We start from the raw sequence: 53,417 nt of genomic DNA on the forward strand, positions 1-53,417 counted from the left end.
TCCATGTTGACGAGGACCCACTTGGCGCGGGCGAAGTCGACGGCGGCCGCCGCGAAGTTGCATGCGGCGGCCACCACGACCACCACGACATAGGCGGTGAACACCGGATGTTCCCCCTTCGCTGGATGTGTGTTCCACCCTTGCCGAGCCGCGCCGAAGGCGTCCAATAGCTGTATCGATAACCTGATGGAATGGATGTGGACACACGGCTCGTCCGCTCCTTCCTCGCCGTCGCCGAGGAGGGCAACCTGACCAGGGCCGCCGAGCGGCTCTACGTGTCCCAGCCCGCGCTGACCAAGCAGATCAAGAGCCTGGAGACGCAGCTCGGCGTGCGGCTGTTCACCCGCTCGCGGGCCGGGATGGCGCTCACCGAGGCGGGGCGGGCGTTGCGCGAGCGGGCGCCCGGCATGCTGGCCGCCTGCGACCAGGCGCTGCGCGAGACGAAGAGCGCCGCGAGCATGGCCGCCCGCGTGCTGAGGGTCGGGTTCCTGGCCAGCGCGGCCAACGAGGCCACGCCGGACATCGTCGCCGCGTTCGGCCGGCTGCGTCCCGGCTGGCGGGTGGAGATGCGACAGGCCGCCTGGTCCGACCCGAGTGCCGGGCTGGCGGACGGCGAGGTGGACGCGGCCCTGCTCCGCCTGCCGTTCCCCGGACAGGAAGCGCTGCGGCACGAGGTGCTGCTTGAGGAGCCGCGCTGGGTCGCGCTGCCCTCCTCCCACCCGCTCGCCGTACGCGCCGAGATCGCCTTCGCCGACCTGTGGGACGAGGCCTTCGTCGCCGCGCCGCAGGAGACCGGCCCGTGGCGCGACTACTGGCTGGCCGCCGACGAGCGCGACGGCCGCCCGCCGCGCGTCGGCGCCACCACCGAACAGCCCGACGCCTGGCTCCAGGCCATCGCCAACGGGTACGGCGTCGCCCTCGCCCCCGCCTCATCGGCCCGCTACTACGCCCGGCCCGGGGTCACCTATCGCCCGGTGACCGGCGTCAGCCCGACCCGGGTCGGCATCGCCTGGCCACCCGCCGCCGACACCGACCCCGTCGTCCAGGACTTCGTACGCTGCTGCCGGGACGCCTGCGGGTAGGGCTCATGCGGCGGGCTTCATGCAGTGGGCAGGCCCATACAGCGCGTAGGGCTCTTTCAGCGGGTGGGGCTCTTTCAGTCGTCGGTGAACTGCTCGGCGGCGGTGCGGCCGGCGCCGGTGGTGCGCTGGAGAAACCCGGCGATGAGCGCGAGCTCGCTGTCGGTGTAGTCCTCGCAGAGCGCGTCCATCTGCGCGTTCATGCCGGAGAAGAGCCGGTAGACCTCCCGGTTGCGTTCGCGGCGGGCCCGCACGGTGATGGCGCGGCGGTCGGGGCCGTCGGGGTCGCGTTCGCGCACGATCCAGCCGCCGCGCTGGAGCCGGTCGAGGATGCCGGTCAGCGTGGCGGGGTGCAGACCGGCCTGGCGCGCCAGCGCGCCGGGGGTGAGCGGGCCGTGCCGGTTGAGCAGGTCGAGGCAGCTCCAGTCGACGTCCTTGAGGTTGACCTGCGCACCGATCTGGCGGTTGAGCAGTGCCAGCTGGATGTTCAGGTCGCGCAGGGACTCCTTGACCGCCCTGACGACCCGCCTCCGCTCACGCGGATCACCTTCTACGAAACTCATATCGTATGACTCTCAAACTATATGTTACGGTTTTCATATGATACGACTTCCGAACGCCACCGTCCTGGTAACCGGAGCCACCGGCATCGTCGGCCGCCCGCTGATCGACCTCCTGCTCGCCCAGGGAGCCAAGGTGCGCGCGGTGACCCGCGACGCGCGCGCCGCCGCCCTGCCCGACGGGGTCGACGTCGTGGAGGGCGACCCGGCCGGCGCCCTGGACGGCGTCTCCAGCCTGTTCCTCAACCCGCGCGCCCTCGGCCTGCACCCCGACCCGCGCGCCGTCACGGCCGCCGCCGACCGACTGCTGAGCCTGGCCCGCGAGCACGGGGTCGGGCGGGTGGTCACCATGTCCGCCCTGAACGTCGACCACGACCTCGACGAGCAGCCCTCCCGGCTGCGCGGCGAGTACAACAAGGAGACCGAGGCGGCCGTCACGGCCTCCGGCATGGAGTGGACGGCCCTGCGCTCCGGCTACTACGCCGTCAACACGATCGGCTCGTGGGCCACCCAGATCCGCGCCGGTGACACCGTGCGCGGCGCGTACGCCGCGGCGGCATGGGCGCCCCTGCACGAGCGCGACCTCGCCGCCGTGGCCGCGCACGCCCTGCTCACCGGCGACCTGGCCGGCGAACGCCCGGTCCTGACCGGCCCCCGGGCCCTCACCCAACAGGAGATGATCGAGACCATCGGCGCGGCGATCGGCCGGCCGCTGCGCTTCGAGGAGGTGGCGCCGGAAGCCGCGCGGCAGGGGTTCCTGCGCGCCGGGATACCCGAGGCGCTGGCCGACGGCTTCCTGACCCTGCAGGCCCGCTCCTACCTCCAGCACGACCTGGTCACCGGCGAGGTCGAGAGAATCCTCGGCCGCCCCGGACTCACCTTCACCGAATGGGCCACCGAACACGCCACCGACTTCCACCCATAGCCGCCACAAGACCCAAAAGCCCATAGCCGCCGCCTCAAGAGGCTGTGGCGGCCCCAGAGGGCCATGGACGCCTTGGAGCGGCCTAAAGGCAGGAGGCCCGGGGTACGCCGCGGAGCCGGGAGAGACTGGGGAGACCGGGGAGGCTGGGGAGAGCGGCCAAGGCTGGGAGACCGGGAGGCCGCGGGACCGGGAGACCGGGGAGGGTGTGGAGGCTTTAGAGGGTGGCGGGGGTGGGTTCGGCTAGGTGGGTGGCCTGGCGTCCTGTCTGGGTCCAGTACCAGCCGAGCGAGCCCGTGAGCCGCGTGGCCAGGCGGGTGTCGCCCAGCAGTTCGGCCGCCTCCCGTGCGCCGCGCAGGTTGGCGCTCTCCACGTCCAGCCGGCTCACCCAGCGGTGCCGGGCGGGACCCGACCTGTACGCCTCGGCGCACTCGGCGAGCTGCGTGTAGTACGTGGCATACCACCGCAGGACGAGGTCATGCTCGCCCGACTCGCGCAGCCGTTCCATGCCATAGGCGGACACGGACTCCAGCAGCCGGTACCGCCCCCCGGAGCGCACGACCAACGACCGGTCCACCAGCCGGGCCAGCAGGTCGGCGACGCCGGCCGGGTCGAGGTGGTCGGGCCCGAGCCCGGCCGCCTGCGCCTCTGCGGCCAGTTCGACGTCACCGGGCGGGCCGCCGGGCAGCGGCATGGGCACCGCGCACACCCGTTCCGCCGCCTCCAGCGTGCACCCGCCCACCTGTACGGCCAGCCGCCGCAACACCACGCGCTCCGGCTCGCTGAGCAGGTCCCAGCTCCAGTCGATGGCCGCCTTGAGCGTGCGCTGATGGGCGGGCCCGGCCCGGCGTCCGGCCGACAGCAGCCGGAACCGGTCATCCAGCCGGTCGGCCAGGGCACGGATGCCCATCGAACGCACCCGGGCCGCCGCCAGCTCCAGGGCCAGCGGGATGCCGTCCAGCCGGCGGCAGATCACCTCGACGGCTTCGGCGTCCCGGGGCGGTAGCGGCGTACCGGGGAGGGCTCGGGTGGTGAACAGGCGCGCGGCGGCGGCGGGATCCAGCGGCGCGACCTCCCGCACGACCTCGCCCGCGACGCCCAGCGGCTCCCTGCTGGTGGCCAGGACGCGCAGGTCCGGTGCGGCGCGCAGCAGCAGGTCGGCGAGCTTGGCCACGGGCTCGACGACGTGCTCGCAGTTGTCGAGGATCAGCAGCGCCCGCCGTGTACCCAGGGCGGCGGCGAGGTCGCCGTCGTCACGCAGCCCGAGCGCCGCGGCCACCATCCCGGGCACCTCCGGCTCCGAGGAGGCGGACAGCTCCACCAGATGGGCGCCGTCGGGGAAGCCGTCGGACAGGCGGCGGGCGGCTTCCAGAGCCAGGCGGCTCTTGCCCACCCCGCCGCTGCCGGTCAGCGTGACCAGGCGGGCCGAGGCGGGCAGGCCGAGCAGGTCGGCCAGCGCCTTTTCCCTGCCGACGAGTTCGGTCAGCGGCTCGGGCAGGCGGGCGGGCGCGGGCGCCGGGGCGGGCGCGGGGCGGCGGAGGGCGGGGCGCTGTTCGAGGATCGCCTGGTGCAGGGCGGCGAGTTCGGGGGCGGTGTCGAGGCCCAGCTCCTCGCGCTTGCGCTCACGCAGGGCGCGGTAGACCTCCAGGGCGTCGGCCTGCCGTCCCGACCGGTAGAGGGCGCGCATGAGCAGCGCGTGGAAACGTTCCCGCAGCGGGTGCTGGGCGGTGAGCTCGCTCAGCTCGCCGACCAGCGCGGCGTCCTGGCCGAGCGCGAGCCGTACGTCGGCATAGTCCTCGACGGCGGCCAGGCGCTGCTCCTCCAGCCGGAGGGCGGTCCTGTGCACGAGCGGCGAGTCGGCGAAGTCGGCGAACGCGGGCCCGCGCCACCACGCCAGCGCCTCGGCGAGCACGGCGGCCCGCTCGCCGGGCCCGCCGGACGCGAGGCCGGGGCCGCCCGTGGACGGGAGGCGGTCCAGGGTCGCCTGGAAGCGGTGCGCGTCGGTGTCGGCCTCGATCAGGTAGCCGGGCGCGCGGGTGACGACGAGCAGCCTGGCCCCGGGCTCGGCCTCGTCCAGCGCCCGGCGCAGCTGCGACACCTTGGCGCGCAGCGCGGCCAGCGGGTTGCCCGGCGGTTCTGGCCCCCAGAGGCTCTCGATCAGCCGTACCGCCGGAACGACCCGCCCGTTGTGGGCGAGCAGCCCGGCCAGCAGGGCCCGCACCTTGCGCTCGGGCACCCCCACGGCACGGCCGTCGGCGATCACCTCAAGCGGCCCCAACACGGCGAAGCGCATGAAGCTCACCCTAAACACCTCCGAACATTTCCCGAACGTCCGCCCTTGAGGCTGATCACATGACTACTACTGTTCCCCGTACCGGGGCCGGGGCGTGGCTGGGGCTGTCCGTGCTCGCCCTGGCCACGTTGTTGCTCGCTGTGGACAACACCGTTCTGCTGCTGGCTCTGCCCCATCTGGCCGCCGATCTGAATCCCAGCGCCACCGAGCTGCTGTGGATCACCGACGTGTACGGCTTCATGATCGCCGGATTCATCATCACCATGGGCTCGCTCGGCGACCGGATCGGACGGCGCAGGCTGCTGCTGATCGGCTCGATCATGTTCGGCGCCGCCTCCGCGCTGGCCGCCTACTCCACCTCGACGACCATGCTGATCGTCGCGCGGGTGCTCCTGGGCGTCGCCGGGGCGGCGATCGGGCCGTCGGCGCTGGCGCTGGTGGCCGGGTTGTTCCCGGGGGCCAGGCAGCGGGCCATCGCGATCGGCGTGTTCACCGCGTGCTTCATGGGCGGGGCGGCGGCCGGGCCGGTGATCGGCGGGCTGCTGCTGGAGCACTTCTGGTGGGGGTCGGTGTTCCTGATGGGCGTGCCGATCATGGCGTTGGTCGTGCTCGGCGGGCTCGCCTATCTGCCGGAGACCGGGGGCGGCGGCTCGGCCCGGCTCGACCTGGCCAGCGTTGCCCTGTCGATGGCCGCGCTCCTGCCGCTCGTCTACGGGCTGAAGGAACTGGCCGACGATCCCGGCCAGGTGGTGGCGTACGTGGCCGTTCTGGTCGGGCTGGTGTGCGGCGCGGCGTTCGTACGGCGGCAGCGCACGCTGGCCGAGCCGCTGCTGGACATGAGCCTGTTCGCCAACCGGTCGTTCAGGACGGCGCTGCTGATCCTGGCGCTGGCGATGGTGACGCAGGGCGGCGTGTACCTGTTCGTGAGCCAGCACCTCCAGCTCGTCGAGGGCCTGTCGCCGCTGAGCGCCGGGCTGTGGATGGCGCTGCCCGCGCTCGGCCTGGTCGGCGGCTCGCTCGCGGCACCGGTGATCGCCGGAAGGTTCCGGCCCGGACTCGTGGTCGGGGTGGGGCTCGTGGTGTCGGCGGCCGGCTTCGTCGTGATGGTGGCCGGCGACGGGCTCGTCATGCTCTTCACCGGCGTCACGATCGCCTTCCTCGGTATGGCTCCCGTGGGCGCCCTGGGTCTCGGCCTCATCGTGGGTTCGGCGCCGGAGGAACGGGCCGGGTCCGCCTCGGCCATCGGGGAGTGCGGCGGCGAGCTGGGCATCGCGCTCGGCGTCGCGCTGCTCGGCAGCGTCGGCACCGCCGTCTATGGCGGCCTCGCCACCTCACCGCAGGCGGGCGACTCGCTCAGCGAGGCACTCGACGCCGCCTCCGGCCTCGCTCCCGCGCAGGCCGCCGCCCTGATCGCGGAGGCGCAGGGCGCGTTCACCCAGGGGCTGGTCGTCGTCTCGGTCATCAGCGCGGTGATCGTGCTCGCCCTGGCCGTCTCCTCCCTGACCCTGCTCAGGCACCTACGCCCGATCGGGCAGTCGGGCGACGGCGCGACGATCCTGCGCGAACGCTGACCCGCTGGCGTTCCCTGTCACATCTCCCGATCGACGTGGAAGCGGAACCACCGAGAAGGAGAAACCCATGAGAAAGATCGTCGCCGGCCTGTTCGTCTCGCTCGACGGAGTGGTGGAGGCGCCGGACAAGTGGCACTTCCCCTACGTCAACGACGAGCTGACCGGAGCCGTCATGGCCCAGCAGCAGGGCGCCGACACCCTGCTGCTCGGCCGGGCCACCTACGAGGTGTTCGCCGCGTCCTGGCCGCACCGCAGCGACCCGATGGCCGACCACCTCAACAACGTCCGCAAGCTGGTCGTCTCCACCACGCTGCCCAGCGCCGACTGGAACAACTCCACCCTGATCAGCGGCGACGCGATCGAGGAGCTGCGCCGGATCAAGGAGGGGCCCGGCGGGAACATCGGCATGACCGGCAGCGTCACGCTGACCCGCGCCCTGCTCGGCGCGGGTCTCGTCAACGACCTGCACCTGTACGTCCACCCGATCGTGCTGGGCCCGGGGACCCGCCTGTTCGACGAGACGGCGGAACGGCTGCCGCTCAGGCTGGCCGGCTCCGCCACCTTCACCACCGGCGTCGTCCACCTTCACTACCAGCCCGCGTGATCAGCCCGCGTTGCTGATCACGCGCTGCGGAGTCAGCCGGATCACCACGCGGACCGCCTCCTCTGGCAACTCCAGGTACGCCCGCCCGGCGCCCTCGCCCTCGTACTTCTCCGCCAGCTCCACCGCCAGCCGCCGGCCCTCGTCCTCGGTGACCGTCGTCAGGCCGCGGACCTCGACGTACCGGTCGGGGTCCGTGAGCTCGAACACGCTCAGGCTGGCCCGCGGGTCGCGCTCCAGGTTGGTGACCTTGCGCCGGCCCGACTGGGAGGAGATCACGACGTCGTCACCGTCCGTGCCCACCCACACGACGGAGGTCTGCGGACTGCCGTCGGGGTTGAGGGTGGCCAGAATGCCGATGTTGGGAGCGTCGAGGATCTTTCTGGCGGTGTCACTCAGAGACAAGTTCATGACCGGATCACATCACACAGGCACCCGGCGCGGGGATCCCGCACCGGGTGCCTGCCACAAGACGTCAACCGGGAGAACGGCTACCGGCGGCCGGACGTACGGTCATCGTCGTCGTCCTCAGCGCCGTAGTCATCGGCGTAATCGGCATAGCGATCCGCCAGCTCATCGTTGAGGTCGTCGGCGTCGTCGTCGGTCTGGCCGGAGTCTCCGACCCCGAGTTCATCGCGAAGACGTTCAAGATCTGTGCCACCGCTGTTGTACTTCAGCTGGCGAGCAACCTTGACCTGCTTGGCCTTTGCTCGGCCGCGCCCCATTGGCTCGACCCCCTCGTGTGGGGTCGTCCCCGACCCCTCGTCGCTAACGCACCACTCGCTGACGCCGCTGTCTTCGGACGTCAGCCTCTCGTTCGCCTATTACCGTACCTGTTTTGTGCCCAGCTCGGTACGTCGTATGGGCGCGGGGCGTCAGGCGCCCAGCCAAATGCCCCTGATTCGCCCGACTTCCGACATTCTGCGCTCCGCCAGCCTATCGGCTGCCACCGCAGGAGGTACGCCCTCCTCAGCGGCGATTCCGAAGATCTTCAAGGTCGTGTCGTAGATCTTGGCGGCCCTGGACCGCGCGCGGTCCATGTTGAAGCCCTCGATCTCGTCGGCGACCTGGATGACCCCGCCGGAGTTCACCACGTAGTCGGGAGCGTAGAGGATGCCCCGGTCGGCGAGCTGCTTCTCCACGCCGGGGTGGGCGAGCTGGTTGTTGGCGGCGCCGCACACGATCTTGGCACGGAGCGTCTCCACCACCGCGTCGGTCAGCGCGCCGCCCAGGGCGCACGGGGCGAAGACGTCGATGTCGGAGACGGCCATGGCGGCGGCGTCTGCCACCACCTCGACCTCCGGATGGCGCTGGCGCACCCGCTCGATCGCCTCCTGGCTGACGTCGCAGACGACCACCTCGGCGCCGTCCTCGCGCAACAGGTCGACGAGCCGGTGACCGACCTTGCCCACGCCCTCGACGCCGACCCGCCTGCCGTGCAGGGACGGCGTGCCGTAGACCCGCTCGGCCGAGGCGCGCATGCCCTGGAAGACGCCGAACGAGGTGAGGATCGAAGAGTCTCCGGCGCCGCCGTGCTCCACGGTGCGGCCGGTGACGAAACGCGACTCCCTGGCGACGATGTCCATGTCGGGGCTGTAGGTGCCCACGTCGCAGGCGGTGATGTAACGTCCGCCGAGCGACTGGATGAAGCGGCCGTAGGCCCGTAGCAGAGGCTCGGACTTCTGTGTCGCGGGGTCGCCGATGATGACGGCCTTGCCGCCGCCGTGGTCGAGGCCGGCGAGGGCGTTCTTGTACGCCATGCCCTTGGCCAGGTTGAGCACGTCGGCCAGCGCGGCCGCCTCACTCTCGTAGGGGTAGAAACGTGTACCCCCGAGTGCGGGCCCGAGCTGGGTGTTGTGGATCGCGATGATCGCGCGGAGGCCGCTCTGCTCGTCGGCGCAGAAGACGACCTGTTCGTGTACGTCCTTGTGGGACGTGCCGAAGACGTCGGTCACGGTAGTGACTCCCTGTCCGGTTCCGCCGCATCTTCGCGGCGGAGATCACCTCTCAGGGTAGTGGCAGCAACGGTGCAAGCAGGCTGTCTTCATGACACGATGCCTTCCGTGCTGCCCTACGCCGCGTACCTCCGCGTCTATGAGCCGCTGACCGCCTTCAGCGAGTCTGAGCGGAAGGTCTGGGCCGAATACGCCGAGTCGCGTGACCGCCCCCGCCGGGCGAACGCGCTGCAGGCCGAGCACGGCGAGTCCGTCCGGCGCCTGCTCGGCATGCCGCCGAACCCCGCACCGGCCCAGGAGAGCCCCAACGCCTATTTGCGCCGCGTTGAGGATCGTCTCTATGTCTGCCCCTGGCAGACGCGGCTGCGCTCGTGGCTGGCGTTCTCACGGCTGCGCGGGACGGTTCCCGTGAAGATGATGGACCGATTGGTCCCGAAGACGATCGCCGAGCAGACGGCCGACGACTTCGACCGGTTCAAGCGCACGGGCGGCTCCTCGGTGCTGCGCACCCACATCAGGACCACGACCTGGCACGTGCCACCGGCGTGGTTCATCCCCTTCGACGGCAACGAGCGGTGGCTGGTGCTGGGCTCGACGCCGCCCAAGGGCCAGGACCTCACCACCACGACCGGCCGCAATCTCATCTACGTGACCTCCATGGCGCAGGCCAGGCGGCGCTCGGCCAAGGCGCTCCAGGTGCTGCGCAAGCATCTGGGGGACGTGGCGGCGGGTCTGGACGTGGAGGACGTGGCCCGCTGGCTGGAGGAGTTCCATCCGCACTCGCTGGTGGAGCTCGACTACGGCGGCCTCGTCCATCTGATGGACGACGACGCGCTCCAGGCGGACCAGTCTGTAGCGGAGCTTTCTGCGGCTTTGACCGGATTGGACACGGGTCAAGAAGAACTTGCGTTCGCGATGTATCAGCGGGTGATCTTGCGCTGGAAGTCAATGCAACTTCTGGAATCTGCCAACTGAACCCCATACAGGGGTCCTGACCAGCAAGAGCACGGCATGAGTGGGTCACGTGTCACGCCTGCTGGCTTCTGCGAACTGAGTAGTTTGCCGTTTTCACTGCGATACCACGAAACGTGTCGCTAGAATCACCGAGCGTGACATCGCCATGTGGGCGGGCAGTTGGGTCAAAGAAGGGCTCGCCAATCGCTCTGCGTGGCGGTATGGTCACTTCGGGTGATGCCGCATATGGCTCAGAAAAGCCGCACGCTCTGGGCTATAGGGGGACATCCGTGACACGCGCAAAGGCAGTCGCAGGGATCGCAGATGCCGGTCCACACGGAGGAGAGGCCGCACAAATGTCAGCTCGTACACCCGAGGCCGAGCCACTGCTCACGCCCGCCGAGGTCGCGACCATGTTCAGGGTCGACCCCAAGACCGTTACCCGGTGGGCCAAGGCGGGCAAGTTGACGTCGATTCGCACCCTCGGCGGTCACCGGCGATACCGGGAGACCGAGGTCCGCGCGCTGCTGGCGGGGATTCCGCAGCAGCGCTCGGAGTAACTCCGAGGTCGTCACGGACCTATAGGGGGGTTTCACGGTGGGCCAGGGTCTCCGGCCCGGTCCACCCGCGTGACGACGTCATGTCGCCCCGCGCGTCGGGGGACGCATACGGGAGTTGGCGCCGCCCGCCCGGCGCCATCCTTCCCACTCCTGGGCGGCCCGCTCTCCTGGCGCGAGAGCCGGGCGAGAGAGCCGGCGCGAGAGCATGGCGCGACCGCCCGTTCAGGCGGGGAACTGCTGGTGGGCCAGGCCTTCGAAGAGGGTGCGCACCTCGCGGTCGTAGTTCGCCGCGACGCCGAGCAAGGCGATCATGTGGTCCACGAGCATCTTCTCCAGCACGGGACGCTCGATGTCGCGGTGCTCCAGCCAGTCGAGCCCGGCCGTCTCCACCGAGGCGATCCACGACACGATCGTGGTGCGCAGCACCGGCGAGGGCTGCTCGACGCGCATCTGCTTCTGGATGAGGCGGAACAACCGCTGCCGGACCCCGTCGACGATCTCGCCGACCTCGCCGGCCCGGTTGGCCGGCCCGCCACGCAGCAGCGCGGCGAACCCGGCCGCGTGCTCTTCCACGAAGTCGAAGTAGCGCCTGAGCCCGGCGGCCAACTCGTCGAGCGGCCTGCCGCCCTCCTGCGGCCGAAGCCGGGACTCCAACTGTTGTGCCGCGCTTTTCAGCGCGGCGACATAGAGCTCCTGCTTGCCGCCGAAATAGTGGTACACGAGCGCCCGTGAGGCGCCCGCGGCGCTGGCCACGTCGTCGATGGAGACGTCTTCCGCATCGCGCTTACTGAACAGCTCAAGCGCCGCCGCCATGAGCTCTTCGCGACGCCGGTCGACGCTGAGCCTGCGCCGTGCAGGGCGCGCTGCTTCGGCGGAGGACTTCCCGGGTGTCACACCTGCACAGTATCCGACTCCATGCCCAATAACGGCCGCCTGCCGTCCGGGTCAACATCAGGCTTACCTCATGAAAGCCGTACCCTGCGGCGAACTCGATCGTTCTGTGAGGCAGGTGCCCGTATCCGCATCGCGGGGGAGACACATGTCAGGACCGCCCGTCAACACGACCGTCGCCGAGGTAGACACCCTGCCCCGGCCCAGGCCAACCATCCGCAACGTCGCCGAGCGAGCAGGCGTCTCGAAATCGCTCGTCTCACTCGTGCTGCGTGGGTCGCCCCACGTGAGCGAGCATCGGCGACAGGCGGTGCTAGCCGCCGCACGCGAGCTCGGCTACCGCCCCAATGCCGTGGCGCGCAGCCTCGTCGAAGGCCGTACCCATCTCGTCGGCGCGCTCGTCGCCGACCTACACAACCCGTTCTACGCCGAGTTCCTGGACGGTCTCCAGGAAAGTCTGCACGGCGACGGGCTACGCATGCTGATCGGCAACAGCCAGTGGGACCCCGCGTTCGAGGACGAAGCGGTGGAAGCCTTCCTGGAGCTCCGGGTCGACGGCCTGGTGCTCTTAGGCATAGCCCCGACCAGCGAAACCCTCATCGAGGCGACCTCCTACACGCCCACGGTCGTCGTAGGGGAACGTGACATCGAGCTCGACGGCGTCGACATCGTGGTCGACGACGATCAGCTCGGCGCCCGGCTGGCCATCGACCACCTGGTCGAACACGGCCACAAGCGCATCGCCCACATCGAGGGCAACCGCTCCTCGCGCTGCGAGGGGTATCTGGTCGCGATGCGGCGGCACGCGCTGGCGCCGTACATCATGGTCGAGCACGCCGAGTGCTCGGAGGAAAGCGGCAGGGAGGCGGCGACGGCGCTGCTGACCCGTGAGCCGCGGCCCACCGCGATCTTCGCGGCCAATGACATGGTCGCGCTGGGTGTCATGTCGGCGGCGGTGGATCTGGGGCTGCGCATCCCCGAGGATCTGTCGGTGATCGGCTACGACAACACGCATCTCGCGGCCTCACGCCACATCTCACTCACCTCGGTCGACCAGCCCAGACGTACGATGGGCCGCTCGGCCGCCGCCCTGCTCAGCGACCGCATCGGCGACCCCGCGAAGGCCTCCCGGCTGCGCGAGGTCACCCCAGAGCTGATCGTACGGCGGAGCACGGGACCGGCCTAAAGAGCTACCCAAGGGCTGGTCAATCCCGGATGCCATGGCGAGTCTCCCCGCTTTACTCGTCAGCGTCATGGCGTCATTTCCGGGGGGAACAGTCATGCGTGATCCAGAACTGGTGTCCTGTGCCCAGCGCGCGGCGGCCGAGCTCGAACGCGCCTGGGCACACTGGCGCGCCGGCAGGGGCAGGGGGAGCGACGTCGGCGCCGAGTCCGTGGCCAGTTACGTCGCCCACTCCCTCGACCATCCGTGGGGCCGCCCGCGCGTGGTTCTCGGCCTCGACGCGGAGGACGCGAGGGACCTCGCGGCCCTCCTCCAGCGGCAGGAAGTGGGGGAACACGTCTGGTGAGACCGGATCGTGACGTACCTTGGAGCTCATGCGTGCTCTACCTGCCACCGTTCTCGCCCTGCTCGGCCTGACCGCCGCCGCTTGTGGCGGCGTCGCCAACAGTGACGCCGCGGGCGGTCAGGACCTGGCCGTGTCGGCACAACCACAGCAACCCGCGCGGGCCGCGACCACCGAGGCCAGGAAGCCGCTCGACGGCAAGGTCATCGTCATCGACCCCGGCCACAACGGCGGCAACTTCCGCGACCCCAAGGCCGTCAACCGCAAGGTGAACGTGCTGACCAAGTGGAAGGCCTGCGACACCACCGGTACGGAGACCGCCGACCGTTACACCGAGGCGGCCTTCACCTGGGACGTGTCCAACCGCCTGGTCAAGATCCTCAAGCAGCGCGGCGCGAGTGTGAAGCTGACCAGGGCCGACAACGACAGCGTGGGCCCGTGCATCACCGAGCGCGCGGCGATCGGGAACAAGGCCAAGGCCGACGCCGCGCTCTCGGTGCACGCCGACGGCTCCTCGCCGGGCAACAAGGGCTTCCACGTGATCATGCCTGAGAAGATCAACGGGCCGGTGGACCCGGTGGTGGGCGACTCCAAGAAGCTCGGCCTCGCGGTACGGCAGGCGTTCAAGACCGGCACGGGCCTGCCGTACTCGACCTACATCGGCAAGGACGCCCTCGACTTCCGCAACGACCTCGGCGGGCTCAACCTCTCGACGGTGCCGAAGATCTTCGTCGAGTGCGGGAACATGAAGAACGCCGGCGAGGCGGCGAAGTTCCGCGACCCCGAGTTCCGGCAGCGCATCGCGTTGGCGTTGGCCAACGGGTTGCAGCAGTATCTCAAGGCATGATCCCTCGCCCCAATCTGCTCAGCCAGCTGTCCGGCTCCTACGAGCTGACCACGGGCGCCGTGGTGTCCGGCCCCGCCGACCTCGTCGAGGCGGTACGCCTGGCGCTGCCCGTCCTCGACCTGCGGCCGGGTGACTCCGGCGCCGTCGACATCCGGCTCGACCCGGCCCTGGGGCCCGAGTCGTACCGGCTGACGGCCGGCTCGCGGGGCGTCGAGATCTCGGCCGGCGACCGGGCGGGGGCGTTCTACGCCGGGCAGTCGCTGCACCAGTTGCTGCCCGACGCCTCCTACCGGCGTACGCCGGGGGCGGAGTGGAGGGTGCCCGGCGTGCGGATCGAGGACGCGCCGCGCTACTCCTGGCGCGGCCTGCACGTGGACGTGGCACGGCACTTCTTCCCCAAGCGGGAGATCCTGCGCGTCGTCGACCTGATGGCCGTGCACAAGCTGAACCGGCTCCACCTCCACCTGGTCGACGACCAGGGCTGGCGGGTGGAGAGCCGGGCCTTCCCGCGCCTGCACGAGGTGGCCTCGCACCGCCCGCGCACCGCGACGCATCACTACCGGGAGCCCGAGTCGTTCGACGACCTCCCGCACGGCGGCTACTACACGCTGGACGACCTCGCGGAGATCGCCGGGTACGCGCGGGCGCGGGCGGTCACGATCGTGCCCGAGATCGACGTGCCGGGGCACGCGTCGGCGATCCTGGCCGCCTACCCCGAGTTCGGGGCCACGGGCGAGCCGGTCGAGGTGCTGGAGCGGTGGGGCATCTCCCCCGCGATCCTGTCGCCGCTGCCGGCGACGGTCGGCTTCCTGACCACGATCTTCGACGAACTGCTGGGCGCGCTGGGCGAGACGCCGTACGTGCACGTCGGCGGGGACGAGGTCGTCCTCGACCAGTGGGACGCCTCCCCCGAGATCACCGCCTACGCGCGAGAGCTGGGGCTGGAGTCGGTGGCGGCGCTGCACGCGTGGTTCCTGCGGAGGCTGGCGGACGTGCTGGCCGAGCGGGGCACGCGGGCCGTGGTGTGGGACGAGGCGTTCGTCGCCGGTGACCTGCGGCCGGACACGCTCGTCATGCCGTGGCGCGGCATGCCGGTCGGCCGGCGGGCCGCAGCGGCCGGCCACGACGTGGTGGCCACGCCGGTCTTCCCGCTGTACTTCGACTACGCCGAGGCCGCCTCGTCCGACGAGCCGATGGCGATCGGCGACGCGGTCACCGTCGCGGACGTGGCCGCCTTCGACCCCGCGCCGGCCACCTGGTCGCTCGCCGAGCGCAGGCACGTGCTCGGGCTCCAGGCACAGCTGTGGAGCGAGCGCATCCCGGACGCCCGCACGCTGGACTACAAGGCGTGGCCCCGGGCGTGCGCGCTGGCCGAGGTGGGCTGGTCGGGTGCCGCGGGTCCCGATTTCCCCGAACGGCTCCGCGCCCACCTGGGGCGGCTGGACGCGCTCGGGGTGGAGTACCGGCCGCTGGAGGGGCCGAGGCCGTGGCAGCGCCGCCGTCCCCACCGGCCGGGCGTGGTCTCGGTGGCCGAGGTCATGAACCACGTGGAACAGATGGCCGAGAGCGCCACCTCGACCCGGCCCAGCATGTGAGTCAGGCGACCTGGTAGCCGGCTTCCTTGATGGCGGCGCGGATGAGGGAGTCGTCGGCCGCGCCGGTGACCGCGACGCGGCCGGAGGCCAGGTCGACGTCCACGGCTGTGACGCCGGGGACCTCCCCCACCTCTTCCTTCACGGAGGCGACGCAGTGGCCGCAGGTCATGCCGGTGACGGTGTACGTGGTGCTCATGGGAACAAGCGTATGCCCCCGGCCGGTATGCAGGGGGCGGTTGCCGTACAACCTCAGTGTCCTTCTTCGCGGGCGAACCTGGGGAGCAGGAACGAGAGCGCGAACGTGGCGGCCAGCAGCCCGATCTCCACGGCGATCGTGATCTGGAGGGCGTCGGGGAAGGCCATCCGGCTCTTGAGCAGGTTGAAGAACAGCGTCCCGAGTACGGCGGCGCCGAGCGCGCCACCGAGCTGCTGGACTGCGGTGAGGGTGCCGGAGGCCGAGCCGGACTCGTGGGGTTCGACGCCGGCCAGGATGATGTCGAAGAACGGGGCCATGGTCAGACCCATGCCGATGCCGACCAGGGCGAGCCCGGGGGCCAGCTCCCAGTAGCCGATCTGCGTGCCGTTCAGGTGGATGAACAGGGCGAGGACGGCGGCGCCGAGCGCCATCACGACCGCGCCGATCTGCATGAGGCCGCGACCGAGCCTGGCCTGCAGGCCGGACATCGCGAGGCCGAAGCCGATCACGCCGCCGACGGCCTGCGGGAGGCCGGCCATGCCGGCCTGGAGCGGTCCCCAGCCGAGACCGACCTGGGTGAAGAGGTTGAAGACCACGCCGAACCCGACCATGCCGGAGAAGAACGCGAGCCCGGCGATGAGGCCGGTGGTGAAGGCGCGCTTGCGGAAGAGGGCGGGCACGACGAGCGGGTCCTTGCCGTTGCGGACGCGGGCGCTCTCGTAGCGGCCGAAGAGGGCGAAGACGACGATCGAGGCGGCCATGGAGACGAAGGTCCAGGCGGGCCAGTCGTGCTCCTGTCCCTGGATGAGCGGGAAGATCAGCAGGAACGCGGCCACCGAGACCAGGAGCATGCCGACGAGGTCGAGCCTGGTGGCGTTGGAGAGCCGGTACTCCGGCAGGAACTTGATCGCGGCGAACGCGGCGGCCAGGCCGAGCGGCAGGTTGATCAGGAAGATCATGCGCCAGCCGGTGCCGAAGAGGTCGGCGTCGATGAGCCAGCCGGCCAGCACGGGGCCGCCGACGGACGAGATGGTCATGACGGGCCCGAAGGCGGCGAACGCCTTGCCGATCTCCTTCGGCGGGAACATCTCCTTGATCAGGCCGAGGCCCTGGGGGATCATCACGGCGCCGAACAAGCCCTGCACGACGCGGAAGACGATCAGCATCTCGGGACTGCCGCTGATGCCGCACAGCAGTGAGGCGGCGGTGAAGCCGAAGGCGCCGATCACGAACATGCGCTTGCGGCCGTAGAGGTCGCCGAGGCGGCCTCCGGTGATCAGGCCGACGGCCATGGCCAGCGCGTAGCCGGCGGTCAGCCACTGGACCATCGCGTTCGAGCCGCCCAGCTCACGCTGGATGGTCGGGGCGGCGATCGTGGTGATCAGCGCGTCGAGCAGGTCCATCACCTCGGCGGCGAGGATGACGAAGAGGGCGACCCAGCGCCATCTGTAGGGCTGGACGTCTGCGGGGGTCCCCGCGGGGGCGGTGACGGTCATGCGTACTCCTAGAGAAGAAACATCGTTCTTAGAACGAACAGCGTTCGTGTACGGACACTGTTCTAATGACGAACGGCGTTCGTGTCAAGTACACTGTTCCACGAGGAGGAGAACATGACGTCAGTGCCCACCCCGCCGTGGCGCAAGTCGCCCAAACCGGTGAAACAGCAGCTCAGTCAGGCGTTGATCGTGGAGACCGGGTTGCGGATCCTCGACGCGGAAGGACTCGACGCGCTGAGCATGCGCAGGGTCGCCCAGGAGCTCGACACGGGCCCGGCCTCGCTGTACGCGCACGTGTCCAACAAGGAAGAGCTGCTGGAGCTGATCTACGACCTGGTTCTCGGCGAGATCGAGGTAGGCGAGGCCGACCCGGCCAACTGGAAGGCGCAACTGCGTGAGTACGCGATGGAGTCGCATCGGGTCCTGGCCCGCCACGCCGACATCGCCAGGGCTGCCATGGCGGCCGTGCCGACCGGACCCAACGCGCTGCGGCTCGGCGAGTACATGATGGCGTTGCTGATCTCGGCGGGGATGGATCCGCGCGACGCCTCGTTCGGGGTGGACCGGCTGTCGCTGTACATCGCCGGCGACGCCTACGAGGGCTCGCTGCACTACGCGCGGATGCGAGCCAGAGGCCTGAACGACCGGGAGACCTACCTCAACAGCTTCGTGGGCCAGATCAAGGACTACTACAGATCGCTGCCGCCCGAGCGGTTTCCCATGCTCGTGACCTATGTGGACGAGCTGACCGACCCCGACGGGGAGGCCCGGTTCGAGTACGGGCTCGACCTGTTGATCGATGGCATGGCGGCCCGGATGAAGTAGACGCGCTCGTATGCGATCAAGCGTTCAGGCCATGGACCGTCTCAGGGCGAGTGCGTCACGATAGTCGCATGATGACACTCGCTCTGATCACCCTCGTCCTGCACGGCGCCATCGCCGGCCTCTTCTACACCTTCTCGATGTCGGTCATGCCCGGACTCAACGCGATCGACCCGGCCCAGGCCGAGACGGCCATGCGGAGCATCAACCGGAAGATCCTCAACCCGTGGCTCTACATCCCCTTCATGGGGGCTCCGGTCGCGGCCCTGGCGGCCGGGTTCCTCGCGGGCTCCCCGGCCGCCCTGTGGTTCTTCCTCGCCGCCGGCGTCAACTTCGTCGGCTCGTTCCTGGTCACCGTCGCCATCAACGTGCCGATGAACAACAAGCTCGACGCGGGCACGATGACCTACCCGGAGTACTCGCCCCGGTGGACGGGGTGGAACACGCTGCGCGCGGTGGCCGGCTTCGCCTCGGTCGTGCTGGTCGGCATCGGTATCGCCTACCTGTAGGCGGCTACATGTTGATCATGTGGCCGGCCAGACCGTGGACGGCCTCCTTGACGGCCTCGCCGAGCGTGGGGTGGGCGTGGATGTTACGCCCCACCTCATGCACGGTGAGGTCCCACTGCTGTGCCAGGGTCAGCTCGGGCAGCAGCTCGGTGACCTCGGGGCCGATCAGGTGGGCACCGATGATCTCGCCGTGGGTGTCGTCCGCGATGATCTTGACGAAGCCGTTGGCGTCGCCCAGGCCGTGGGCCTTGCCGTTCGCGGTGAACGGGAACTTCTGCACCTTGACGTCGTACCCCAGGTCGCGGGCCTGGGCTTCGGTGTATCCGAAGCTGGCGACCTGCGGCTGGCAGTACGTGGCCCGCGGCACCATCGCGAAGTCGATCTCCATCGTCTCCGCGCCCGCGATCGTCTCAGCCGCGACGACCGCCATGGCCTCGGCGGCATGCGCCAGCATGAGCTTCGCCGTGACGTCGCCGATGGCGTAGATGTGCGGCACGTTGGTACGGCCCCGGCCGTCCACCTGGATGGCGCCCCTGTCGGTGAGCGCGACCCCGGTCTTCTCCAGGCCGTAACCCTCGACCCGAGCCTGGAAGCCGATCGCCTGCAGGACCTTGTCCGCTTCGAGCACCTGGGTCTGCTGGTCGCGGGTGACCGTGACCTTGACCGAGGAGCCGGTGTCCTCGATGTTCTCCACGCGGGTCGAGGTGAGCACCTCGATGCCGAGCCGCTTGTAGCGCTTGGCCAGTTCCGCGGAGACCTCTTCGTCCTCGAGCGGCACGACCCGGTCGAGGAACTCCACGATCGTCACCTTGACGCCGTAGTTGTGCAGCACGTAGGCGAACTCGACGCCGATGGCGCCCGCGCCGGCGATGATGATGCTGCCCGGCAGGTCCTCGCTGAGGATCTGCTCCTCGTACGTCACGACCCGCTCCGACAGCGAGGTGCCGGGGATGAGCCGGGTGGTGGCGCCGGCCGCGATGATGCAGTGGCCGAAGGTGACCGTCTCGCCGTTCACCTGCAGGGTGTTGGCGTCGAGGAACTGGCCACGGCCGTTGTACTCCGTGATGCCGTTCTTCTTCATCAGGAAGTGCACGCCCTTGACCCGGCCGTCGGCCACCTTGCGGCTGCGCTGGAAGGCGGCGCCGTAGTCGAAGGTGACCTCGCCGCTGATGCCGAAGGTCTTGGCCTCCTTGGTGAAGATGTGGGCCAGCTCGGCATTGCGCAGTAGCGCCTTGGAGGGGATACAGCCCACGTTCAGGCAGACGCCACCCCAGTACTTCTCCTCGATGACCGCAGCCTTGAGGCCAAGCTGGGCGGCGCGGACCGCAGCCGTGTATCCCCCGGGTCCAGCGCCGAGAACGACGACGTCATAGTGAGTGCTCATGCGTCGGACGATACCGCCCGCCGGACCCCCACCTTGTACGGCACTGCCAGGGGCCAAGATAGAGACCGTGATTCGCATCCTCCTCGCCGACGACGAGGCCATGATCAGGGCCGGCATCAAGGCCATCCTCGGCGCCGACCCCGAGCTTGACGTGGTCGCCGAGGCCGCCGACGGCAAGGAGGCCGTCGACCTGGCCATCAGCCACCACCCCGACGTGGTCCTGCTCGACATCCGCATGCCCAGGATGGACGGCCTGGCCGCCGCCGCCGAGATCCGCCGGGCCGCGCCCGGCAGCGCGGTCGTCATCCTGACCACGTTCGGCGAGGACGACTACATCGCCAAGGCGCTCGACGTCGGCGCCAGCGGCTTCCTGCTCAAGTCCGGCGACCCGCGCGAACTCCTGGCCGGCATCCACGCCGTCGCCGGCGGCGCCGCCTACCTGTCACCCAAGGTGGCCCAGCGGGTCATCTCCCAGCTCGCCGGCGGCCAGATGTCGCGCGGCGCCGCGGCCCGCGACCGCATCGAGCCACTCACCGAACGCGAACGCGAGGTCCTCGCCCTCGTCGGCGCCGGCCTTTCCAACGCCGAGATCGCCGCCAGGCTCTTCATCGTCGAGGGCACCGTCAAGGCGTACGTGAGCGCCATCCTGACCCGACTCGGCGTGCGCAACAGAGTGCAGGCCGCGATCGTCGCCCACGAGGCCGGATTGGTAGCCTGACCTGTGATGTACCGCCTCTTCTTCACGCTCGTCCTGCGCCGGTTCGACGCCGAGAGCGTGCACCACGCCACCGTCCGCGCGCTCGCCGTGCTGTCCGCGCTGCCGTTCGTCAAGCGCCTGCTGCACCGGTGGCTCGCGCCGCACGACCCGGCGCTGCGGGTCACCGCGTTCGGCGTGCACTTCCCCGGGCCGTTCGGGCTGGCCGCCGGGTTCGACAAGGACGCCGCCTGCGCCGAGGCGATCTCCGCGCTCGGCTTCGGGCACGTCGAGGTCGGCACCATCACCGCCCACGCCCAGCCGGGCAACCCCCGGCCGCGGCTGTTCCGCCGGGTCGGGCAGGCCGCGATCATCAACCGGATGGGGTTCAACAACCACGGCGCCGCGGCGGCCGAGCGGCGGCTGCGCCGTACGCGGGGGCTGCCGGTGGTGGTCGGGGTCAACATCGGCAAGACCAAGGTGGTGCCGGAGTCCGGCGCCGCCGCCGACTACGTGGCCAGCGCCAGGCGGCTCGCGCCGCTGGCCGACTACCTCGTGGTCAACGTGAGCTCGCCCAACACCCCGGGGCTGCGGAACCTGCAGGCGGTCGAACTGCTGCGGCCCCTGCTGTCGGCGGTGAAGGAGGTGGCGGACGGGACGGCGCGCCGTACACCCTTGCTGGTGAAGATCGCGCCCGACCTCGCCGACGAGGACGTCGACGCCGTGGCGGACCTCGCCCTTGAGCTGGGGCTCGACGGCATCATCGCGACCAACACCACGATCAGGCACGACGGCGAGCAGGGCGGCCTGTCCGGCCGCCCGCTGAAGGCGCGTTCGCTGGCGGTCCTGCGCCGCCTGCGCGCCAGGGTCGGCGACCGCCTCACGCTGGTGTCCGTGGGCGGCGTCGAGGACGTGGACGACGTGTGGGAACGCCTGCTCGCCGGCGCCACCCTGGTCCAGGGCTACACGGGCTGGATCTACAACGGCCCGTTCTGGCCCTCCCGCATCAACCGCCGGCTGAGCCGCCGCCTGCGCCGCCACGGCATGAAGTCCATCACCGAGGCCATCGCCCGCACCGCCTGAGCGCCTGCCTGCCCCGCGCGGCCCAGGGGCCGATCGGCTCTGGGCCGCGCCGGCGTGGTTCGCTTCCCGGGCGCCGCCATCGCTAGGCCGTCAGGGCGACCGTCGGGGACAGGCGGGCGGCGCGCATGGCCGGGTAGATGCCGGCGATGGTGCCGATCAGGAGGGTGGCGGCCACGGCGCCGCCGATCGCCCAGGGCGGGACCACGGGGGGCCAGTCGCGGGAGACGGCGTAGCCGACCGTGGCCACGGCGCCCAGGAAGGCTCCCGCCACTCCGCCCAGCGCCGACAGCAGCAGCGACTCGGCCAGGAACTGGATGCGGACCTGTCCCCTCGTGGCGCCCAGCGAGCGGCGCAGGCCGATCTCCTTGCGGCGTTCGAGGACGGAGATGACCATGGTGTTGGCCACTCCCACCCCGCCCACCAGCAGGGCCACCGCGCCCAGGCCCAGCAGGAGGTTGGTGAAGGCACCCGCGGCGGCGGCCTTGGCGGCCAGCGCGTCGGAAGGACGGCTGACCTCCACCTCGTTCGGGTTCTCCGGGTTGACGGTGCGGGGCAGGGCCTCGCGGACCGCGCCGACCGCCGCGTCGTCGGAGCGCTCGTAGATGGTGGTCGGGTGGCCGTCGAAGCCCAGGTACTTCTCGGCGGCGGGGAAGCCGACCAGCGCGGAGCGCTCGATCTCGGGGGCCAGCGGCATCGGGCCGAGGATGCCGAGGACGGTGAACCAGCGGTTGCCGATCCACACCCGAACGCCGGTTCTGGTGATGCCCAGCCGTTCCGCGGCCTTGGCGCCGAGCACGACGGCCGGCTGGCGGCCGGTGGCGGCGTTGAGCCAGGCCCCCTCCACCACGCTGCCTTCCAGGGTCTTGAGCAGCGGAACCGTCGCAGCCTGTACGGCGATGCCCCCGGTGACCGCCTCCGGGATGTGGCCGGTCCTGCGCACGCTCGTCTTGATGGAGCCGGTGGCCCCCGCCGTCTGCACGTGCTCCATGCGCTCGACCATGCCCGCGGCGTCCTCGGGCAGCTTGGCCTGCTGGCCGAAGAGCGTCTGCCCGGCCGAGACCGTGAGCAGGTTGGTGCCGAGCTGGTCGAGCTGGCGCAGCAGTTGCTCCCTGGAGGACGACGAGATCCCGATGACCGCGATCATCGTGGCGATGCCGATGGCGATGCCGAGCGCGGACAGCACCACCCTGGTCGGACGGCTGCGCAGCCCGGCCGCGCCGACCCGGAAGACGTCCGAAGGGCTGAGCCTGGCGGGCTTCATGACACGGCTCCGTCCCGCACCTTGACCTGGCGCGGGCACCAGGAGGCCACGTCCATGTCGTGGGTGATGATCGCGATCGTGGTGCCGGAGGCGTGCAGTTCGCCCAGGATGCGCAGGACCTCGGCGCCGGAGGCGGAGTCGAGGTTGCCGGTCGGCTCGTCGGCCAGGAGCAGCGGCGGGTCGCCCGCCACCGCCCTGGCGACGGCCACCCGCTGCTGCTCGCCGCCGGACAACTGGTTGGGCCGGTGGCCGAGGCGGTGGCCGAGGCCCACGCGTTCGAGCGCCGCGGCGGCCTTCTCGCGGCGTACGCGCCGGGGCGTGCCGGTGTAGAGCAGGCCGTCGGCCACGTTGTCCAGCGCGCTGACGCCGGGCGCCAGGTGGAACTGCTGGAAGACGAAGCCCAGGTTCTTGGCGCGCAGCGCCGACAGCTCGCGGTCGCTCAGCTTGGAGATGTCGTGCCCGGCGATGCGTACCACCCCGCTGGTCGGCCGGTCGAGCGTGCCGATCAGGTTGAGCATCGTGGACTTGCCGGAGCCGGAGGGCCCGACGATCGCGACCAGCTCGCCGTAGTCGACCTTGAGGTCCACGCCGCGCAGCGCGTGCACGTCGCCGTTGTAGGTCTTGGTCACCTCGCGGAGCTCGATGACGCTCATGCCGTGGGCACCCCGACCTTCATGCCCTCCGCGAGTCCTGAGCCGGTGACCTCGACCCGGCCGCTGCCGAACGCGCCGAGCTCGACCGGCACGATACGGCTGCCGGAACCCTCGACGACCTCGACGCCGAATCCGCCCTCGCGGGTGGCGAGCAGCGCCTCGACCGGGACGGTCAGCACGCCCTTGACCCGCTTGCTCTCCAGCTCCACGTCCACGGGCGCCTGGTCGAGCTTGGTCTTGGGCTTCTTGTCCAGCGTGATGTCCACGTCGATGGTGGTCGTCTTGTCGTCGTCGCGGCCTGAGGTCTGGGCGACGGTGCCGACCTCGGTGATCTTTCCCTTGGCCCGCTCGCCGCCGGGCAGCTCGACGGTGACCTTGGCGCCCTTCCTGGCGAGATGCTGCTCGTCGGTGTCGAGGTCGACGTGGACGAGCCGCTGGGTGCCGGTGGCCTTGAGCGCCTCCTGGCCCGCCATCGCCTTGCCGCCGACGGTGGCCTTGACGTCGCCGACGCGTACCTCGCCGGGCTGGAAGACCACCTGGGTGGCGTCGACCCTGCCGGTCTCCTCCAGGTCGCGGTCCTCCTGCCATTCGAGGACGGCCAGGTAGGTGGCGTAGGTGAACTCGTCGTCCACGGTCAGGTCGTCGCCGTAGCCGAGCGCCTTGAGGTTGCGCTCCAGCTGGGTCACGTCCGGGCCCTCGACGCCGCGTTCCAGGGTGCGGTAGAGAGGCAGCTTGCCGTACATGAGCGTGACGGGCTTGCGGTCCACCTTGAGCAGCGAGCGGCCGCGCTTGATCAGCGCGCCTTCCTCCGGCACCCAGGTCACGGTGCCCCGGGCGTCGGTGGTGATGGCGCGCTCGTCGTTGTAGGCGAGCGTGCCGTCCACGGTCTGGGTGTCGACGAGGTCCTGCTTGGTGATCTCCGTGGTGGCCGGCGCGGGCGGGCGGGTGGGCGCCGCCGTTCCCGTGCCACTGTCACTCAGTACGGCTGTCGCCGTCCACGCGGCGGCCGCGCCCACGAGCGCGACCGCCACCGCTGCCAGGAGCTTTCTCACGACTGCTTCTCCGCGCCCGGCTGGAACTGCTTGCAGGCCTCCTGGGCCTTCTTCATCTTCTCTTCGTCGCCGGGCCCGCCGGTCATCATGATGCCGCCGTTGGCCGTGGGGTCGGGGACGTTGATGCCGTTCTCCCGCATGCACTGGGCGAACTTCACCATCTGGTCGCGGCGCTTCGGGTCCATGGCCCCGCCCTGGTCGCCCATGACGCCCTTGAGGTGCTTCTGGCACTCCTTCTGCGCCTTCTCCATCTTGGACCGGTCGGTGCCCTGGCCGGCCCTGAACTGGATGCGGCCGTCCTCGGATGGGTCGTCCATCTCGACGCCGTTCTCCCGCATGCACTGGGCGAACTTGAGCTGGGCGTCGCGGGCGTTGCCCGAGGGGCTGGCGGAGGCGCCGGAGGTGGTGGCGCCGGTGCCTGTGGTGGCGCTGGTGGAGCCGCAGGCGGCGAGTGCCAGGAGCATGGCCGCTGCGGCCGGAATGAGGCGAAGGTTCATGGCACCGCACTTCATCGGAGCGGGTGCTAAACGCGGATAAGCCGCCGGACTTACCCCCCGCTAACACCGCGTCGGTGAGTCTTTGCAGCATGCGGGTGCTTGTCGTGGAAGACGAGGAACAGATGGCCGACGCCATCGCGCGGGGGCTGCGGCTGAACGCGATGGCCGTCGACGTGGCCTACGACGGGCAGGAGGCGCTCGATCTGGCCTCCTACGTCGACTACTCGGTCATCGTGCTGGACCGGGACCTGCCCGAGGTGCACGGGGACGACGTCTGCCGCGAGCTCATGGCGCGCAGCCGGATCATCATGCTCACCGCCGCCGGGCAGCTGCACGACCGGGTGGACGGGCTGACCATCGGCGCGGACGACTACCTGGTGAAGCCGTTCGCGTTCGCCGAGCTGGTGGCCAGGGTGCGTACGCTGGCCCGCCGTACGGGCCGGGCGAGCGCGCCGGTCGTCGAGCGGGCGGGCATCCGGCTGGACCCGGCCTGCCGTACGGTCACCCGCGACGGCAGGGACGTGAGCCTGAACCGCAAGGAGTTCGACGTGCTGCACGAGCTGCTGCGCGCGGACGGCGAGCTGATCACTTCGACCGGGCTGCGCAAGAGCGTGTGGGACGAGTTCGCGGAGAGCGGCACGGGAGTGCTGCGCGTCACGCTGACCTCGCTGCGCAGGAAGCTGGGCGCGCCCGCTGTGATCACGAACGTGCCCGGCCAGGGGTATCGCCTGTGAAGCGGCTCGGGCTGCGCATGCGGCTCACCCTGATCTACGGCGGTCTGTTCTTCGTCGCCGGCTCGGCCTTGTTGTGGATCACCTATCTGCTGACCGCCCGCTCGCTTGAGGCGAAGTTCGTCAAGGTCATCGGAACCGGGCCGCCGCTCCCGACCGGTGCCCAGTCCAGGGACGCCGTGTTCTTCCAGGCCCAGGCCCAGGCTCAGGCGGAGGTGGGCGAGCGCGCGGACAAGGCGCTCAGCGAGATCCTGCAGTGGTCGGTCAGCGCCATGGTGATGATCGGGCTTGCCGCGGTGGTCATCGGCTATCTGGTCGCCGACCGGGCGCTGAAGCCGCTGAACAGGGTGACCGAGACCGCGCAGCGCCTGTCCGAGAGCACGCTGCACGAGCGGATCGCGCTGGAGGGCCCGCAGGACGAGGTCAAACGGCTGGCCGACACCTTCGACGCGATGCTCGGCCGCCTGCACCGGGTCTTCGACGCGCAGCGCAGGTTCATCGCCAACGCCTCGCACGAGCTGCGTACCCCACTGGCGATCAACCGGACGGTGCTGGAGGTGTCGCTGGAGGAGCCGGAGGCCTCTCCCGACCTGAAGGCGCTGGCCAGGGCGCTGCTCGGCACCAACGCGCGCTACGAGCGGCTGATCGAGGGCCTGCTGCTGCTCGCGCAGTCGGAGCAGGAGCTGACCACGCGCAAGCCGGTCCGGCTGGAGCGGGTGATACGCACCGCGCTGGAGCTCACGCCCGCCAAGCGAGGGGTGACGATCGTCGAGGACCTGCGGCCCGCCGTGGCCGAGGGCGATCCGCTGTTCCTGGAGCGCTGCGTGTTCAACCTGGTCGAGAACGCGATCAAGTACAACGTCCGCGGCGGGCAGGTGTGGATCACCCTGCGCGAGTCGTACGGCGGCGGCGGAACCGTCACCGTCGAGAACACCGGGCCCGTGGTCTCCCCGTTCGAGGTGGAGGACCTGTTCGAGCCGTTCCGGCGCAACGGCGACCGGGTGCAGTCCGGGCGCGGCGCGGGCCTTGGCCTGTCGATCGTGCGGGCGATCACCGAGGCCCACGGCGGCACCGTGACCGCCAAGCCCCGCCCCGAGGGCGGACTCTCGGTGACCCTGCGCCTGCCCGCCTGACCGTCAGGGCAGCAGGCCCGTGACCACCGTCGCGTGGAACTCCTCTGAGCGCAGCACCCGCGCCTTCAGCCCGCTGGAAGTGACCGCGTCGACGGCCTGATCGGCCTGGCGCTCGCTGGTCTCGAACAGCAGCAGCCCGCCGGGAGCCAGCCAGCGCGGCGCGCCCTCGGTGACCCGCCGCAGCACGTCCAGGCCGTCGGGGCCGCCGTCCAGCGTGACCCGCGGCTCGTGGTCCCTGGCCTCGGTCGGCAGCAGGGCCAGGTCGGCGGTCGGGACGTAGGGGACGTTCGCCAGCAGCACGTCCACCCGGCCGCGCAGCCTCGGCGGCAGCGGGTCGAACAGGTCGCCCAGGTACACGTTCTCGCCCAGGTTGCGGCGCGCGCAGGCGACCGCCGCCGGGTCGACGTCGGCCGCGTGCAGTTCGCCGCCGGTCAGGACGGCCAGCGCCGCGCCCATGGCGCCGGAGCCGCAGCACAGGTCGAGGATCACGCCTGGGCCGGGGGCCAGCGCGGCGGCCCGCCGTACCAGGAACTCGGTACGGCGGCGCGGCACGAACACGCCGGGATCGATGCGCACGCGCAGGCCGCAGAACTCCGCCCAGCCCACGACCTGCTCCAGGGGAAAGCCCTCGGCCCGCCGGGCCACCATGGCGGCCAGTTCGCCGGGGTCGGCGGCGGTGGAGAGGATGAGCTCCGCCTCGTCCTCGGCGAACACGCAGCCGGCGGCACGGAGCTTGGTGACGACTTCTTCGGGTGACACGGAACGCCTCTCGGGGTTACCCGCGGGCGTCTCCGAACGTCACTGGTGAGATCGCCCGCGTCTCGGTTGCGGAAATCGGTCTCACCTCCTCAAGTCGCTCACAGGATATAGGGGACGCCACGGGCCGGTCACCGGCGGGCTCGGGGGCTCCAGCCGAGGTCGCGTTCGGCCGGTGTCCAGTCGAGGATCCGGCGTTCGTGGTCGCCGGTGATCGTGTACGCGGCGAAGGCGGGCCGCGGGTGGTCCAGGGCGGCCAGGAAGGCGGCGGCCACGTCGCTGCCCGCCGTCATCACCGGGGAGACGTCCGGCGCCAGCCACTCGTCGTCGCTCATCGGCCCGACCAGGCGCAACGCGGTCGCGGTCAGGCCGTGGGCGGTGACGGCGGCGGCGCACACCTGCTCGCCCAGGCGCTTGCTGAGGCCGTAGGCGTCGGTGTTGTCGGGCTCGGGGTCCGTACTGTAGTCGCGGGACTGGTATCCGGCGAAGACGGACATGCTGCTGGCATAGACGACGTGCCGGACGCCGGCCGCCGCGCAGGCCTCGATGGTCAGGTACAGGCCGGTCACGCTGACGGTGAAGTGGGTACGCGCCCATTCGAGGCCGTCGCGCCAGCCCGTCTTCCTGCCCATGGCCAGGTAGAGGAGGGCGTCCTGGCCGTCGGCCGCCCGCTTCAGCGCGGCCGGGTCGGTGACGCTGCCCTCGACGAACTCCACGTATCCGACGGGCTCGGCGGGCGGGCGCAGGTCCATGACGCGCACCGTGTGGTGGGCGGCCAGGGCGGGCAGCACCAGCGCGCCGACCGCCCCGGAGCCTCCGGCGACCAGGACGCGCATCATTCCTCCTCGGCGAAGGCGCGGGCGAACTCCAGCGCCCGGCCGTAGGCGGTGTCGACGATCTTGTGCCCCATCTCGGGCGTGGCCAGCCTGGCGTCGCCCAGCGCGCCCGTGGCCGACAGGCGGTGGTAGGCGAGCGCGAGATCCACCCTCGGCGCGGGCGGGGCGGCGTGCGGGAGGACGGGCAGCGGGTCGGCGGGCGGGCCGATCCGGTCGGCGCGTACGAGGTGCGGCGCGAGCACCATGGCCACGGAGGTCTCGCCTTCGCAGGCGTGGCCGTAGCGCTCGCTGCCCATGAGTTCGGCGATGACGTCGCCGGCCAGGCCCGCCCACATGACGTGGGCCATCGTCACCTGGTGGTCGCGGCGCAGGACGCGGGCGGCCAGCCGTACGGCGTCGACGTTGCCGCCGTGGCCGTTGACCACGAGGACCTTGCGCACGCCCGCCTCGGCCAGCGACTCGGCCAGGTCGCGCAGCAGGGCCAGCAACGTCTCCGGGCGCAACGTCATCGTGCCGGGGAACCCCAGGTGGTGCTCCGACAGCCCGTACGGCACGCCGGGACACAGCACCGCGTCAGGACCGAGGTCGGCGGCGAGCCTGCGGGCGAACGCGGCGGCGATGGCGAAGTCGGTCTCCAGTGTCAGGTGCCTGCCGTGCTGCTCGGTCGCCCCGATCGGCAGCAGCGCCAGCCTGGCCGTGCGCAGCGCCAGCGCGGCCTCCTCGGCGACCATGGCGGCCAGTTCGTTCATCGTGCTCCCCACTCGTGCAGCACCCGCGTCGCGGGCAGGATGTCGGCCGCGGAGCAGCCGGGCGGCCGTCCGAGGGTGATCGCGTCGAGGAAGTCGGCGTCCTGGCGGGCCAGGCCGTCGGCTTCCATCCGGTCGCCGCAGTCGAGCAGGACCGTGCCGTCGTGCTCGCGCAGCAGGCCGCCGGACAGGTGCAGGGTGCGTTCTTCGCCGATGATCGTCAGCTCGCGGGCGGGCAGCCGCGAGTGGTAGGACAGCGCGATCGTGGCCAGCGCGCCGCCGGGCGTTCGCAGGACCGCTCCGGCGTCCATGGGCGGCCCGCCCCGCCACGGCTCGCCGCGCACGCCGCGCACGTCGGCCCGCCATGGCTCTTCGCCGGTGCCTTGCTCGTCTGCCCGCTGGGCGCCGAGCAGCCACAGGGCCGCGTCCACGGTGTGCGCGCCGTGGTGCCAGAGCACGTCGTCGGTCCAGTCGCGCGGCCGTCCGCCCATGCCGGTGTCGTCCTGGCGCAGCATCAGCGTGCGCGCCACGACGTGCGTGACGGTCAGCGCGCCCCGCTCGATCTCCTCCCGCACACGCTGGTACGGCCGGCAGAACCGCAGCGTGTGCGCCACCGCGACCAGCCTGCCGGTGGCGCGCGCCCGCTCGGCCACCGCCTCGGCCCCGGCCAGGCTCAGGGCCAGCGGGATCTCGCACAGCACGTGCAGTCCGGCATCGAGCGCGGCCAGGGTCTGGGCGGTGTGGTGGGCGTGCGGGGTGGCGATGACGACCGCGTCGAGGCCGGGGTGGGCGTAGAGGTCGCCGGCGGTGCCGTACACCTGCTTGATTCCGAAGCGCGCGGCGAACGCGTCAGTCTGCCCGCGGTCGGGACCGGCGACGGCGGCCAGGTCGGCGCCGGCCGCGGTGAGCGCGGCGGCGTGCCGCTCCGCGATGGCGCCGGGGCCGACGATGCCCAGGCGGGGCGTCATCCGCCCATGCCGAACAGCGCGGCGGAGGCGCCGCCGAGGATCCACCGCTTGTCCTCGTCGGTGAGGTAGGGACGCTCCAGCACGTGGTTGATCGCGGCCTTGTAGTCGCCGGGCGCGGGGTCGGGCCGGTTCCAGTCGCCGCTCCAGGTGACGCGCCGGGCGCCGTAGGCGGCGACCGCCTCGCGCAGGAAGGGGTCGGCGTCGGGGTGCGGGTACGGCCGGCCGCTGTTGGCGTGGAAGCCCGCCCACATGGTGTGGACGAGTGGGCGTTCGGCCAGCGCCAGGAAGTTTCTGAAGTGGGCGGGATCGGCGTCGGGGTAGGTGGTGAAGCCGAGGTGCTCCAGGCGTACCGTGAGGCCGGGCACCTCGTCGAGCAGCGTGGCGAAGGCCGGGTCCGCGATGTCGGCGAGCGGGCCGCGCACGCTGGCCACGAGCCCGGCGGCGGCGATGGCGCGCCACAGCGCGTAGGGGTCGGGGCCGGGTGAGCGGGTGGCCGCCCACAGCCGCACGCCCTTGACGTGGGGGGACGCGGCCAGGCGGGCGACGTGCTCGGGCGCGCCGTGCGTCTCGGTGTCGACCATGGCGACGACCGCGAACCTGCCGGGGTGGGCCTCGGCGCAGCGCAGCAGGTAGGAGTTGTCGGTGTTGCCGACGAACTGGACGAGGACGGCGGCGTCGACGTCGGCCAGCTGCGGGAGGTAGGCCGAAATTTCGGGGTACTTCCAGGTGCCGACGTGCACGTGCGAGTCGATGATCATTCGGCCGCCTTGATCAGCGCCTGCGTGCCCCGGTCGCCGCCGTGAACGGCTCTGACCCGCTCGGCCACCTCGATCACGTTGGCCAGTCCGGACAGTTCCAGCCCGCCCCCGGCCTCGCCGGCCAGCGTGAGGTCCTTGATGAAGTGGTCGAGCTTGAAGCCCGGCTCCAGGTCGCCCGCGCGCAGCTTGCCCCACAGGAAGTCCAGCAGAGGTGAACCGGCGACGCCCGGCCGTACGGAGGCCAGGACCTTCTCGATGTCGAGCCCGCCGTGCCCGGCCAGCGCGTACGCCTCGCAGGCGGCCAGCGTCACCCCGGCCACCAGCGTCTGGTTGACCAGTTTGGCCAGTTGCCCGGCGCCCGGCCCGCCGTGGTGCACCACGGTGCCGGCGACGGCCGCGAGCACCGGCCCGATCCGCTCCAGGGCCCTGGCGTCGCCGCCGACCATCACCGACAGGGTGCCCGCCTGGGCTCCGGCGGGGCCGCCGCTGACCGGCGCGTCCAGGACGGCGACGCCACGCGCCGCGCCCCGCTCGGCCAGGTCCCGCGCCAGCGCCGGCGCGGAGGTGGAGCAGTCCACGGCGACCAGGTCCGCGCCCGCGTGCTCGAAGACCTCGCCGTAGACCCGCTCGACGTCGGCCGGGTAGGGCAGCATCGTGACCACCACCTCGCTGCCCGCCACGGCCGCGGCGACCGACCCGGCGACGTCGGCTCCCCTGGAGGCCAGGTCCGCTGTCCTGGCCGGTGTCCTGTTGAAGACCGTGACCCGATGGCCCGCCTCCAGCACGCGTCGTGCCATCGGCTCGCCCATCAGTCCGGTGCCTATCCATGCCACTCGCACGGCCCCGACTCTAAGCGGACATCGGGCGAAAGAAAAGACCTAGGTCCTATTTCAGGCCAGGGCGCGCGGGCTCCAGGGTGATCTGCCCGTCCTGGACCGCCATGAACGCCAGGCCGTCGTTGGCTCGCGGGGCGTACTGCCTGCTGTTGCACTCGAACGGCGGCCACGACCACGGCAGCGTCGCGGCCAGCCGGGCCGAGTGCGCGAGGGCCAGGTCCACGGCGGTGAGGTCCTGGATCATCACGGCCAGGCCGTTCTCTCTCGCGTAGGCCCAGCTGCGCAGAGCGAGGCTCTGGCCCTTGGCGGCCTTGACGACCACGCCGCTCCAGCCGCCCGCCGCGAGCCGGTCGAGGTCGGCGACGCCGGCCAGCGACTCGTCGGCCAGGACGGGGGCGCGGCGGGCCAGTTCCCGCATGCCGTCAGGGTCCGGGGGCGCGTCCCTGGGTACGGGCTGCTCCAGGTAGGCCACGTCGGCGAGGACCCCGGACGGCAGGGCGTCCAGCATCGCGGCGGCGTCGGCGGCGCTCCGGCAGCCCTCGTTCGGGTCCACGGAGACACTTGCGCCGGGGCCGAGCAGGGCGTGGATCGCGGTGATCCGGGCGGCGTCGGCCTGGAAATCCTGGCCGGCAACCTTGACCTTGACGTGCCGGATGCCGTCGCGTTCGAGCCAGGCGCGTACCTCGTCGAGTGAGTCGCCTACGCCTACCACGTGCTGGACGGGCAGGCGGGTCCTGGGCTCGCCGAGCCCCTCCTTCAGCAGGGCCGACAGCCGGGCGTCGGCCAGCGCCTCCGGGTACAGTTCGGCGGCCGGGCGGCCGGCCGCGCGGGCCCAGCCGTCGTGCACCGCGTTGTCCACGGCCCCGAGCACCAGCGACGCCGCCAGCCTCGGCACCCCGCGCGGCCCGGACAGGCGCGCCTCCAGGTCGGCGCAGATCTCCAGCGGGTCGCCCGAAACGGACCCGGCGTCCGCGCACAGGCCGGTGACCATGTCGCGCAACGTCTGATCGCGCGCGTGCCAGCTCAGCGGCGAACGCGGCCAGGCCCACGGGACCGACAGCACGCTCGCGCCGCTCCCCTCGGCCAGGCGCCCGTCCACGGTCTCCACCTCGGCCGTCACCACCGCGAGCGTGAACCGGTCGACCGTGGCGCCGGCCAGCCTGAGGGGGTGGTCGAGGATCACCTCCCTGAAGTCGGCACCGGCCTGTCTGATGCGCACATCCGTCATCTGCCGTCCTCCAAACTTAGGACCTAGGATCTAGCCATGAGCATTCGTGTCCTGCCGTACGACGGCCCGCCGCACCCGCGCCGCCGGCTCGACCTGCTGCACCCACCGGCCGCGCACGCACCCTACGCGCTGTGCTTCGTGCACGGCGGCGGCTGGCGCGCGGGCGAGGCCGCCCAGTGGCACCGGCAGATGCGGCGGGCCGGGGCGCGGGGCGTCATCAGCGCCTCGCTCGGCTACCGGGTGGGCGAGCGGCTGCCCGCGCTGCTGGAGGACGTCGCCGACGGGTACCGGCGCCTCCTGACCCACCTGGACGAGCGCGGGCTCGGCGAGCTGCCGGTCTTCCTGGTCGGCAGCTCGGCCGGCGCCCACCTGGCCACGCTGCTGTCGCTGTCGCCCAACGGCCTGGAGCCCGCCGGGTGCGTCAGCGTCAACGGGCCGGGCGCGAGCCTGCGGCCCTGGCCGGGGATGGACCCCGAGATCCGCGCGGCCGTCGAGCACCTGGCCGACGGCGACTACGCCGCCGCCTCGCCCGCGCACCACGCCGACCCGGCGACCGCGCCGCCCATGCTGTTCATCGTGGTCGGCAAGGAGCGCTTCTTCCCGCACGAGCACGTGCGCGAACTGGCCGCGACGCTCCCCGGCGCGCGCGTGGTGCTGCTGCCGGGCGCCGAGCACGGCTTCTTCTACGAGCCGGGCAGCAAGGACAGCGGGCGGGCGCAGGCCGAGATCGACGTGTTCATCGCGGAGGTACTGCGCGGGTGAGCGCCTCCAGCATCCGGACCGGCGCCAGCAGGGCCGCCTCGTCCAAAGGCGGCTTTCCGCTCTCCACCATCTCGGCGAACAGCCGCAGCGCGGGCAGCGTGTAGTCCTTGCCCAGCGAGAGTTGCTCGGCGAGGACCCCTCGGGCGCCCGTCACCTGGACGGCGAAGGGGACCGCGCCGCCGGCGTCGCGCTCGACCAGGTTGAGCACGGCGTGAGCGGCGCCCGCTCGCGCCACGGCCAGCACCCCGCCGGGCAGCACCGAGATCCGCGGCTCGTCCTCGGGCGGGGGCAGCAGGTGCAGGGCCATCTCCACGACGTGCACGCCGTAGAAGGCCACTCCGCCGTACGGGCTCTCGCGCTGCACGGGGCCGGTGGCGACCACGGAGCGGATCGGCCCGAGCGCCTCCAGCCGATCGCGCATCGCCTCCACCGCCCAGCGCAGCGCGCTGGAGGAGGTCACGGGTACGCCGCCCGTCCTGGCCGCGGCCAGGATCGCCTCGGCGTCGGCCGACGTCCCGGCCAGCGGCTTGTCCACGAAGACCGGCACGCCCGCCTTGAGCAGGGGTTCGGCGTGGGGCCTGTGCAGGTCGCCGTCCCTGTCCATGACGATGGCCGCGTCGATCCGGCCGATCAGGTCCTCGGGCCGGTCCACGCCGAACTCGACGCCGCCCTGGCCGGAGAGCTGGGCGGTGCGCTCCGCCGTACCTCCGCAAAGAGCCACGATGCGGACGTCGCCCAGGGCGCGCTCGGTGTTGAGGTGGCGGATGGCGTGGTCGGCGTGGGTGTTGTCGAGCCCGATCAGTCCGAGCCTCATGGTGCACTCCTTCTCTCGTTATACCGGCATATTGACCTATTTCCCGGAAGACATCTAGAGTCCTAGGTCATAAGTTACGACGTGGAGGTGGTCCGTGCGGTTCGGGATCGTCGGGAGCGGAGTCATCGGCGGCTTGCACGCCAGGCTCATCGCGGACATGGCAGGAACGGCGGAGCTCGTCGCCGTCGCCGACAACGACCTGGCGCGGGCGAGGGAGCTCGCCGGAAAGCACGGCTGCGCGGCACTCGGCTCGACCCAGGAGCTCTACGCCCGCGACGACGTGGACGCCGTGGTGATCTGCCTGCCCAGCGGCCTGCACGCGGACGCGGCGGTGCCCGCGCTGAAGGCGGGCAAGCACGTGGTCGTCGAGAAGCCGATCGACATCTCGCTGGCCGCGGCCGACCGGATCATCGCGGCCGAGCGCGAGAGCGGCAAGAGCGTGACCGTGATCAGCCAGCGCCGCTTCGAGCCGTCCTTCCGCGCGGTGAAGGCGGCCGTCGACCGCGGCGAACTGGGCCGGCTGACCTCCGGGACGGCCGAGGTCACGCTGTGGCGTCCCCAGTCGTACTACGACTCGGGCGGCTGGCGCGGCACCTGGGCGATGGACGGCGGCGGCGCGCTCATGAACCAGGGCGTGCACGTCGTGGACCTGCTGCTGGCCCTGCTCGGGCCGGTGGAGTCGGTCAGCGCCTACTCGGGGCTGCTCGCGCACGAGAACATCGAGGTCGAGGACACGGTCGTGGCCGCCATCCGGTTCGCGAACGGCGCGCTCGGCCGCGTCTTCGCCAGCACCGCCGCGTACGGCGGGGCCAGCGTGCGCGTCTCGGTCCATGGCGACGCCGGGCACGCGATCGTGGACAACGAGGTGCCGACCAGCTTCCGGGTGGGCGAGGAGGACCGGGCGCGGAACGCCCCCGCCCGCCTGGGTCCTGAGTCGCACCGCGCCCAGCTCACCGACTTCATCGCCGCTGCCGCCGAGGGGCGCGCCCCCGAGGTCACCTCGGCCGACGGCCGGGCCGCGCTCGCACTGGTCCTGGCCGTGTACGAGTCCGCCCGCAACGGCGGCGCCCCCATCAAGCCCGCCTGACCCACGAAAGCCCGCCCGGACCTCGGGCCCGCCTGAGGTCCCGCCAGATTTCCCTGCCTTCCGAGGCCGCTAAAGGCAGGGAAAACCGGGGCGGGAGGGAGAAAATACCGCATCCCCCTCCCGCCCCGGTCACCTACAGAAGCGGTCATTCCGGGTAGCGGAAGCGGTAGACCGCGTCCAGCCGCCAGATGTCCCCGGGCGCCACCTGCTCGCTGCCCGGCTTGCTGACCCTGGTCGGGTAGACCTTGTTGTACTTGTCGCCGTCGTAGACCCAGACCCCGCGCCCGTCCGACTGCGCGTAGCCGTTGAAGAAGCCGGGCTCGACCTCGACCGACATCGTCGCCCCGTTGACGGTGTTGTACAGCTCCGCGCCGTAGCTGTCGGCCGGCGGCGCCCGGTGCCCCGCCGTGCCGATCTTGTGCTCGATCGCCTGGTCCAGGTAGCGGAACCGGGTGGTGACCCCGTCGGCCCTGACCGCCGGGAGCATGGCGCCGTAGGCGTACTCGATGGCCCGCGCGGCCCGCCAGCGCAGCACCCACCGGATCCGCAGCCCCGCGGCGGTGAAGACGTGGCGCACGTTCATGTCGCCGAGGACCGTCGGCGCCTCGACGGCCGGATCGAGCACCTGGGTGTCCTGGGCCAGCTCGAACTCCCCCGCCCGGAGGATGCCGGACGGGACGGCGGCGCGGCCGTCCACGAGGAAGAGCAGGCTCCGCAGGAGCTCGTCGCCGTGCAGGCCGCCGAAGTGGTCGGGCGCGCCGGCCGGTTTGATGGCGTACGGGTAGGCGGCGGCCGTGGCGAGCTGGATGCCCTCGGCCGTGGCAGGAGGCGGGCCCGCCTGCCGGACGGCGGTGATCTCCTGGATGCGCCAGGCGTCCATGCGTTTGGTGGTGTCGGTGAAGTGGCGCAGGTCGTAGCGGATCCACAGGTGGCCGGGTTCGCGGGTCCAGACCATGAGCTGCCGGGGGCCGAGCCGTTCCACGTAGAGGCCCGCGGTGTCACCGGGGGCGGCGAGCACGAGCCCGCTCGCGGCCAGGGCGGCGGTGCCGCCGAACAGGGCGCGGCGCTCCATCAGGCCGGACCCGGCAGGGGCAGCCAGGTGCCGGGCTTGCCGGAGACGGTGCACACCCAGCCGAACGGCTGACCGGCGGCGGGGTTGCGGTTCTGGACGACCATGCCCTTCTCCCACCAGCCCTCGGTGGGCGCGGCGGTGCGGGTCACTGTGAAGGAGTAGCTGATGTCCTCCTGCGTGCCGGTGCGGAACATGCCCTCCTTGTTGCCGGTGAGCGTGTTGGCGCCGATGTCCACGCCGCGGGTCCTGGCGTGGATGAAGATGCCGTAGTCCTGGGTCTTGACCTCCTGGTCGTCGAAGCTGCGGTTGCCGCTGATGACCACGTTCTCGGCCTTGAAGCCGGTGCGGGCGTAGGTCCTGATGCCGCCGCGCGGCTCGTTGCTGAGGCCGCCGCCGTAGTTCTGGTGGTTGTTGTAGACGACGTTGCCGGTGACGGTGACGTCGTTGGACTGCCAGACGTTGATGCCGACGGTGTTGCAGTGGCCGACGATGTTGTCGGAGATGACCAGCTTTCTGCAGCGGTCGGTGGACAGGCCGGCGTCGCCGCCGTAGAAGAGCGTGTTGCGCTCGAAGACGCCGTCGAAGATGTCGTAGACGGCGAGCAGGTCGGCGTTGCCGCCCTGGCCGTAGGCGAGCTTGTTGCCGATGACCAGGTTGTCCATCGCGCGGACGAAGCGGTGTTTGTGCGCGGCCGGGTTGTTGCCGCCGCAGGTGATGTAGATCGGATAGCCGACCTGGCCGGGCTTGCCGCCGATGCGTTCGAGGCGGTTGCGGCTGACGGTGAGGTATTCGGTGTGCGACTCGGTGTTGCCGAGCACGTGCAGGCCGAACTGGGTGACGTCCTGGAAGTCGCAGTCGTCGACCGTGATGTTGGTTCCGTTGCCGTTGACGTTGATCCCGACGTAGGCCTTGCTGATCCGGCAGCCGCCGACGTGGACGCGGTGGCAGCCGGTCAGGCGCAGCAGCGCGGTGGAGGCGGTGCCGGGCAGGGGTTCGTACGAGCCGGCCTTGAGTCCCTCCAGGTGCACGTTCTCGATCAGCACGTCCGTGCAGCCCGTCAGATGTACGGCCCGCGTCAGTGAGGCCCGGTCGTCGCAGAGGATCGCCAGGTTCAGCAGGCCCACGACGGACAGCCCGCTCCCTTCGATCACGTGGTTCTGGCCGTATCCCGCGGAGAGCACGAGCGTGGCCCTGGTCCGCTCCGACCGCAGGCTCACCCCGTTCTTGAGCCGCAGAGGGGCGCCGAGCAGGTAGCGCTTGCCCGCGCCGAGGTGCACCGACCCGCCTCCGGCGGCGGAGGCGGCGTCGATCGCGCGTTGTAACGCCGCGGAGTCGTCGGTGGTGCCGTTGCCCACCGCGCCGAACGCGGCGGCGGGGTAGAGGTTGAGGTCGTTCTCCTTGAACCGGGTCTGGGCCTGAGCAGGGCTCGCGGCCAGCGGGACCACCGCCGCCGCCGACACTCCCAGCAACCCCAGCACACGCCGTCGATCCGTTGAAGTCACGATAAGTCCTTTCAAGTAGGACCTAGGACGGAAGATTGAGCGGAATGTATGCCTCGGCGACATGTCCGTCAAGTGGGCTATTGACCCACCAGCATTGCGCTGTACCGTGAGCACACACGATGGTCTGTCCTATGTCTTACTTGGCGAGAGGCAAGAAACATGAGGTTAAGAATCGCTGCGAGCCTGCTCGCCCTCCCCCTGGCCGCCACCGCCTGCGGCTCCGGAGGAAGCGGCGAGAAGGCGGCGGAACTGCGCGTCTGGAGCATGTGGTCGGAAGGCGAGCCGAACCAGAAGGTGCTCGCCGAGGCGTTCAAGGACTTCGAGAAGGCCACCGGCGTCAAGGTCAGGGTGCAGTGGAAGGGCCGCACCGCGATGAAGTCGTTCCTGCCCAGCCTGAACACCGCCAACGTGCCCGCCGACCTGATCGAGGGCAACAACAGGGAGCTGACCCGCCAGTTCGCCGCCGCCAAGGGCGCGCTCGACCTGTCCGACGTGTACGCGGCCACGATCCAGGGCGAGCAGGCCACGGTCGGGCAGACCGTCGGAGACGCCTACAAGCGCATGGCCACCTCGTCGCAGGGCGTGCTGGCCCAGCTCCCGTACCAGGTCTCCACGTACGGGTGGTTCTACAACGGCAAGGACTTCCCCACCACGCCCAAGACCTGGGAGGAGTTCGTGAAGGTCCTCGACGAGCGCAAGGCCCAGGGCCGCAGGCCGCTCGGCCAGGACGGCAGCATCCCCAACTACAACATGCGCTACCTGGAGCACTTCGCCCGCGCGATCATGGGCGACGAGGGCTGGCACGCGCTGGCCCCCGACAAGAGCGGCCAGGGCTGGCTCAAGCCCGAGGTGCTCAAGGCGGCCCAGATGGTGGAGGCGCTGGCCAAGGGCGGCTACTTCCCCGACGGCTTCAACGCCGCCAAGTTCCCCGCCATGCAGCAGAAGTGGGCCAACGGCGAGTCCGACTTCCTCTACCAGGGCACCTACCTGCCCAAGGAGGTCGCGCCGTACGCCAAGCCCGGCCTGGAGTTCCGGGCGTTCCGCTTCCCGTCGGTCGAGGGCAAGGCGCCCACGATGAACGTCACCACCACCGGCTTCGGCATCCCGGTCAAGGCGGCCAACCCTGACGCGGCCAAGAAATTCCTGGCCTTCTTCCTGCAGAAGAAGTACCAGGACAAGGTGGCCGGGGTGGCGCTGGAGATGTCGGTGCGCAAGGACGTGCCCGCCGCGCCGCAGGTGGCCGACCTGAAGGCCGCCCTCGACAGCGGCGAGATCAACAAGGCCGACGTCCTGGACATGGGCGACTTCAACACCAAGGTCCTGCTGCCGCTCAGCGACCAGCTCCTGTTCGGCAAGATCGGCGCCGCCGACTTCACCAAGCAGATGGCCGAGCAGTCGGCCGCCTACTGGAAGTCCAAAGGATGACCGCGGTCCTGGAGCGGCCTCCGGTCGAGGCCGCTCCCCGATCACGGCGTGGCGGCAGCCCGTTCGAGGCCGCGCGGCGGCGGATGATCGGCCCGTTCCTGCTGCCCGCTTTGCTGGTCTACGCGCTGGTGATGATCGTGCCGAGCGTGATCACGGTCTGGATCAGCTTCAACGAGTGGGCCGGGGTCGGCGCCATGGAGTGGGCGGGTCTGGCCAACTACCGTGAGATGGTCGCCGACCCCGTCTTCGGCACCTCCTTCGCCAACACCATGAAGATCCTGGTGCTGGTGGGCGCGGCGGTCTTCGTCATCGCGTTCACGCTGACCATGCTGCTGCAGGACATGGTCGGCAGGAAGTTCGTGCGGGCGGTGATCTTCTTTCCGAGCCTGGTGCCCGGACTGGTGATCGCGATCCTGTGGGGCTTCCTGCTGGACCCCGACGGGCTGGCCAACTCGGTGCTGAAGTCGCTCGGGGTGGCCGAGCCGCCGCTGTGGCTGGCGCCGGAGAACATGTTCACCACGGTCATGGCCGGGATGACCTGGCTGGCCGCGGGCACGTACACGGTCATCTTCATGGCCGCGGCCGACCGCATCCCCCGCTACTTCTACGAGGCCGCCGAGCTCGACGGCGCCGGTCCGCTCACGCGCTTCTGGCACATCACGCTGCCGTTGATGTGGGACGTCATCGGCGTCTGCGCGGTGCTGTGGGCGATCGGCGCGCTGAAGACGTTCGAGTTCGTGCTGGTCTTCGCGGGCGCGACCGGCAGCCTGCCGCCGACCGGCCTGTGGACGTTCTCCGTCTACGCCTACGCCGGCGCCTTCCCCTCCGACGGCGTCCCCAGGTACGGCATCGCCTCGGCTGCCGCCGTCCTGACCATGCTGCTCACGGTCGTGCTCACCATCCTGGTCCGGCGGGTCATGGGCCGCCGCGAGCAGGCCACCTACTGACGCAAGGAGGTCACATGAGACTCCTCGCCATGCCGCTGGCCTGGTCGCTGGCGTTGTTCGACCTGTTCGTCGTGGCCTGGATGGCCCTGTCGTCGCTGAAGACCACGCGGGAGGTGGTCCAGGACCCCTGGGGTCTGCCCGCCTCCCCGCAGTGGGGCAACTACGGCGAGGCCTGGACCTCGGCCGCCTTCGGCGACGGCGTCGTCAACTCGCTGCTGCTGGTGATCGGCAGCGGGCTCGGCACGATCGTGCTGGCCGCGCCCGCCGCGTACGTGCTGGCCCGCTTCCGCTGGCGGCTGTCCGGCCCGGTCACCATCTTCTTCGCGCTGGGTCTCGGCATCCCCGCCCCGGCCATCATGATCCCGATCTACCTGGGCCTCGACCGGGTCGGGCTGATCGACTCGCTCGGCGGCCTGCTGATCGTCTACATCGCCACCAACCTGCCGTTCGCCGTCTTCTTCCTGACCGCCTTCTTCTCCTCGCTCCCCCGCGAGCTGGAGGAGGCCGCGGCGCTGGACGGCTCCGGCCCGTACCGCACGTACTGGCGGATCATGCTGCCGCTGACCAGGTCGGGACTGCTGGCGCTGTTCATCCTGCAGGCCATCGGCGACTGGGGCGAGACGTTCTTCGCCCTGTCGTTCCTTCAGGAGAAGAAGACGATCTCGCTGACGTTGCTGAACTTCATCCAGACCATGCAGTACACCGGCGCCCGCTGGTCGGTGCTGTTCGCCGGGATCTGCATCGTCGTCATCCCCCTACTGCTGCTCTACCTGTGGATGAGCAGCCGCCTCATCGAGGGCATCGCCGCCGGATACGGGAAGTGATCATGAAACGCCGCCAGTTGTTCGGCCTCGCCGGGGCCGTCGCCGCCACCCCGTGGATCCGCCCCAAGGCGGGCCTGCCGATCGTGCGTTCCGGCAGGGCGATGGCCGCGGTCATCGCCCCGCCGGACGCGGAGGAGGCCGCCGCCGAGCTGGTCGCCTACGTCGAGCGCGCCACCGGCGTGCGCCTGCCCAGGACCGCGGCGCCCGGCCTGACGCCCGTCCATGTGGGCTCGCCCGGCCCCGACCCCGCCGTGCCCGGCCTGCTGGCCAAGCTGGACAGGGACGGTTTCCTGATCCGGCCCTACCAGGGCAGCCTCACCGTGGTGGGACCGAGCCCGGCCGGCACCGCCAACGGCGTGCGCGAGTTCCTGGAGCGCTACGCCGGGGTGCGCTGGCTGATGCCGGGCCCCGACGGCGACGACGTTCCGGCCCTGTCCACCCTGGAGGTGCCCGCGGTCGCGCTCTGCCAGCAGCCGTCCTTCGCCATGCGTTCCTTCAGCCCGCTGCGCGACACCCGCTACCCGCCGCAGCAGCTCTGGGCCCGCCGCAACCGCATGCAGGGCACCACCACCGAGCCCATCGCCTTCCACCACAACCTGCACGCGCTCTTCCCCGTCGAACGCTACGGCGTGTCGAACCCCGAGTTCTACCCGGGCGGCAAGCCCCCGCCGCCCGGCAAGCTGACCGGCTGGCAGCCCGCCTTCACCGTCCCCGGCACGATCGACGCCGCCGTCACCGGAATCCTGGAGTACTTCACCGCCAACCCCGGCGCGAGCTCGTACTCGCTCGGGGTCAACGACGGAGAGGGCTTCGCCGAGGCCGATCCGGTGCCCGCCTACTACGCCTGGGTCAACGAGGTCGTGCGCCGGGTGCTGCTGGAGCGTCCCGGCAAGCGGTTCGGGCTGCTGGCCTACCGCAAGCTGGAGACGCCGCCGTCGTTCAAGCTGCACCGGCAGGTGGTGCCCTTTCTCACGCAGGACCGCTACGCCTGGACCGACCCGGCCGTCGAGTCGGCCGGGCACGCGCTGACCGACCGGTGGCTGGCGGTCAGCTCGCAGCTCGGGTTCTACGACTACCTGTACGGCGCGCCGTACCTGCTGCCGAGGATGTTCACCCGCCGCTACGCCAAGACCATGCGCTACGCGAAGGCACGCGGCATCGTCGCCCATTACGCCGAGCTGTACCCGAACTGGGGCGAGGGGCCCAAGCCGTGGGTGAGCGCCAAGCTGCAGTGGAACGCCGACGCCGACCCGGTGGCGCTCCAGCGGGAGTGGTGCGAGCGCGCGGTCGGCAAGACAGCCGCCGGGGATCTGCTGGCATATTTCGATTTATGGGAGAAGTTCTGGGCCGAGCGGGTGCCCGGCTCGGCGTGGTTCCTGCCGAACGCCACCTACCAGACCTTCAACCTGCCGCACTATCTTGAGCTGGTCCAGGACGGCGACATGACGCGCAGCCGTACCCTGCTCGACTCGGTGGTGGCGCGGGCGGCCACGGCGCCGCAGCGGGCCAGGGCGACGGTGCTGCGGCGCGCGTACGAGTTCTACGAGGCCTCGGCGCTCAGCTACCCGCGCGCGGTCACCCCGCCCGCGACGCAGGAGGCGGCGCTCGCGATGCTCCAGAGCGGCGCGGACGCGCATCAGCGCCGCCTGGAACAGGCGGCGCGGCGGCTGGCGCTGATCAAGGAGTTCGCCACCGACCCGGTGCTGGTACTGCAGATGAACCCCGCCTCCCACCCCAACCTGGTCTGGACGGGCTGGAACGCCGGCGAGTACTGGAGCGTCGTGGCCTACATCCGCGCCCACGAGCCCACCGGCGGCCCGGTCACCGACCTGGCCAGGAGCCTGTCGGCGGCCAACCCCTACGCCGCGCTCGTGCTGCGCGGCCTGCCCGCGCCCAACCTCGTCGGCAACCCGGACCTCACCTCCGGCCTGCCCCCGTGGACACTGCTGCCCCGCTCCAACGGCACCAGGGCCGTCTCCCGCCCGCCGGACCAGGCCGTGCTGCGGGTGAGCGGCAAGGGTTGGGGCGGGCCGTGCCAGAAGATCGCCGTCACACCAGGCCTGGCCAGGTTCACCGCCTCCTACCGGGCCCCGGCGGGCACCTCGGCGTCGGTGCAGCTCGCGCTCGACCTGTGCGACGCCGCGGGCACTCCCATCCCGAGCAGCTCCGTGCGCTCCCCCGTGATCAGCCTGCGCGCCAACGACACCTGGACGCCGCTGCGGCTCGACTGCGAGATCCCCGACAAGGCGCGCAACATCGCCGTCGGCATGGTCGAGCTCATCTTCCTGGTGGACAGCGCCGCCGAGGTCACGGTGGACTTCGACGACATCTCCCTGCTCAACATCGCCAAGGAGGCTCCGTGAGCCTGCGCGTCACCGCCGTCGAGCGCGTCACCCTGCGGGTGCCGTTCAGGGAGCGCTCGCGGCCGTGGAACGAGATCCTCGTCTCCGAGTTCGCCGTCGTGGAGGTGGTGCGGGTCCGCACGAACTCCCCCGGCCTCATCGGGTACGGCGAGAGCCTGCCCCACTACACCTGGGCCAGGACCACCGACGCGTCCGTGGCCCGGGTCCTCGACCGTCACCCCGCCGAGCTGATGGGCGACGACTCGCTCGGCGCCGGTCTCCAGATGGCCCTCTACGACGTGGCGGGCAAGGCCCTGGGCGTCCCGGTGTACCAGTTGCTCGGCCAGCCGATGGTCCGCCAGTGGTGCCCGCTGGCCTGGTGGAGCACCAAGATGCCGGCCCGGGTGCTGGCGGAGGAGGCCAAGGACGCGCTGGCCGAGGGCTACCTGGCGCACAAGCTCAAGGCCAGGCCGTGGTTCGACGTCCATGAGCAGGTGGCCGCCATCTCCGCCGTCACGCCCGCCACCTACGTCCTCGACCTCGACTGGAACGGCATGCTGCGCACGCCCGGCGAGGCGGTCGAGGTGCTGCGCGAGCTCGACCGCAGCCCGCGCGTCGGGGTCTACGAGTCGCCGGTGCTCCAGTCGGACGTGGCCGGGCAGAAGGCGCTGCGCGCCCGCGTCGACCGGCCGCTGGCCGAGCACTACAACAAGGCCCTGTTCCCTCTCTGGATGCGCGAGGACGCCATCGACGGCTTCGTCTCGTGCAACGCGGGCGTGGCCGGGACGATCGCGCAGGGCCTGCAGGCCGCGGCCTTCAACAAGGACCTGTTCCTGCAGATCGTCGGGCCGGGCCTGACCACCGCGTGGACGCTGCACCTGGGCGCCGTGCTCACCCAAGCCCGCTGGCCCGCGGTGACCTGCCTCAACGTGTACGCCGACGACCTGATCACCACGCCCATCGAGATCAGGGGCGGCTACGCGAGGGTGCCCGAGTCGCCGGGACTGGGCGTGGAGTTCGACGAGGAGGCGCTGGAGCGCTGGCGGGTGCCGGACGGGTTCACCCCGTCGCCGTCGCGCAAGCTGCTCGGCTTCCACCTCGGCGACGGCAGGGTGCGCCGCTACGCCGGGATCAAGCAGCTGTTCGAGGAGTGCAGGTACGTGGGCAACCTGCCGGTGCAGCCGCGCGGGGCAGACCTGGAGGTCTGGGAGGACGACGGCACGGCCGAGTTCGACCGTCGCTACCGGGAGGCGGAGCGGGCGCCGATCTGGGAGTGACCTGCTGTAGGCCGCGACCTGCTTCGGGTCGCGGCCTATTCCAGGTCGTCGCCGCGGAAGGTGCGCTGCACCCGCTCCAGGTGGGCGCGCATCTGCTGCTCGGCCAGCGCCGCGTCGCGGGTGCCGAGGCCGAGCAGCAGGGCCCTGTGCTCGGCGTCGCTCTCGGCGTGCGTCTCGCCGAGGAACTCCGTCAGCTCCTTGCCCTTCTCGCGCTCGTTGGCCAGCACGTCGGACAGGGCCTCCAGCACCGCGGTGAAGAAGCGGTTGCGGGCGGCCTTGACGATGCCGAGGTGGAAGGCGAGGTCGAGCTCCACCCGCCGCTGCAGGTCGTCGCCGACCGCGTCGGCCTCCTCCAGCAGCGCGCGCAGGCCCTCCAGCTCGCGGTCGGTGATCCTGGCCGCGGCCAGCCCGGCGGCCTTGGTCTCCAGGGCCAGGCGCATCTCGACCAGCTCGTCTATGGCCGAGCCGTCGGCCTCCATGGCCAGGCGGAAGTAGCTGTGGACGGCGACCGGGCGCAGTTCGCTGACCACGGCGCGCTTGCCCTGCCGGGTGCGGATGACGCCCTGCTGGCTGAGTGAGCGGAAGGCGTCGCGCACGACGCGCTGGCTCACGCCGTACTCCTCGGCCAGCCTGGCCTCCGACGGGAGCTCGTCGCCCTCCTTGAGGCCCTGCTTCCTGATGTAGTCCGTGATCAGGGCGGCGACTCGGGTGCCCAGCAGCGCGCGCCCGCGCGGCAATGCCTCGGTGTCCACGTCTCGCCTCCACTCATGTCCTATGTTCCACGTCATCGTAGACCATCGGCCCAATTTTGGCCGCAAAACTTGAGACTCTTGACTTAGGTCCTTTCTATTCGGACGATTAGGGCATCATCGGGAGAAGGAGCCATCGAATGCGCGTGACCGCCGTCCGGCAGTGGATCGCCGAGTTCGGGTACTACAACGCGATCTACGTCAGGATCGAGACGGACGAAGGCGTGGAGGGAGTGGCCGAGGTCGCGATGCGCCGCCGGACCAAGACCGTCTCCGCGATCGTCGAGGAACTCGGCGAGTACCTCGTCGGCAAGGACCCCACCCGCATCGAGCAGCACTTCGAGCGCATGTACCGCGACTCCTTCCTCGGCGGGACGCTGCTGACGATCGGTATCTCCGCCATCGACGTGGCCCTGTGGGACCTCAACGCCAGGGCGCTCGGGGTGCCCGTGCACCGGTTACTGGGCGGGAAGTTCCGCGACTCCGTGCCCGTCTACACGCACGCCAGGGCGACCGAGACGCCCGAGCAGTTCGCCGACGAGATCGCCGACCGGCTGGCCATGGGGTTCACCGCGATCAAGACCACGCTGCCCGGCTTCTACACGAAGGTCTCCAGCGTCCACCACGAGACGCCGGCCGCCATCCCCGCCCGGCAGACCGAGACCGAGCTGCTGCCCAACTGGTTCTGGCCGCTGCTGGCCGAGTACTTCGAGGCGGCGCGGGAGGTCGCCGGGCCCGACGTGCACCTGATGCTCGACTGCCATGGGCGGCTCAACGTGGCCAACTCGATCCGGCTGTGCGAGGTGCTTGAGCCATACCGGCTGGCGTTCGTGGAGGAGCCGGTGCCGCCGGAGCGGCCGGAGTGGCTGGCCGAGGTGACGCGCCGGTCCACGACGCCGATCGCCGCCGGGGAGCGCTGGGCCGGGCCGTACGCGGCGGCGCCGTTCCTTGAGCGGCGCGCGCTGTCGGTGGCACAGCCGGACGTGATCTTCTGCGGCGGCATCACCGCGGCCAAGCGCATCGCGACGCTGGCCGAGGCGAACGCGGTGTCGATCGCCTTCCACAACCCCTTCGGTCCCCTGGCCAGCGCGGCGACCTGGCAGCTCGGTGCCACGCTGCCCAACCTGCTCATCTCCGAGTCGATGCTCACGCCGGAGCAGATGGTGTTCTGGGAGCGCTACACCGAGGACCCGCCCCAGGTGCGCAACGGCGAGTGGGTGGTCTCCGACGCGCCAGGACTCGGGCCCAAGCTGCGCATCGAGGAGATCGTCAAGCACCCCTTCCGCCCCGAGTACGACGCCGGCGGCACCCGGTGAACGGCGTCTACCCGGCCGCGCTGACCATGTTCGACCGGTTCGGGCGTCTGGACCTGGACGCCACCGCCGACCACCTGGACTGGCTGGCCGGCGAGGGCGCGCACGGGCTGGTCGTCGGCGGCACCAGCGGCGAGTTCGTGGCGCTGACCGGCGAAGAGCGCAGGGCGCTGCTGGAGGCGGCCGTGGCGACGGTCGCCGGCCGGGTTCCCGTGCTGGCCGGGACCGGCGCGTACACCACCGCGGAGACCGTCGCGCTCACCGCCCACGCCGAGGCGGCGGGCGCCGCGGCGGCGCTGGTCGTGCTCCCCTACTTCCAGCGGCCCTCGCGCGAGGAGGTGCTGGGCCACTACCGCGCGGTGGCCGCGGCGAGCGGGCTGCCGATCTGGGTTTACAACATCCCGGTCAACGCCGCCGTCCCCGCGCTGGACGTCCCCGACCTGACGGCGCTGCACGCCGACGGGGTCATCCAGGGGGTGAAGAGCACGCTGCCCACCGTGCACCAGCTGAGCGAGCTGTCAGCGCTGCCCGGCTTCCACGCCTTCTACGGCGGGTTCACCTCGCCGCTCGAGGCGCTGGCCGGAGGTGCGCACGGGTGGATCAGCGGGCTGCTCAACATCGTCCCCGCCGCCGCCGTGGGCGTGTGGGACGCCGTGCGCGCGGGGGATCTGTCCCTGGCGCGCGCCCGGTGGGCCGAGCTGCTGCCACTGCGCCGCATGCTCTTCCAGCCGCCGGTACGCGGGGTGGGCGACCTGGCGCTCTACCGGGGCGTCCTGCGGATCAGGGGCAGAACGGCCGGATACTGCCGCGCCCCGCTGCGCGACCTCGGCACCGAGGAGCTGCGGGTGCTGGAGAAGGCCATCTCCGGCTGAGGCGGTCAGTGGCGTTTCTCCGCGCGCCGGACCAGGGCGGCGATCCGCTGAGGCGGTCAGTGGCGATTTTCCGCGCGCCGGACCAGGGCGGCGATCCGCGCGGCCAAGTCCGGCCACAGCCGCCTGGGGAAGTTGTGGCCCATGCCCTCGACCACCACGAGCTCGGCCCCCGGCACCGCCGCCGCCGTGGCCTTCCCGCCGCTGACGTCGAACATCAGGTCGTCGGTGCCGTGGATCACCAGCGTGGGCGCCACGACCTCCCGCAACCTGCCGGTACGGTCCCCCGAGGCGATCACCGCGACCGCCTGACGCGCCATCCCGGCCGGATCCCAGCCCCGGTCGTAGACCCGCTCCGCCCGCTCCCGCGCCCCGGCCAGGTCGGGCTCGAACCCCGGCGACCCGAGCACGCTCATCGCCCTGACGGCCTGGTCGGCGTACTCCTCCCGGTTGGCAGGCGGCGCGCCGCCGCCCATCGCGCGCAGCGCCTCGGCGTCCGAGCCCCCCACGGAGGGGTCGCCGGTCGTGGACATCATGGAGGTCAGCGACCGGACCCGGCCGGGGTGCTCGATCGCCATCGTCTGCGCGATCATCCCGCCCATCGAGGCGCCGGCGACGTGGGCGCTGCCCAGCCCGAGCGCGTCCAGCAGCCCGGCGCAGTCGGCGGCCAGGTCCGACAGCGTGTAGGCGACCGCGGACAGGTCTCCGGCCATGGCCGCGGCCACGTCGGGAACGGGCGCGTCGCGCAGATGCGTCGAGTGCCCGCTGTCCCGGCTGTCGAAAAGGATCACGTGCAGGCCGCGGGCGACCAGTTCGGCCACGAGACCGCTCGGCCAGGACACCAGCTGGCCGCCGATGCCCATGATCATCAGCAGCGGCGGGTCGTCGGGGTCGCCGTGGCGCTCGTAGGCCACCTCGATGCCGGCCGGCCCCACGTTCAGCGCCTTTTCCTCAGCCATCGGCTTCCCTTCAGAAAGACCCGAGGAAAAGCTAGCAGCATTCCGCCCTTGAGTTTCGTCCTCGGAAAAGGCGCTATTTACTGAAATCGAGGACCACTTTGATGTCGTCACCGGGCTCGAAGGCCTCATGCGCGCGCTCCAGCGGGATCCGGCGGGTGATCAGCCGTTTCAGCCAGTCGTGGTCGGCTTCGGCGAGCGCCGTCGCGGCCTGCTCATAATGGTGGCGATTGGCGTTGACCGACCCGAAGATCAGGTCGTTCTCCAGCACGATATTGCGGTTGAGCGTGCCCGCGTCGACCCGCAGCGGACGGCCGGTCGGCGTGACGCCGGTGAGGCAGACGATGCCCGCCGGGCCGTTGGTCGCCATCACCCCCACGGCCACCTCCGAGACGCCGGTCGCCTCCACGACGATGTCCGGGGCGATCCGCTCGGCCACCTCGATCACGTCGCCGGTGTGGTACGTGCCGCCGAGATCGCGGACCAGCTCCGGCTTGGGTCCGTCGGCGACCCGGTCGAACACGTGCACCTCCAGGTCGCGCCGCCGGCCGAGCAGCGCGGCCAGCAGCCCGATCGGGCCGGCGCCGGTGACCAGGACGGTACGCGGGCCGTACCAGGCGCGTGCCCCGATGCGCTCGATCTGGTCCCACACCTTGGCCAGGACGGTGGCCGGCTCCATCAGCACGCCGACCTCCTCCAGGGACGGGGCCAGCTTGACGGCGTAGTCGGTCTCGATGGTCCACAGCTCGGAGCCGAAACCGTCGATCTCCTTGATGCCGCGCTCGGTGTAGCGGCCGTTGCGGCACATGTCGAACTCGCCGTGCGCGCAGGCGCCGCAGGGCTCGGGGTCGGGGCGGCGGACGATGCCGACCACCAGGTCGCCCGCCAGGAACCCGCTGTCCCGCGGCGCCTCGCGGACCCGGCCCAGGCTCTCGTGGCCGAGGATCAGCCGGTCGCTGCCGGGCGGGGCCCAGCCGTACTCGCCGTCCGCGATCTCGCGGTCGGTGCCGCAGACGCCGAGCGCGATGGCCTCGACCAGCAGGTCGTTGGTGGCCGGGACCGGGTCGGGCACGTCCTCGACGCGCAGGGAACCGGTGGCGCCGGGGGCGATGGTGAGTGCACGCATGAGCCTGTCCTTGTCGGTTCGCGGGGTTCGACCCGATAACTGCCCGCCATCTGCCCTTTGTGCGGTCAAGGACTCCAAGACTTGGCACAGGCCTGGGCCGGGGCGCTGCCGTACCATGCGGAGCTATGCCGAAGGTGGTCGATCACGACGCGCGCCGCGAGGAGCTCATCGCGGCGACCTGGCGGACCATCCGCAGGCTCGGGCTGGCCGGCACGACGACGCGGGAGATCGCCAAGGAGGCCGGGTACGCGCACGGGCTGCTCGCCTACTACTTCCCCGACAAGGACGCCATCCTTGAGGCCGCGCTGGAGCGCGCCTACGCGGTGGCCCGAGAGCAGCTCGGCGCGCGCATGGCCGGGCGCTCCGGCCGCGACGCGGTGCGCGAGGTGCTGCTGGCGGCGCTGCCGATCGGCGCGGCGAGCGTGGAGACGCAGGTGCTGGTCCTGTCGTGGGGTGCGATGGTGACCTCGCCCGCGCTGCGGGAGCGGCGCTTCGCCAGCTTCCGGGAGTGGCGCGACACGGTACGCCTGCTGGTGCGCATCGCGATCGCGGTGGGCGAGATGAGCGGGGAGCAGGAGCCGGAGGAGATCGCCGACGCCCTGGTCGCGGTGGTGGACGGGCTGACCCTGCACGGGGTCATGAATCCCGGGGAGTACCCGCCCCACCGGCTGATCGCCACGCTCGACAACGTGCTCGACCGCTACCGCTAGTCGCGTCCCGCTTCCCCCTGCTTGGTCAGCACCAGCTCGTCCAGGCCGGGAGCGGCGGTCAGGGTGGCGGCCATGGTGTTCCCTTCGGGGAGCGGGGGCCGTCTCCTCCTTCAGAAGGGGCCGCCGCGGGGTGACGTACGACCGTGGAAGGATTGGGGCCGTGAGTGCCGACGCCGACGAGGGTTCCCCTGACGCTGCGCGCGCGCCCGGCGAACGGCAGGCGAAGGGCAGGGCGCCCAAGCGGGGGTCCAAGGCCACGCAGAGCCGGGCGGCGACCGAGGCGGCGCTGATGGCGGCGGCGCTGCGGCTACTGGAGCGTGACGGGGTGCTGGCCGGGCTCAGCCTTCAGGCGGTCGCAGACGAAGCCGGGGTCAACCGCGGCCTGATCCACCACTACTTCGGCAGCCGCCAGGCGTTGCTGCGCGCGGCGCTGGAGGCCAGGAAGAACGCCGGGGAAGCACCGTTCGAGCAGGTACGCGAGGACGCCCCGGCCGACAAGGAGGCGTGGTCGTTCGAGGCGCATGCCCGGGATTCGAGCTATGCCCGGGTGGTGGCGCTGCTGGCGCTGGACGGGGACGAGGAGTTCGCGCCCATGCCGTACGTGGAGCGCCGCCTGGCCGATCTGCGCCGCGAGAGTGACGAGGGCCGGCTGCCCCAGGACGTGGATCTGGCCGCGATCTTGGTCATGTGGGACAGCTTTTTCTACGGATATTTCGTCATGCGTACGGCTCTCGCCCGGCAGCTCGACGTGACCCCCGAGCAGCTCGATCAGCGTGTCGTCGGCACCTACAACCGTCTGACCGGCCGCGATCACGGTTAGCGTTTCGCTAAGTAAGGGATTGACCGGCGATCTCGTCATGTGTTCCGATTTAGCGAAACGCTAATATCTGGAGGACGGATGAGGACGACCCTCGCCTTGCTCACCGCCGCCCTGACCCTCAGCGCCGCCGCCCCGCCGGCCGCCGCGATCCCACCGGCGAACGCGCAGGTCCAAGCCCAGGGGCGGGTGGACGTGCGCATCGACAAGGGCCGGGTCAGGGGTGTCACCGACGGCCGGGTCAGCCGGTTCCTGGGTGTGCCCTACGCCGCTCCGCCGGTGGGGGCGCTGCGCTGGGCGTCGCCGCGGCCGGCCGTACCGTGGAAGGGGGTGCGGGACGCTTCGGCGTCGGCGCGCAGATGCCCGCAGTCCCCGCAGATGGGCGGAGGCGACAGCGGCGTGGAGGACTGCCTCTACCTGGAGGTGACCGCCCCGGCGAAGCCCGGCAAGCGGCCTGTGGTGGTGTGGTTCCACGGTGGCGTGGGGATGTCCGGCGCGGCCTCGGAGTACAACGCGAACAGGCTGGTCGCGGGCGGTGACGTCGTGGTCGTGTCGGCCGCCTTCCGCATCGGGATCCTGGGCGGGCTGCAGCATCCCGCCCTGGACGCCGCCTCCACCGCCGGTGACTCGGGCTTCTGGGGCACCGAGGACCGGATCGCCGCGCTGCGCTGGGTGAAGGCGAACATCGCCGCGTTCGGCGGCGACCCGGGCAACGTCACGATCGGCGGGCAGTCGGCCGGGTCGACCGCGGTGTGCGGGCTGCTGGCCGCTCCCCCGGCGGCGGGGCTGTTCCACCGGGCGATCCTGCAGAGCGGGCCGTGCAAGCTGCGGTGGGCGAAGAACTCCCTGTTCGAGGGCACTCCGGCCAACGACGGGCGGCCGCGCACCCACGAGGAGACACTGCCCGGCAACCTGGCCACCGCCGCCAAGCTGGGCTGCGCCGGACAGGCGGGCGCGGCGGCGTGCCTGCGCGGGCTGAGCGTGGAGAAGATCCTCCAGGTGCAGGCCGGTGCCTTCGAGGCCGGCGGCGGATCAGGCTCCGCGTTCCTGCCGAAGGGCGACGTGTTCGGCGACGGGCGGTTCAACCGGGTGCCGGTCCTCATCGGGGCCACCAAGGACGAGAGCCGCCTGTTCATGGTGTGGCGCTTCGACGGCGCCCACCCGTCGAAGCCGCTCACGGCCACCGAGTACCCGGTGAAGGTGCGCGAGAGCTTCGGCGCCGACGCCCCGGAGGTCCTGCGCCGCTACCCGGTGTCCGCCGACGTACGGCCGGCCGAGGCACTCGGATCGGTGTACACCGACCACGGCTGGTTCTGCTCGACCGTGGCCACCGCGCGGGCCATGGCCGGGAAGGTCCGGGTGCACGCCTTCGAGTTCGCCCAGCCGGTCGGCGACGACTACCCGGGTCTCACCTTCCGGCCGGGCGCCTGGCACGGGGCGGAGCTGCGGTATCTGTTCGACATGCCGGGCGCCAAGCCGCTCTCGACCCCGGCGCAGAAGCGGCTGGCCGCCCAGATGATCGGCTACTGGTCGAACTTCGCCAGGACCGGTGACCCCAACGGGCGCGGCCTGCCGTACTGGCCGAGGTCGAAGGCGCGCGGCGGGACGGCGATGTCGATCAGCGCGGACGACCCGGGCCCGCGGGACGTCGGCAAGAGCCACAACTGCGGCTTCTGGGACCGGCTGGCCAGGTGACGCTAGACGCCGGCCCGGGTGAGGATCGACTCCACGACCCGGGTCTTGGCGTCGGCGTAGTTCTGGACGTACTTCCAGGTACGCCCGGCGAGGTCGCGTTTGGTCCGCGCGTACAGGTCACGGTCCTCGTCGTGCGT

The 53,417-nt window shown here is 71.2% G+C and carries 56 protein-coding genes (2 of these 56 running past the window's edge); 28 read left to right on the top strand and 28 right to left on the bottom strand.

The annotated features are described in order from the left end of the window. Nucleotides 1–104 carry the beginning of a DoxX family protein gene (locus ACFWYW_RS47405; RefSeq protein ID WP_379614038.1) on the bottom strand. 247 nt of this gene lie to the left of the window's left edge, so the window shows 104 of its 351 coding nt (coding positions 1–104); the start codon lies at nt 102–104; its stop codon lies beyond the left edge, outside the window. Nucleotides 105–191: 87 nt separating this feature from the next. Between ACFWYW_RS47405 and ACFWYW_RS47410 the strand changes: the two genes are divergently transcribed. Then, nucleotides 192–1,082 (top strand): LysR family transcriptional regulator, encoded by an 891-nt coding sequence (locus ACFWYW_RS47410; protein ID WP_379614040.1) that lies wholly within the window; start codon nt 192–194, stop codon nt 1,080–1,082. Nucleotides 1,083–1,156: 74 nt separating this feature from the next. Here the strand turns inward: ACFWYW_RS47410 and ACFWYW_RS47415 are convergent, their stop codons facing one another. Then, a complete protein-coding gene (locus tag ACFWYW_RS47415; protein WP_379614042.1) occupies nt 1,157–1,642 on the bottom strand; it encodes a MarR family winged helix-turn-helix transcriptional regulator in 486 nt (161 codons plus the stop codon). Nucleotides 1,643–1,679: 37 nt separating this feature from the next. Here ACFWYW_RS47415 and ACFWYW_RS47420 point away from each other — a divergent pair, with 37 nt between their 5' ends. Further along, nucleotides 1,680–2,564 (top strand): NAD(P)H-binding protein, encoded by an 885-nt coding sequence (locus ACFWYW_RS47420; RefSeq protein WP_379614044.1) that lies wholly within the window; start codon nt 1,680–1,682, stop codon nt 2,562–2,564. A gap of 214 nt (nt 2,565–2,778) precedes the next feature. Here the strand turns inward: ACFWYW_RS47420 and ACFWYW_RS47425 are convergent, their stop codons facing one another. Continuing rightward, complete coding sequence (locus ACFWYW_RS47425; protein WP_379614046.1) at nt 2,779–4,854, bottom strand: BTAD domain-containing putative transcriptional regulator; 2,076 nt, start codon at nt 4,852–4,854, stop codon at nt 2,779–2,781. A 59-nt stretch (nt 4,855–4,913) separates the two neighbouring features. On the opposite strand from ACFWYW_RS47425, the gene ACFWYW_RS47430 reads away from it, so the two are divergent. Both ACFWYW_RS47430 and ACFWYW_RS47435 read left to right on the top strand, forming a co-directional pair. Further along, complete coding sequence (locus ACFWYW_RS47430) at nt 4,914–6,425, top strand: MFS transporter (RefSeq protein WP_379614048.1); 1,512 nt, start codon at nt 4,914–4,916, stop codon at nt 6,423–6,425. 67 nt (nt 6,426–6,492) lie between these two features. Continuing rightward, a complete protein-coding gene (locus tag ACFWYW_RS47435) occupies nt 6,493–7,029 on the top strand; it encodes a dihydrofolate reductase family protein (RefSeq protein WP_379614050.1) in 537 nt (178 codons plus the stop codon). On the opposite strand, the gene ACFWYW_RS47440 is transcribed toward ACFWYW_RS47435, so the two are convergent. The 3 genes from ACFWYW_RS47440 to ACFWYW_RS47450 all read right to left on the bottom strand — a co-directional run bounded on the left by ACFWYW_RS47440 (nt 7,030) and on the right by ACFWYW_RS47450 (nt 8,981). After that, on the bottom strand, nt 7,030–7,437 hold the full coding sequence (locus tag ACFWYW_RS47440; protein WP_379614052.1) for a PPOX class F420-dependent oxidoreductase: 408 nt from the start codon (nt 7,435–7,437) through the stop codon (nt 7,030–7,032). It lies immediately after the preceding gene. Nucleotides 7,438–7,517: 80 nt separating this feature from the next. Continuing rightward, nucleotides 7,518–7,751 (bottom strand): DUF3073 domain-containing protein, encoded by a 234-nt coding sequence (locus ACFWYW_RS47445; protein WP_379614054.1) that lies wholly within the window; start codon nt 7,749–7,751, stop codon nt 7,518–7,520. Between the two features lie 150 nt (nt 7,752–7,901). Then, entirely contained in the window at nt 7,902–8,981 is a 1,080-nt protein-coding gene (locus ACFWYW_RS47450) for a Leu/Phe/Val dehydrogenase (protein WP_379614056.1), read from the bottom strand. 108 nt (nt 8,982–9,089) lie between these two features. Here ACFWYW_RS47450 and ACFWYW_RS47455 point away from each other — a divergent pair, with 108 nt between their 5' ends. Continuing rightward, entirely contained in the window at nt 9,090–9,956 is an 867-nt protein-coding gene (locus ACFWYW_RS47455; protein WP_379614342.1) for a hypothetical protein, read from the top strand. A gap of 335 nt (nt 9,957–10,291) precedes the next feature. Further along, entirely contained in the window at nt 10,292–10,495 is a 204-nt protein-coding gene (bldC, locus tag ACFWYW_RS47460) for a developmental transcriptional regulator BldC (RefSeq protein ID WP_013133571.1), read from the top strand. Between the two features lie 222 nt (nt 10,496–10,717). On the opposite strand, the gene ACFWYW_RS47465 is transcribed toward bldC, so the two are convergent. Further along, nucleotides 10,718–11,389 (bottom strand): TetR/AcrR family transcriptional regulator, encoded by a 672-nt coding sequence (locus tag ACFWYW_RS47465; RefSeq protein WP_379614058.1) that lies wholly within the window; start codon nt 11,387–11,389, stop codon nt 10,718–10,720. 145 nt (nt 11,390–11,534) lie between these two features. Between ACFWYW_RS47465 and ACFWYW_RS47470 the strand changes: the two genes are divergently transcribed. From ACFWYW_RS47470 to ACFWYW_RS47485, 4 genes are all read left to right on the top strand, one after another. Then, nucleotides 11,535–12,572 (top strand): LacI family DNA-binding transcriptional regulator, encoded by a 1,038-nt coding sequence (locus tag ACFWYW_RS47470; protein ID WP_379614060.1) that lies wholly within the window; start codon nt 11,535–11,537, stop codon nt 12,570–12,572. 94 nt (nt 12,573–12,666) lie between these two features. Next, a complete protein-coding gene (locus ACFWYW_RS47475) occupies nt 12,667–12,915 on the top strand; it encodes a hypothetical protein (protein WP_379614062.1) in 249 nt (82 codons plus the stop codon). A gap of 28 nt (nt 12,916–12,943) precedes the next feature. Then, nucleotides 12,944–13,759 (top strand): N-acetylmuramoyl-L-alanine amidase, encoded by an 816-nt coding sequence (locus ACFWYW_RS47480; RefSeq protein ID WP_379614064.1) that lies wholly within the window; start codon nt 12,944–12,946, stop codon nt 13,757–13,759. After that, nucleotides 13,756–15,354 carry a beta-N-acetylhexosaminidase gene (locus tag ACFWYW_RS47485; RefSeq protein WP_379614066.1) on the top strand — a complete coding sequence of 533 codons (1,599 nt, stop codon included), beginning with the start codon at nt 13,756–13,758 and terminating at the stop codon, nt 15,352–15,354. Before ACFWYW_RS47480 ends, ACFWYW_RS47485 begins: the two co-directional genes overlap by 4 nt. Before the next feature lies 1 nt (nt 15,355). On the opposite strand, the gene ACFWYW_RS47490 is transcribed toward ACFWYW_RS47485, so the two are convergent. Next, nucleotides 15,356–15,550 carry a heavy-metal-associated domain-containing protein gene (locus tag ACFWYW_RS47490; RefSeq protein WP_379614068.1) on the bottom strand — a complete coding sequence of 65 codons (195 nt, stop codon included), beginning with the start codon at nt 15,548–15,550 and terminating at the stop codon, nt 15,356–15,358. Nucleotides 15,551–15,603: 53 nt separating this feature from the next. Next, nucleotides 15,604–17,046, bottom strand: coding sequence for a DHA2 family efflux MFS transporter permease subunit (locus ACFWYW_RS47495; protein ID WP_379614070.1), 1,443 nt, complete (start codon nt 17,044–17,046; stop codon nt 15,604–15,606). A 114-nt stretch (nt 17,047–17,160) separates the two neighbouring features. Between ACFWYW_RS47495 and ACFWYW_RS47500 the strand changes: the two genes are divergently transcribed. Beyond that, nucleotides 17,161–17,871, top strand: a complete 711-nt coding sequence (locus tag ACFWYW_RS47500) for a TetR/AcrR family transcriptional regulator (RefSeq protein WP_379614072.1) — start codon at nt 17,161–17,163, stop codon at nt 17,869–17,871. Between the two features lie 68 nt (nt 17,872–17,939). Next, on the top strand, nt 17,940–18,377 hold the full coding sequence (locus ACFWYW_RS47505; protein ID WP_379614074.1) for a DUF1772 domain-containing protein: 438 nt from the start codon (nt 17,940–17,942) through the stop codon (nt 18,375–18,377). 4 nt (nt 18,378–18,381) lie between these two features. On the opposite strand, the gene lpdA is transcribed toward ACFWYW_RS47505, so the two are convergent. Continuing rightward, on the bottom strand, nt 18,382–19,761 hold the full coding sequence (gene lpdA / locus ACFWYW_RS47510; protein ID WP_379614076.1) for a dihydrolipoyl dehydrogenase: 1,380 nt from the start codon (nt 19,759–19,761) through the stop codon (nt 18,382–18,384). Nucleotides 19,762–19,828: 67 nt separating this feature from the next. On the opposite strand from lpdA, the gene ACFWYW_RS47515 reads away from it, so the two are divergent. Both ACFWYW_RS47515 and ACFWYW_RS47520 read left to right on the top strand, forming a co-directional pair. After that, nucleotides 19,829–20,479 (top strand): response regulator, encoded by a 651-nt coding sequence (locus ACFWYW_RS47515; protein ID WP_379614078.1) that lies wholly within the window; start codon nt 19,829–19,831, stop codon nt 20,477–20,479. 6 nt (nt 20,480–20,485) lie between these two features. Further along, nucleotides 20,486–21,538, top strand: coding sequence for a quinone-dependent dihydroorotate dehydrogenase (locus tag ACFWYW_RS47520; protein WP_379614080.1), 1,053 nt, complete (start codon nt 20,486–20,488; stop codon nt 21,536–21,538). An 82-nt stretch (nt 21,539–21,620) separates the two neighbouring features. On the opposite strand, the gene ACFWYW_RS47525 is transcribed toward ACFWYW_RS47520, so the two are convergent. Genes ACFWYW_RS47525 through ACFWYW_RS47540 form a run of 4 tightly spaced genes read right to left on the bottom strand, consistent with a single transcriptional unit; the run spans nt 21,621 to nt 25,001 of the window. After that, nucleotides 21,621–22,799 (bottom strand): ABC transporter permease, encoded by a 1,179-nt coding sequence (locus tag ACFWYW_RS47525; RefSeq protein ID WP_379614082.1) that lies wholly within the window; start codon nt 22,797–22,799, stop codon nt 21,621–21,623. Then, nucleotides 22,796–23,452 carry an ABC transporter ATP-binding protein gene (locus tag ACFWYW_RS47530; protein ID WP_379614084.1) on the bottom strand — a complete coding sequence of 219 codons (657 nt, stop codon included), beginning with the start codon at nt 23,450–23,452 and terminating at the stop codon, nt 22,796–22,798. Before ACFWYW_RS47530 ends, ACFWYW_RS47525 begins: the two co-directional genes overlap by 4 nt. Beyond that, nucleotides 23,449–24,504: an efflux RND transporter periplasmic adaptor subunit gene (locus ACFWYW_RS47535; protein WP_379614086.1), complete on the bottom strand. Its 1,056-nt coding sequence runs from the start codon at nt 24,502–24,504 to the stop codon at nt 23,449–23,451. The genes ACFWYW_RS47530 and ACFWYW_RS47535 overlap by 4 nt, the downstream gene beginning before the upstream one ends. Then, the gene (locus tag ACFWYW_RS47540) at nt 24,501–25,001 is read right to left on the bottom strand and encodes a hypothetical protein (RefSeq protein WP_379614088.1); all 501 of its coding nucleotides are present in this window, start codon (nt 24,999–25,001) and stop codon (nt 24,501–24,503) included. Before ACFWYW_RS47540 ends, ACFWYW_RS47535 begins: the two co-directional genes overlap by 4 nt. Before the next feature lie 89 nt (nt 25,002–25,090). Between ACFWYW_RS47540 and ACFWYW_RS47545 the strand changes: the two genes are divergently transcribed. Beyond that, nucleotides 25,091–25,735, top strand: coding sequence for a response regulator transcription factor (locus ACFWYW_RS47545; protein WP_379614090.1), 645 nt, complete (start codon nt 25,091–25,093; stop codon nt 25,733–25,735). Then, complete coding sequence (locus ACFWYW_RS47550) at nt 25,732–26,865, top strand: sensor histidine kinase (RefSeq protein WP_379614092.1); 1,134 nt, start codon at nt 25,732–25,734, stop codon at nt 26,863–26,865. Before ACFWYW_RS47545 ends, ACFWYW_RS47550 begins: the two co-directional genes overlap by 4 nt. A 3-nt stretch (nt 26,866–26,868) precedes the next feature. Here ACFWYW_RS47550 and ACFWYW_RS47555 read toward each other — a convergent pair whose 3' ends face one another. The 7 genes from ACFWYW_RS47555 to ACFWYW_RS47585 form a co-directional block, all read right to left on the bottom strand. After that, nucleotides 26,869–27,624, bottom strand: a complete 756-nt coding sequence (locus ACFWYW_RS47555; RefSeq protein WP_379614094.1) for a putative protein N(5)-glutamine methyltransferase — start codon at nt 27,622–27,624, stop codon at nt 26,869–26,871. Between the two features lie 128 nt (nt 27,625–27,752). Then, complete coding sequence (locus ACFWYW_RS47560) at nt 27,753–28,460, bottom strand: NAD-dependent epimerase/dehydratase family protein (protein ID WP_379614096.1); 708 nt, start codon at nt 28,458–28,460, stop codon at nt 27,753–27,755. Beyond that, complete coding sequence (locus ACFWYW_RS47565; RefSeq protein ID WP_379614098.1) at nt 28,457–29,206, bottom strand: creatininase family protein; 750 nt, start codon at nt 29,204–29,206, stop codon at nt 28,457–28,459. The genes ACFWYW_RS47560 and ACFWYW_RS47565 overlap by 4 nt, the downstream gene beginning before the upstream one ends. After that, entirely contained in the window at nt 29,203–30,171 is a 969-nt protein-coding gene (locus ACFWYW_RS47570; protein WP_379614100.1) for a Gfo/Idh/MocA family protein, read from the bottom strand. Before ACFWYW_RS47570 ends, ACFWYW_RS47565 begins: the two co-directional genes overlap by 4 nt. Beyond that, on the bottom strand, nt 30,168–30,929 hold the full coding sequence (locus ACFWYW_RS47575; protein WP_379614102.1) for an amidohydrolase family protein: 762 nt from the start codon (nt 30,927–30,929) through the stop codon (nt 30,168–30,170). The genes ACFWYW_RS47570 and ACFWYW_RS47575 overlap by 4 nt, the downstream gene beginning before the upstream one ends. Further along, entirely contained in the window at nt 30,926–31,768 is an 843-nt protein-coding gene (locus ACFWYW_RS47580; RefSeq protein WP_379614104.1) for an NAD(P)-dependent oxidoreductase, read from the bottom strand. The genes ACFWYW_RS47575 and ACFWYW_RS47580 overlap by 4 nt, the downstream gene beginning before the upstream one ends. A gap of 46 nt (nt 31,769–31,814) precedes the next feature. After that, the gene (locus tag ACFWYW_RS47585; RefSeq protein WP_379614106.1) at nt 31,815–32,993 is read right to left on the bottom strand and encodes an enolase C-terminal domain-like protein; all 1,179 of its coding nucleotides are present in this window, start codon (nt 32,991–32,993) and stop codon (nt 31,815–31,817) included. Nucleotides 32,994–33,029: 36 nt separating this feature from the next. On the opposite strand from ACFWYW_RS47585, the gene ACFWYW_RS47590 reads away from it, so the two are divergent. Continuing rightward, nucleotides 33,030–33,755 (top strand): alpha/beta hydrolase, encoded by a 726-nt coding sequence (locus tag ACFWYW_RS47590; protein ID WP_379614108.1) that lies wholly within the window; start codon nt 33,030–33,032, stop codon nt 33,753–33,755. Here ACFWYW_RS47590 and ACFWYW_RS47595 read toward each other — a convergent pair. Beyond that, nucleotides 33,730–34,569, bottom strand: a complete 840-nt coding sequence (locus ACFWYW_RS47595; protein WP_379614110.1) for a Gfo/Idh/MocA family oxidoreductase — start codon at nt 34,567–34,569, stop codon at nt 33,730–33,732. The two genes, ACFWYW_RS47590 and ACFWYW_RS47595, sit on opposite strands and share 26 nt — an antisense overlap. Before the next feature lie 94 nt (nt 34,570–34,663). On the opposite strand from ACFWYW_RS47595, the gene ACFWYW_RS47600 reads away from it, so the two are divergent. After that, on the top strand, nt 34,664–35,656 hold the full coding sequence (locus tag ACFWYW_RS47600) for a Gfo/Idh/MocA family protein (RefSeq protein ID WP_379614112.1): 993 nt from the start codon (nt 34,664–34,666) through the stop codon (nt 35,654–35,656). Between the two features lie 145 nt (nt 35,657–35,801). On the opposite strand, the gene ACFWYW_RS47605 is transcribed toward ACFWYW_RS47600, so the two are convergent. Continuing rightward, on the bottom strand, nt 35,802–36,728 hold the full coding sequence (locus tag ACFWYW_RS47605; RefSeq protein ID WP_379614115.1) for a hypothetical protein: 927 nt from the start codon (nt 36,726–36,728) through the stop codon (nt 35,802–35,804). Further along, nucleotides 36,728–38,230, bottom strand: coding sequence for a right-handed parallel beta-helix repeat-containing protein (locus tag ACFWYW_RS47610; protein WP_379614117.1), 1,503 nt, complete (start codon nt 38,228–38,230; stop codon nt 36,728–36,730). The genes ACFWYW_RS47605 and ACFWYW_RS47610 overlap by 1 nt, the downstream gene beginning before the upstream one ends. A gap of 159 nt (nt 38,231–38,389) precedes the next feature. Here ACFWYW_RS47610 and ACFWYW_RS47615 point away from each other — a divergent pair, with 159 nt between their 5' ends. From ACFWYW_RS47615 to ACFWYW_RS47635, 5 genes are read left to right on the top strand one after another with little or no spacing between them, the layout of a single operon-like run. Beyond that, nucleotides 38,390–39,655 carry an ABC transporter substrate-binding protein gene (locus ACFWYW_RS47615; RefSeq protein ID WP_379614119.1) on the top strand — a complete coding sequence of 422 codons (1,266 nt, stop codon included), beginning with the start codon at nt 38,390–38,392 and terminating at the stop codon, nt 39,653–39,655. Further along, the gene (locus ACFWYW_RS47620; protein ID WP_379614121.1) at nt 39,652–40,602 is read left to right on the top strand and encodes a carbohydrate ABC transporter permease; all 951 of its coding nucleotides are present in this window, start codon (nt 39,652–39,654) and stop codon (nt 40,600–40,602) included. Before ACFWYW_RS47615 ends, ACFWYW_RS47620 begins: the two co-directional genes overlap by 4 nt. A gap of 14 nt (nt 40,603–40,616) precedes the next feature. Then, nucleotides 40,617–41,426 (top strand): carbohydrate ABC transporter permease, encoded by an 810-nt coding sequence (locus ACFWYW_RS47625; protein ID WP_379614123.1) that lies wholly within the window; start codon nt 40,617–40,619, stop codon nt 41,424–41,426. Between the two features lie 2 nt (nt 41,427–41,428). Then, the gene (locus ACFWYW_RS47630) at nt 41,429–43,789 is read left to right on the top strand and encodes a DUF4838 domain-containing protein (protein WP_379614125.1); all 2,361 of its coding nucleotides are present in this window, start codon (nt 41,429–41,431) and stop codon (nt 43,787–43,789) included. After that, nucleotides 43,786–45,045, top strand: coding sequence for a mandelate racemase/muconate lactonizing enzyme family protein (locus ACFWYW_RS47635; protein WP_379614127.1), 1,260 nt, complete (start codon nt 43,786–43,788; stop codon nt 45,043–45,045). Before ACFWYW_RS47630 ends, ACFWYW_RS47635 begins: the two co-directional genes overlap by 4 nt. Nucleotides 45,046–45,080: 35 nt before the next feature. Here the strand turns inward: ACFWYW_RS47635 and ACFWYW_RS47640 are convergent, their stop codons facing one another. Further along, a complete protein-coding gene (locus tag ACFWYW_RS47640; RefSeq protein WP_379614129.1) occupies nt 45,081–45,797 on the bottom strand; it encodes a FadR/GntR family transcriptional regulator in 717 nt (238 codons plus the stop codon). 137 nt (nt 45,798–45,934) lie between these two features. Here ACFWYW_RS47640 and ACFWYW_RS47645 point away from each other — a divergent pair, with 137 nt between their 5' ends. Together ACFWYW_RS47645 and ACFWYW_RS47650 are read left to right on the top strand one after the other, a co-directional pair. Beyond that, entirely contained in the window at nt 45,935–47,110 is a 1,176-nt protein-coding gene (locus tag ACFWYW_RS47645) for a mandelate racemase/muconate lactonizing enzyme family protein (protein ID WP_379614131.1), read from the top strand. Continuing rightward, the gene (locus tag ACFWYW_RS47650) at nt 47,107–47,979 is read left to right on the top strand and encodes a dihydrodipicolinate synthase family protein (protein WP_379614133.1); all 873 of its coding nucleotides are present in this window, start codon (nt 47,107–47,109) and stop codon (nt 47,977–47,979) included. Before ACFWYW_RS47645 ends, ACFWYW_RS47650 begins: the two co-directional genes overlap by 4 nt. A 56-nt stretch (nt 47,980–48,035) precedes the next feature. Here ACFWYW_RS47650 and ACFWYW_RS47655 read toward each other — a convergent pair whose 3' ends face one another. Beyond that, the gene (locus tag ACFWYW_RS47655) at nt 48,036–48,935 is read right to left on the bottom strand and encodes an alpha/beta fold hydrolase (protein ID WP_379614135.1); all 900 of its coding nucleotides are present in this window, start codon (nt 48,933–48,935) and stop codon (nt 48,036–48,038) included. A 73-nt stretch (nt 48,936–49,008) separates the two neighbouring features. Next, nucleotides 49,009–50,058 (bottom strand): glucose 1-dehydrogenase, encoded by a 1,050-nt coding sequence (locus tag ACFWYW_RS47660; RefSeq protein WP_379614137.1) that lies wholly within the window; start codon nt 50,056–50,058, stop codon nt 49,009–49,011. 125 nt (nt 50,059–50,183) lie between these two features. Between ACFWYW_RS47660 and ACFWYW_RS47665 the strand changes: the two genes are divergently transcribed. The 3 genes from ACFWYW_RS47665 (at nt 50,184) to ACFWYW_RS47675 (ending at nt 53,280) form a co-directional block, all read left to right on the top strand. Further along, a complete protein-coding gene (locus tag ACFWYW_RS47665; protein WP_379614139.1) occupies nt 50,184–50,768 on the top strand; it encodes a TetR/AcrR family transcriptional regulator in 585 nt (194 codons plus the stop codon). 160 nt (nt 50,769–50,928) lie between these two features. Next, a complete protein-coding gene (locus tag ACFWYW_RS47670; protein ID WP_379614141.1) occupies nt 50,929–51,588 on the top strand; it encodes a TetR/AcrR family transcriptional regulator in 660 nt (219 codons plus the stop codon). A 78-nt stretch (nt 51,589–51,666) separates the two neighbouring features. After that, nucleotides 51,667–53,280, top strand: coding sequence for a carboxylesterase/lipase family protein (locus tag ACFWYW_RS47675; RefSeq protein ID WP_379614143.1), 1,614 nt, complete (start codon nt 51,667–51,669; stop codon nt 53,278–53,280). 2 nt (nt 53,281–53,282) lie between these two features. Here ACFWYW_RS47675 and ACFWYW_RS47680 read toward each other — a convergent pair whose 3' ends face one another. Next, nucleotides 53,283–53,417, bottom strand: partial view of a GrpB family protein gene (locus ACFWYW_RS47680; protein WP_379614344.1) — the end only. 411 nt of this gene lie beyond the right edge of the window; only the last 135 of its 546 coding nucleotides appear in the window; the start codon falls outside the window, past its right edge; it ends in the stop codon at nt 53,283–53,285.

Origin of the sequence: Nonomuraea sp. NPDC059023, assembly GCF_042740095.1 — a bacterium.
Classification (GTDB): domain Bacteria; phylum Actinomycetota; class Actinomycetes; order Streptosporangiales; family Streptosporangiaceae; genus Nonomuraea.

What these genes read in the sequence shown, in the direction of transcription:
- ACFWYW_RS47410 (WP_379614040.1), top strand. Translation starts at nt 192, where the DNA reads ATGGATGTGGACACACGGCTCGTCCGCTCCTTCCTCGCCGTCGCCGAG.
- ACFWYW_RS47415 (WP_379614042.1), bottom strand. Translation starts at nt 1,642, where the DNA reads ATGAGTTTCGTAGAAGGTGATCCGCGTGAGCGGAGGCGGGTCGTCAGG.
- ACFWYW_RS47420 (WP_379614044.1), top strand. Translation starts at nt 1,680, where the DNA reads ATGATACGACTTCCGAACGCCACCGTCCTGGTAACCGGAGCCACCGGC.
- ACFWYW_RS47425 (WP_379614046.1), bottom strand. Translation starts at nt 4,854, where the DNA reads ATGCGCTTCGCCGTGTTGGGGCCGCTTGAGGTGATCGCCGACGGCCGT.
- ACFWYW_RS47430 (WP_379614048.1), top strand. Translation starts at nt 4,914, where the DNA reads ATGACTACTACTGTTCCCCGTACCGGGGCCGGGGCGTGGCTGGGGCTG.
- ACFWYW_RS47435 (WP_379614050.1), top strand. Translation starts at nt 6,493, where the DNA reads ATGAGAAAGATCGTCGCCGGCCTGTTCGTCTCGCTCGACGGAGTGGTG.
- ACFWYW_RS47440 (WP_379614052.1), bottom strand. Translation starts at nt 7,437, where the DNA reads ATGAACTTGTCTCTGAGTGACACCGCCAGAAAGATCCTCGACGCTCCC.
- ACFWYW_RS47445 (WP_379614054.1), bottom strand. Translation starts at nt 7,751, where the DNA reads ATGGGGCGCGGCCGAGCAAAGGCCAAGCAGGTCAAGGTTGCTCGCCAG.
- bldC (WP_013133571.1), top strand. Translation starts at nt 10,292, where the DNA reads ATGTCAGCTCGTACACCCGAGGCCGAGCCACTGCTCACGCCCGCCGAG.
- ACFWYW_RS47470 (WP_379614060.1), top strand. Translation starts at nt 11,535, where the DNA reads ATGTCAGGACCGCCCGTCAACACGACCGTCGCCGAGGTAGACACCCTG.
- ACFWYW_RS47475 (WP_379614062.1), top strand. Translation starts at nt 12,667, where the DNA reads ATGCGTGATCCAGAACTGGTGTCCTGTGCCCAGCGCGCGGCGGCCGAG.
- ACFWYW_RS47480 (WP_379614064.1), top strand. Translation starts at nt 12,944, where the DNA reads ATGCGTGCTCTACCTGCCACCGTTCTCGCCCTGCTCGGCCTGACCGCC.
- ACFWYW_RS47485 (WP_379614066.1), top strand. Translation starts at nt 13,756, where the DNA reads ATGATCCCTCGCCCCAATCTGCTCAGCCAGCTGTCCGGCTCCTACGAG.
- ACFWYW_RS47490 (WP_379614068.1), bottom strand. Translation starts at nt 15,550, where the DNA reads ATGAGCACCACGTACACCGTCACCGGCATGACCTGCGGCCACTGCGTC.
- ACFWYW_RS47495 (WP_379614070.1), bottom strand. Translation starts at nt 17,046, where the DNA reads ATGACCGTCACCGCCCCCGCGGGGACCCCCGCAGACGTCCAGCCCTAC.
- ACFWYW_RS47500 (WP_379614072.1), top strand. Translation starts at nt 17,161, where the DNA reads ATGACGTCAGTGCCCACCCCGCCGTGGCGCAAGTCGCCCAAACCGGTG.
- ACFWYW_RS47505 (WP_379614074.1), top strand. Translation starts at nt 17,940, where the DNA reads ATGATGACACTCGCTCTGATCACCCTCGTCCTGCACGGCGCCATCGCC.
- lpdA (WP_379614076.1), bottom strand. Translation starts at nt 19,761, where the DNA reads ATGAGCACTCACTATGACGTCGTCGTTCTCGGCGCTGGACCCGGGGGA.
- ACFWYW_RS47520 (WP_379614080.1), top strand. Translation starts at nt 20,486, where the DNA reads ATGTACCGCCTCTTCTTCACGCTCGTCCTGCGCCGGTTCGACGCCGAG.
- ACFWYW_RS47525 (WP_379614082.1), bottom strand. Translation starts at nt 22,799, where the DNA reads ATGAAGCCCGCCAGGCTCAGCCCTTCGGACGTCTTCCGGGTCGGCGCG.
- ACFWYW_RS47530 (WP_379614084.1), bottom strand. Translation starts at nt 23,452, where the DNA reads ATGAGCGTCATCGAGCTCCGCGAGGTGACCAAGACCTACAACGGCGAC.
- ACFWYW_RS47540 (WP_379614088.1), bottom strand. Translation starts at nt 25,001, where the DNA reads ATGAACCTTCGCCTCATTCCGGCCGCAGCGGCCATGCTCCTGGCACTC.
- ACFWYW_RS47545 (WP_379614090.1), top strand. Translation starts at nt 25,091, where the DNA reads ATGCGGGTGCTTGTCGTGGAAGACGAGGAACAGATGGCCGACGCCATC.
- ACFWYW_RS47560 (WP_379614096.1), bottom strand. Translation starts at nt 28,460, where the DNA reads ATGATGCGCGTCCTGGTCGCCGGAGGCTCCGGGGCGGTCGGCGCGCTG.
- ACFWYW_RS47565 (WP_379614098.1), bottom strand. Translation starts at nt 29,206, where the DNA reads ATGAACGAACTGGCCGCCATGGTCGCCGAGGAGGCCGCGCTGGCGCTG.
- ACFWYW_RS47570 (WP_379614100.1), bottom strand. Translation starts at nt 30,171, where the DNA reads ATGACGCCCCGCCTGGGCATCGTCGGCCCCGGCGCCATCGCGGAGCGG.
- ACFWYW_RS47575 (WP_379614102.1), bottom strand. Translation starts at nt 30,929, where the DNA reads ATGATCATCGACTCGCACGTGCACGTCGGCACCTGGAAGTACCCCGAA.
- ACFWYW_RS47585 (WP_379614106.1), bottom strand. Translation starts at nt 32,993, where the DNA reads ATGACGGATGTGCGCATCAGACAGGCCGGTGCCGACTTCAGGGAGGTG.
- ACFWYW_RS47590 (WP_379614108.1), top strand. Translation starts at nt 33,030, where the DNA reads ATGAGCATTCGTGTCCTGCCGTACGACGGCCCGCCGCACCCGCGCCGC.
- ACFWYW_RS47595 (WP_379614110.1), bottom strand. Translation starts at nt 34,569, where the DNA reads ATGAGGCTCGGACTGATCGGGCTCGACAACACCCACGCCGACCACGCC.
- ACFWYW_RS47605 (WP_379614115.1), bottom strand. Translation starts at nt 36,728, where the DNA reads ATGGAGCGCCGCGCCCTGTTCGGCGGCACCGCCGCCCTGGCCGCGAGC.
- ACFWYW_RS47615 (WP_379614119.1), top strand. Translation starts at nt 38,390, where the DNA reads ATGAGGTTAAGAATCGCTGCGAGCCTGCTCGCCCTCCCCCTGGCCGCC.
- ACFWYW_RS47620 (WP_379614121.1), top strand. Translation starts at nt 39,652, where the DNA reads ATGACCGCGGTCCTGGAGCGGCCTCCGGTCGAGGCCGCTCCCCGATCA.
- ACFWYW_RS47625 (WP_379614123.1), top strand. Translation starts at nt 40,617, where the DNA reads ATGAGACTCCTCGCCATGCCGCTGGCCTGGTCGCTGGCGTTGTTCGAC.
- ACFWYW_RS47630 (WP_379614125.1), top strand. Translation starts at nt 41,429, where the DNA reads ATGAAACGCCGCCAGTTGTTCGGCCTCGCCGGGGCCGTCGCCGCCACC.
- ACFWYW_RS47645 (WP_379614131.1), top strand. Translation starts at nt 45,935, where the DNA reads ATGCGCGTGACCGCCGTCCGGCAGTGGATCGCCGAGTTCGGGTACTAC.
- ACFWYW_RS47655 (WP_379614135.1), bottom strand. Translation starts at nt 48,935, where the DNA reads ATGGCTGAGGAAAAGGCGCTGAACGTGGGGCCGGCCGGCATCGAGGTG.
- ACFWYW_RS47660 (WP_379614137.1), bottom strand. Translation starts at nt 50,058, where the DNA reads ATGCGTGCACTCACCATCGCCCCCGGCGCCACCGGTTCCCTGCGCGTC.
- ACFWYW_RS47665 (WP_379614139.1), top strand. Translation starts at nt 50,184, where the DNA reads ATGCCGAAGGTGGTCGATCACGACGCGCGCCGCGAGGAGCTCATCGCG.
- ACFWYW_RS47675 (WP_379614143.1), top strand. Translation starts at nt 51,667, where the DNA reads ATGAGGACGACCCTCGCCTTGCTCACCGCCGCCCTGACCCTCAGCGCC.